This window comes from Rossellomorea sp. DUT-2 (assembly GCF_052665285.1).
In genome coordinates this window covers 230,686-288,356 of sequence record NZ_JBQPEO010000003.1, presented here as the reverse complement: position 1 = coordinate 288,356, position 57,671 = coordinate 230,686, and the positions used below count along the sequence as shown (strand labels likewise).

Below are 57,671 nucleotides of genomic sequence, written 5' to 3'. Positions count from 1 at the left end.
TCTCTTTAAAAGACAAGATTCTTTTACTGATCCTCGGCAATGTTTCAGTTATTTTAGATGATTATATATAGATATGCTGGGGCTGTCAATATTTGTTACAGAGAATAAATCTTCTCCATTTCCCGACTGAAGAAATCATTCCCATTTCTCGCATCAAAATCCCCGGCGATCTCTTCCGCAATCTCACTCATCACATCAATGGCAAATCCCGGACGATGGCCGGCTTCCACAAGCTTTCGGTGAAGGACAATCGCACTCATATAAAAGTAGAACATTCCATAAGGATCCTTCCCACTATCCGCATACTCGATGTGACGCTCCAATACTTTGATTCCCCTGACAGGCTCGGTCAGGGCAAGAAACCTGATATGTTCGGAAGCTTCGACCAAAAAGTGTGGTTTATCATAAATGAAAAAGTATCCTTCTGACTGATAGTGTGAGGCTTCCTCCACCCTACCTTCTTCAAGATAAGGCAAGAGCAGCTTACTATAGGTCAAGTGGGGAATTTCTCCACATGTCACTTCTTTTGATAATAAACGTTTTTCAATGGGTCGGGCTTTCTCCTTTTCCCCGGTAAAATAAAAATACTCAAGCTGTGTCTGATATTCACAGGCTTCACAGTCGGAAAGGGAATCCCTTTCCGACGCTATCCACTTTTGATAATACTCTTCCGCTTCTTCTGCATTCCCTGTTTTCAACGCCCGTTTATGCTGATGTTGATAAAAGGGACGCAGACTATAGCCATAACGGTCATACGCTTCTTGAAAATCACTGAAAAAGGCTTCTAACAGTTCTGTGTCAATGCCGGGCATCTTCACCAGGTGTTCCGCCATCCATTTATAGATCCAGAAGAAGCTTTCCACCCAATCCTGCAGGCTCTCTTCATTATCTAAAAAGAAGCCGTTGCACCACTCGAAGTGGTCGAATAATTCCTCATACTCCCCAAGATAGTTGACGGTCCTCATGATCCCGAACCGGCAGCAGAACTCCTTGTAGAGGTCCTTTTCTTTCTGCGCAATGAACAACAGATCTTCTAATCCGTTCCACTTCTCATAACTTGCTTCTTCCCGGTGCATCCACTCTTCCCACCGGTCCCAGTACTGATCTGCCGTCATTTTCATCCATTGACCCCCTTTGTGTCTTTTTTATTTATTATAACATTCAGCATTACGTCTCACCTGTTTTTCCCAAGAATTCCAGGTAGAGCTACTATATAAAATCACTGTGACCCCAAGCATGATGACAGAACCCGCTGCCACAACAAATCGAATCGACACCAGTTCAGCTCCCACTCCAATAAGCACCGTAGAAAGGATGACCAATACCCCTTCCAACAATCCATAAATACTGCCTACCCGCCCCATGATCTCCACGGGAATATGTTCTTGATAAAAGGTTTCAAACCCTGTCGTTGCAAAGGCCAGGGCGAAGGATAAAACAGCGAACCCGATCGCCGCTAATAAGAAACCTTCCGAGAAAGAATAAATCAGATATCCTCCGGAAACGAGCAGAGAACCAAATCCCATAAGATGCATGTGATGGAGTTTATGGGAAAGGGACGCATTCAGGATCGACCCCAGTACAAATCCTCCCCCTGCAATGCTTACAAGATATCCATACGTACTGTTCGAAAGGTGCAATACCTCTTTAGAAAATGCGGCCTCAAGGGAATCGAGCGCTGCAGTCATTACAATCAGGATGCTGAACAAGACGTAAAGGACCATCACATAAGTAGCGCGCCGGCTGAATCTCCACACCATCCGCCAATCCTCTTTGATGAAGTCCCATTTGGTATCACCTGTATCAACAGGGACCCCACTCTCTAGCTTCGGCAGGAATAGGGTGATCACTCCTGATAAAAAGAGGGCCAGTGCATTCATATAAAGGGCAAACGTAGGTGTCCCCATCATGAACATCAGTCCGGCAATTCCCGGTCCAATGAGAAACGCACCCGATCCAATCAGCCCCCTGAGAGCATTGAATCGCTGTCTATTCCCCCGGGGAATGATGGTCGTGATGTACGCCATGGACGCCGGATAAAACATGGCGCTTCCCATATTGATGATCAACACAACCGCATACACCCACAAACTCGACGAAAGAAAAGGCAATGCCGCAATCAACACCCCTCTGAAAAAATCAAGCCATGCCATCAGATTCCGCTTGTTGACCCTGTCAATCAAGCTTCCAGCCCAGCCATTTGTCAAAAGGGCCGCCACAGGCTTCAATACATATAAAACCACCACTGCCAGAGGTGATCCCCACTCGTCTAAAACAATCAAATTTATGGCGATTAAATAAATCCACCCTCCTACATTCGAAATCCCGATGCCTGACAGCAGCAGTAAAGGATACTTCCACTTCCTCATTGGTTATTCCTCCCCGCGATATGTTTTGTGAAACAAAAAAATCCCACCCCCAAGACGTTGATCTTGGGGGCGAGATTCTATATCGCGGTGCCACCCCAGTTCGTTAATATGTCGCCATACTAACCTTTTCAGGTACGGCCAACCGGCTTATACCCTAGCCCGATAACGAGAGCTCCCGTCACACCATCCCCTGACCCGGTTCCGATGCACTGCTCAGAGTCTTGGTTCAATACCGTCCCTCTTACTCCTTTTCAGCTGCCGGAGCTCTCTGTTAAAGAATTCAGGATATCTACTCTTCTCTTCATGGCATTTAATTGAAATTTTTATTATGATAGCATGTTTACGGAAGGAAGTAAATGGAATATTCACATCGGCAGTCTTTGATTCAACATTTCTTGGTATCCTGGTTTTTGTTTGATGATGGTGATGATGAGTTGTTGAAGTTCTTCAAGTTCCCTGGTATCTGACGTCGTTTCACATTCTGAATGATAGTACTCATATTCATCATTATTCATTCTTATCTTCATCATGTAATTCTCAAGGGAAAGAATGGTGCAATCTTCTCTGTAAGACAACGGTTTGTTTCCTTTCAGATCCAGGCGCTCTATTTTTGTATAAATCTCACTTTTTTCGTTTTTCGTGAAGGCCAGTGCTTTCACTTTCCCATCCTGATTTGTGATCGTGTCCGTAACTGTACTTATGGTCGTCCCCCCATCGTAATGAATCTCCACATCAAAGTTCGATTTATTTGTAAAATAACCACTCAGTTTCTCGCTCCCAAGGAATCCCCATTGCTCACCCTTTACTACGGCAAAAGCAAAAACGACGATAAGAACAATAGCGAAACTGATCAATGGAGCATACCACCTGCGCCGATACTCTTTTTGCGTCTTCCCCTCAGCCACTCTTTTCCGTACATGATCCTTCATTTTGTTGTTAAAATCGAATCCTTGTAATCCTTCATTTGTCATTTTTTTAACCTGTCTCTGAAGCTCTCTATCCATCATGATGCACCCCTTTTGGATACATTTTTTGCAGTTTCTCTTTCCCTGTTTTCAAACGGGTTTTAGCCGTATTGATGTTGATTTCCAAGCACTCGGCAATTTCCGTGATTTTCAGTTCCTCATAATAAAACAGGAATAGGACTTCCCTGTATTTGATTGGCAAAGATAATAACCTGGTATCCAACTCCCTGCCCATTTCCTTATGTATCGTTTGGGATTCCGGACATGAAATCCTGCTCTCTTGAATCCATTCACTCAGCTTATTTGTAAAAAGCAGTTTCCTCGTTTCCCACTTCTTGAGATGATCCTTACTCTGATTGATGGCAATCCGGATGATCCACGTCTTCAACGAGGAGTCTCCCCGAAACGAATCGTACCTTTGATAAAATCGGACAAACACCTCTTGAGCAATATCTTCAGCAAGACTGTGATCCTTCACATAAGAATAAGCGATATACAACACCTCTTTGCCGTATTCATTCATCACTTCTTCCAGAATATCCTCCTTTGACTCGGTGAATTCGCATTCCTGGACTTCATTCAATCGGAGATCACCTCTTTTCTAGTACTTTGACGACAGCGGAGACGAAAAAGTTTGATTTTTTTGGTGGAATTGATTTTCGAAGGGAATTGTGGTGGGATGATGAGGTTAATTTCGGATTTATCGACCTTTCACTTCGATTTATCGACCGCTATTGGGATTTATCGACCGTTTTTTCTTTATTTAAACCGTATTTTCAAGATATCGACCGTTCCTCATATAGCGACATATTTCGCACACCCAACCGCCAACATCAACACCAGCACAAAAAAAAGAGCACTCCCCAATTCCTGAGCGCTCTTCCCCATTAGCTCCCCATCTTACGACGAGTATTGCTGGGCTTCTTCGTTTGTTGACTTTGCATGCGTTGATTGGAAGCAAGGCCCCCAGTTGCTTGCTTGCCGCCTGCCTGAGCTTCTTTCTTCTTTGCCAGCTGCTGCTTCATTGCTTCCTGCAGGCTGATTTTTTTCTTTTCTGGCTGTATTTGCTGATCATTATTATTCGACATAATGGAATCTCCTTTTGAGACTACTAAATTTTTGAAACTACCTCTATTATAATACATCCACCACCAGAAAACATCTCAAGTTCCAAATAAAAAAGCCAACCCGTAAAGGATTGGCCGTCATTTTCTAGTGATATCCATTCTGCCCGTTAGCAGAACCGGATGTTTTCTGTTTCGGTTTGTGCTTGCCGTTTTGCTTTGTACCGCCGTCTTTTTTCGTTTTCTTTGTCATGCTGAATCACTCCTAATAATTAGTCGTCATCAAGAAAACTTGTGGTTTTTGAACCATTCTTATTTTGTGCCAAAAATGAAAAGAGTCTCCCGGTAATTACCGGAAAACTCTTTTCTAATCAAGCTGCCGTTTGAGGTACGTCTTCGTCGACTTGAATGACGGATCCATCGTTTAAGCGCTTTCTTAAAGTATAAATAAATGCTAAGATCGCGGCGATAGTTACAACTGTTGCTCCCATATACGCTGTGCTCATTGATAAACCGAATCCGATCGGAGCGCTCAGAATATATGTGAATGTCACCATCGTCATGAAGATCGCTGGAATCGTTGCGACCCAGTGAGGTTTCTTTTGCAGAGCCAGATACATGGCACCTACCCAAAGGGCAATCATCGCTGTCGATTGGTTCGCCCAGGAGAAATATCTCCATAATAGGTTAAAGTCGATTCGTGTCAACACGACTGAGATCACGAACAATGGAATCGCAATCCAAAGCCTGCTGGAGATTTTCACTTGTCCTACTTTGATATAATCGGCAATGATCATACGCGCACTTCGGAATGAAGTATCACCAGACGTGATTGGAAGAATGATAACACCAAGGATTGCCAGTGTTCCACCGATTGACCCAAGCATAAGAACAGATACTTCACTTACAACCGCTGCAGGTCCGCCTTCTTTCAAGATGGCATTCAGTTCACCCGGCTGGAATAAGCTCATGGAAGCTGCTGCCCAGATCATCGCAATGATCGCTTCTAAAATCATCATACCGTAGAAAATTTTCCGTCCGTTCTTTTCATTTTGAGTCGTTCTTGAAATGATTGGTGATTGTGTGGCATGGAACCCTGAAAGTGCCCCACAAGAAATCGTCAAGAATAATAATGGGAAAATCGCTACTGATTCAGGATGCATATTCGTTAAGCTGATCTCAGGAATATCCGCCCCTGTGATCACTAATCCTGCACCGATTCCTACTGCACTCACGACAAGCAGTGCTCCGAAAAGCGGGTAAACCTTACCGATGATTTTATCAATCGGTAATAGAGTTGCGACAATGTAATAAATAAAAATTGCGGCGATAATGACACCTAATGAAATCCAGGCTGGCGTCAGATTCGCGATTAATGCTGCAGGTGCTGTAACGAAAACCGTTCCCACCAGTACGAGTAAAAGAATCGAGAATGCGTTTACCACATGCTTCATCGTCTTACCAAGGAATCGTCCCGCAAGCTCCGGCAAATGAGCTCCTCCGTTACGGATTGAAATCATTCCCGTTAAGTAATCATGAACCGCTCCGGCAAAAATCGCACCAAGTACGATCCAAAGGAAGGCAACCGGCCCATAAAGTGCTCCCATGATCGGACCGAAAATGGGTCCTACACCAGCAATATTCAACAGCTGGATCATGGAGTTTTTCCCAGTCTTCATTGGAACATAGTCCACTCCATCCGCTTTTGCATAAGCAGGAGTCGAACGACTTTCATTGATTCCAAAAATTTTTTCAATTAATTTTCCATATGTGAAATAACCTATAATTAATACAACAATCGAGACCAGAAATGTGACCATGCTTATGATCCCCTTTCGTTCATTTATGAATACGCTTTCATTATAGCAATCATATTCACAGATTCGTCACATTCTGTTTAAGATGTCGGAAATTGGAGTTGAGGTGTTCTGTGGGAGGGTTAACATGCAAGGTGGAAAAGTTGGGTGCCTGGCACAATTAGACGTTCTGGTACAGGCACCGATTGCTCGATTGGTGCCTGGCACTTAAAACCAAAATTGTACCAGGTACAAACACTCCTCTTTGTACCTGGTACACTCAGAAAAAAACCCACCTACAACTCCAACCGCTCCCTCAATTCCTTCACATAATTCCGGCTCACCGGAATCGCCTCATCCGCTCCATGAACCTTCAACTGATACACACCGCTCCCCCACGGGATGAGTTCTTCCACGAAGGGCAGCTGAACGAGATAGCTTTTATGAACCCTGAAAAATGGATATGTACTGAGCTTTGATTCCAATTCCTTGATCGGCAAGCGGCACGTATACTTCTTTTTCTTCGTACAAATAAAGGTCTCCCGCTCTTCCCGGAAGATATATAGAATGTCTTTCGGGCTGATGAAAACAATTTTATCTTCATCCTGAACCGCCAGTTTCCCCATTGACGGGCTCTCGCTCTGCTCTTTCATTCCGACTTTCAGAAGATTCTTCAAGCGCTCGATCGTTTGTGCGAGCTGATCTTCTTCAAATGGTTTCAATAAGTAGTCAACGGCTTCCACTCGGAACGCTTTCAAGGCATAATCCGGATACGCAGTGGCAAAGACGATTTCCGGTTTGTGCTTCATTTTCTGAAGGGCTTCGGCTAAGTCGACCCCGCTCATGCCCGGCATTTCTATATCAAGAAATAAGACGTCGGGTTCTTTTGTTAAAATGATTTCCAATCCCTTTTCAGCAGAGCTTGCTTCTCCGACTACTTCCACCCATGAATAACCGCTTAATAGATGCTTCATTTCCTCCCGGCTATAGGGTTCGTCATCGATAATGGCGACTTTCATTCTTTCTCACTCCTTACCGTAAATTCAACCGTGGTTCCGTTTCCCGTTGATGATGTGATCGATAGTCCTGCTTCTTTTCCCATCATCATTTCCAATCGTTTGTTCACGTTATAGAGCCCGATTCCTGTACCGGACTGTGATTCTACGGGTTCAAGCAAAAGCTTCTCCACTCTCTCTTCATCGATCCCCGCACCGTTATCCTGAACACGAACAGTCACCTCATCACCATCCAGCTCAATCGAAATCTTCAACACAAATCCTTCTTCTATATTCTTCATACCATGCTTAATCGCATTTTCAACAAGAGGTTGCAGGGTAATCGAAGGGACTTTCGCCTGCAGGGCATCTTCGTCCATCTCATACACCACTTCCAGCCGGTCAAAAAATCGTGCTTCTTCAATGGCGAGATAGGCCCTTACATGCTGTCCTTCTTCATTAAGGGTCGAGGTGGATTTCGTGCTTCCTGTCAGATTCTGACGGACAAATTGAGATAGTGAAATCAGCAGAGTCCTCGCCTTATCCGGATTGATCCTCGTCAACGACACAATGACATTGATGGTATTGAACAAGAAATGCGGATTGATTTGTGCCTGCAGCGCCTTTACTTCCGACTCTTTCGCAAGCTCTTTATGGGTATCGATTTCAGCAAGCTCCAGCTGGTGACTAAGCAGGGTCGCAATCCCCTTTGTTAATTCCATCAGGATCGGCGTTATCTCTTTTTCCGAATGAAAATAGAATTTAAGCGTTCCGACAATTTCATCTCCTTTTAAAAGAGGCGCCATGATTGCTGCTCCCAATGGACATCCATTCCGGTCGCATTGAATATCCTCTCTTCCCACCTTCATGAGCTCTCCCGTTTCGATGACCCGTTTCGTCGCTTCGGTTTGAATCGGGCGCCCTTGTTGATGGTGATCGGAGGCCAGGCCGACATGAGCGAGGATGTGGGAAGTGTTCGTGATGGAAACTGCCAGAGCGTTCACATCTCTCATCAGGATTTCACACGTAGCCTGTGCAGAGGCGGCATTCAATCCTTTTCGCATATATTTCACCGTGCTATCAGCCAATCGCAATGCTTTCTGGGATTGAGCCGCTCCCATCCGCTCTTCTTCATAAAAAACACTTTTAATGATCAACAGGAAAATCCCGGCTCCGACTCCATTTGCAAGGATCATCGGCCATCCGATATCAGAAACGAGTAAATAAGCATCATCAAACGGCTTTGACAATAGAAGAATGAGAAGCATCTGCATCCCTTCTGCGACAAATCCAACCAAAAACGCTTTTTGAGGGGAAACAAGCCTGTTTTTCTTTTCCCGCTTCCCGATCCACCCTGCCAGCAATCCCGCTAAAACCGTCGAGACCCCGCACGAGAATGCCGTGAATCCACCGAGAAAATACCGGTGGACCCCAGCGACCAATCCAGCTCCTAGTCCGATCCATGGACCACCCAGTAACCCGGCGACCACGACACCGATCACCCTGGAATTGGCGATCGCTTCATTCTGCTGAAGATGCCACTGCCATTTTGTATATTCTTCTTGAAATGGATTCACGATCAATCCTGTATATGTACCAACGATCCCAAAGAAACCAAACAGCAGGATAAGGAGCAGAGTCTGGGTTTTCTTTACATGGGTCCGCTTCTCGATTAAATGACGGAAGAAGCTGATCCTCGTCATGACAAAGGCTATCGTCACAATGATACCAAGCCTCTCCACCATCGCAGCTATCAACATAGGCTCTACCTCGCTTTCTATTTCACATCAAAAAAGAAGACCCCCTTAAACACGAATGTTTAATAGAATCTTCCCCTACTTGAACCTGTACTATGTCCGGGGAATGATTTCCCCTATTTTAACACGAATCTTTATCTTTAATCGTTACAAGTGCATTGATTTCTCCGCCGATCATGATGATGATTCCGGTTAAGTAGAACCAGATCATGAGGACGATGATCCCCCCGATGCTGCCGTATGTGGCCGAATAATTCCCAAAGCTTCCGACGTAATAAGAAAAGGCCAAGGATGCGAGTACCCAGCCAAGCGTCGCAAAGATTGCTCCCGGGAATGCACTTAAACATTTGATCCGTTTACTTGGAGCAAAGAAATACAACCCAACGAAAATAATAAACAGGATGATGGGACTGATCGCCCACCGAATCCCGTTCCATACCGTTAAAAATTGCTCTGAAAATCCGAATTGAGAAAATAATAAAAGACCGATCTGTTTCCCGAACACCGGAAGCAAAAGAGCTATGACAAATACGAGAATCATGGCTAGTGTCAATAGAATAGACATGAGACGGGTCGCAATGAATGATCTCGTTTCCTCTACATCATAGGCACGATTTAAACTTTTCACGATGGCATTCATCCCATTGGACGCCGACCATATCGTGGCGATGATACTGACAGACAGTAAACCGGAATTCCGGTTCGACATGACGTCCTGTAGCGTTTCCTCGATCATGGACATCGTTTCTCCTGGTGCAAAATCCCTGACCAGACCCAGTATGTCTCCCTGCTCGACGGGAAGGTATGGCAAGAGTGTTACGATAAAAATCAGCAGTGGAAAGAGCGATAAAAGAAAGTAATAGGCAATTTGCGCGGCCAGCCCCGTTACATCATTCGCACTAATATGTGAGAAAAGACTTTTAGAAAATCCTTTCCATCCTCCTTTGACCGTCTCATCCGACATGTACTCACCTCGTTTCGTTAATACCCCTTAAATGAAGACGCAATAGGTTGACTCTCTTCACCCTGAGTTGTTAGTTCATTGGACGTTTCCCTATCTGAAAACGTATCCTTATAAGCTTCTGAAGAGTCTTCAAAGGTTTCCTTTGTCTCCTCGATGATCTCTTTCACCTGCGGGGTCATCCCTTTGATTTCATCCACTTTTTCACTGATAAAATGAATATCCCTGCTGACTTGATCGGCTGTCGTGCGTAATTTCTCATATACTTCCTTCGATGACTCGACCAGTCTTTGTGGATTTTTTGAATACGTTGATAGATAATTCCCGCTGTTCTTTAAAGATGTCCCCATTTCCTGACGAGTCGTTTTATCCAGCAGGGAAAGAAGACCTCCTGCTACGGCACCTAACAAAACCCCTTTGAAAAATTTATTGCTTCCCATATGTATTACCCTCCTTTAAATTCTTTAGATTATTTTCTATAAGAATGGCTAAAGTTCCTTCATGAGCACAAAATTGATACCATGAACGCTCTTTTTTAACGTTTTAGCTTACCTACTCATTTCCCATTCCTTAATAGTGTAAAACATTCTCCGAAAAAAATCCTTATCGGGAGGAAGTTATGTTGACAGGGTGAAGGAATCATGGAAAGATAAATGTAATGAATGCACGTCAGAAAGGACGATCCAAATGGATTTATCACAAAACACAACCGAAAATATTGAATTCATGGTCACTGCCATCAAAGAAAAATTAAAAATAGTCAATGCCGGTGCCGTAAAGCCAGAAGATTTCAATGAAGAAATGTATGAAGACCTTCACGACCTTTATGTAATGGTCGATCGCAAGGACAGATTCAGCCCGAGTGAAATGACTGCGATTATTGAAGAAATGGGTAACCTGCGTAAATAATAGTCAGTCGTGATAGGAAAAAGGGGACATTCCCTCTAAGGTACAAAATACCTTGGGGAATGTCCCCTTTCATTTACTTGTCCTATTTTGAAAGAAGCGCCAGTGATTCACGGTTGAATGCCGGAAGATCATCCGGTGTCCTGCTTGTCACAAGCTGGTTCCCGCATACGACGACTTCTTTATCTTCGTACGTCACACCTGCATATTCCATATCTACTTTAATGGACTTGAAGCCTGTCGCTTTTCGTCCTTCCAGTGCTTTTGCCGTAATTAATAATTGTGGACCGTGGCAAATCGCGAATACCGGTTTCTTCTCATCCATGAAATGCTTCGTGAATTTAACGAAACGGTCATCTGCACGCAGCTGATCCGGAGAGAATCCGCCTGGTAATAATAGGGCATCAAAGTCTGCAGGATTGATGTCATCAATGCTTTCATCGATTTTCACCGTTGCATCCCCCTGCTTGCCTTTCACTGATTTTCCTTTTTCTTTTTCAATCGTCACAACTTCATGTCCTGCTTCTTTAAACGCTTTTTCAGGATCTGTAAATTCTACGTCTTCAAACATGTCTGTAATTAACGTTGCTATTTTAGCCATAAAATGAAACACTCCTAGTTATCGTTTGTTTTTTTTTCACACATGTACTTTACCCTTTGTGTATAAATCCAAACACGACTCCCTTATTTATCCATCGTGAATTGAGAAAAGATCGTGTTCCTCTGCACTTCATATACCTCTTTACCAACGATGTCGTTGATGATTTGAATATTCCTGTCCACAGCCAATCCTAAGTTCGTTGCCCCTGCACCGTGAGAATGCTCCAGGCTCGTCACCGTATAGAAATGATGCCCCCTGTCTCTGTTCTCTTTGAATTCCAGCTTATAATTCCGGGAGACTTTATACTTCTTCTCATCTTCCCAGACAATTTTGTCCTCGAACTCCTCAAAAAACCATTCGGGAATATTCGGCTTATAACCCGTCGCCAAAATCACCTTATCCGTCTGATAAGAAAAATCACGCTCTTCTTGCCATTGACGGCAATTCAGGACGTACTGATCCTCCTCTTTCCGGATCTTATTCACTTCCGTTAAAGGCTGGATCGTGATGTCCGGCGAGTGATCACTGACCGAATGATTATAAAGGATGTTGTAAATATTATTGAGGGTATCCGGATCGATCCCATTTCTGAGCTGATCCAACGTTTCTAATGCCTCCACACGCTTCTCATACGTCAATCCATGAAAATAATCCACATAGTCAGGGGCAAAGAATTCCTGCCCGAGCTTCGACGACTCGAGCTGCAAGATCCCTTCGGAACGGGTTAGCCATGTAAGCTGATAGGAATGATCCTTCTGTTCTTTTAAAAGGTCAAAGAACACCTCGGCAGCACTTTGCCCGGACCCGACAATCGTAATCGATGATCCTTCCATCGTCGTGTTTTTATGGAACAGATACTTACTCGTATGATGGACGTCCACATCCGGCAGACCATCCATTCCGTCTAAAATCAACGGCTTGCTTCCCGTACCCATCACCACATGCTTCGCATAATAAATCTCACGCTCGTCGGTCAACCGGTTATCGATCACAACCTTATAGCAGTAGCCCTCATCCGTGACCCCGATCACTTCACTATGGAATTGACAGCAGCTAAGCTGACTCACCACCCAGCGGGCATAATCATTGTACTCCTGCCTCGGCATTTCAAACTTTTGAAAAAAGAAAAATTTATATAAACGATTATGCGTATGTAAATAATTCAAATAACTGTACCGGCTCTGTGGATTCGCAAACGTCACCAAATCCGCGATAAATGGCACCTGCAGATCCGTCAGATTGATCAACATCCCCGGATGCCACTGAAACTCCGGAGTCTGATCAAAAAACTTCACCTTCAGATCCGTTTTCTCCTCCATCAACGCCGCCAAACTTAAATTGTACGGCCCGATCCCTATACCGATACAATCATATACATCCTGTCTTCTCAATTGGCACTCCTCCACATTTGTAATCATCTTTCTATTTTTACCCTAAAACGATGGGTGATTACCCTTTTTAGTGAAAAAATTGTGACGGATGTGTGCGGTGGGTGAATATTTTGACTCTTGAATTCCGCTTGATATTTAACAGTTGATTTTTAAACGGAATTTGACTGTTAAAATATACCCGAGATTCAGCTGCTGAACTATTTGATTGATTTGCCTTAAGAATTGCACCCTCAACGGTGTTTTTTATAATTCGCTATTGAATTTTGGGTTCGGGAAAGGGACAAATGTGCATTAATGCGGTACTTTAAAGGGGCCGCGAAACTTTTTATTATCGAATTTCCAATATATATTATCGACTTACTGATTATATTATCGACTTTTCAGATATATTATCGACTTTGGCACTTTTATTATCGACTTTTCAGTTTTATTATCGACTAAGAAAAATCGACACAAACCACCTCCGCCACACGCCAACAACACACAACCAAACAAAAAAACCGATCCCCGTTAAAAGGATCAGTTCTTCCTGAATATCATCACGTACCATCCGCCTTCTTTCACGATCGGTTCGACGGATTCCACTTTGAAGTTTGTTTTACCGGCCAATGTCTCCATCTCCTTCTGCGACGGAATCGGATACAGGTTCTGGAATGTCATGAAGAAGCTGTTGAAGGCACTGGAAAACTGTTGCCCATGCTTTGATTTCTGCATCGGGGTCAGAACAAAGAACAAGCCTTCTGATTCCAGCCACGTCGATGCTTTTTCAAAGAATTGCAGGCGCTCGGACGGATCGATATAGTGAAAGAGATTATTGGCCATGATCATATCAAAGAGCTTTTCAGGCTCATATTCATGTAGGTCCTTACAAAGGATTTCAATATTTTCATAGTCTTGAAGAGACTCTTCAGCAGCCTTTGCGACGGCTTCATGAATCTCGACCCCTACCATTCTCTTATCAGGATAGCGGTCTCCTATTCTCTTCACATATCCGCCTTCACCACAGCCAAGATCCAATATCGAATTCACATTATACTTTTTAATCGCCTTCTGTACCTTTGGAAAGGCAAAGCGCTCTAACAGAATCGACGTTTTTGCTACAGTAGAACCATGGACATCCGAGTTGAAATGCTGCTTCGTTTGATTACGTAATAATTGTGGATACGACAGCAGGGCCGGTATGTGCAGCTCCATCATCTCTTTCAACAAAATGCCTGATGAATGCGGGTCCTTCTTTGAAGTCGGCAGCTTCCAGCGGTTCCTCGTGGTGACTTTCCCATCCTCCACCCGCTTCATATGCTTAATGGTGATCCCGACCTCTACCCACTGTTCAAGGAGGTCCATTTCGATGTTTTGAGCAAGTGCGACTTCCTGAATGGAGGCAGGCTTTGTAAAACGATCAAACAGATCCATTTCATAGCCTACGTAGGCATGCCAGCTGTACAGGAATGGAACATTCTTTTTCATCCATGTTCTTGCCCTCCATACTTTCACCATTTCCCCGATCATAGTAGGCCCTCCTTTCCTTTCCAGGGATAATCCTGGATTTCTGTAAACTTAGTGTTTGATTTCTCTTCTTTTGTCAACGAATCCTTTCTGATCGGGAGCACTCCCCCCTGGACCATCCGGTCGTACAGGGTTTCTCTCCACATGCCGAGACCGGATATGTTGAGCATCTGCTTGTAATGGGAGATTGAATCCCTCTCCATGCGCTGAAGGCTTTTATTTCGCAGCCAGCCGACCGGGCGATACGGATACGAGTAGACGAGGGCCGATAAATGACTGAGATGCATTTGATGGGCCACCCTTCTTTTCCGGACCTTTGGATACCATTCCAGATTAGCCGGATCTAATCTACCGGCCGAATACATATCACACAACAGTTCTCCAAGAATGCTCCCATCCTGTATGGCCATATTCATTCCTTCTCCTGCCATGGGGTGAACCGTGTGCACCGCATCTCCAATCAGGGCAAGATGGTCCTTCACATAGGTTTCCGCATGATATTTCAAGGGAACCATCAGCTGGATTTTCTTCCAGTCCTCAATTTGGTTCACGTAGCCATCGAGATCGGGACACATTTGAATATAAAGCTTATGGAATTCTGAAATCGGTTTTTTCCGAAGGGTCTTGTATTCCCCGGCTGGAATGAGATATACGGAACGAACTTCATTGTTTGGTAAGGGGAATAAACCCAAGAATGATTGATAGGTAGAAATGATACGTCCCTTCACCATTTCCTTGGGCCGTGGAAATGTCACCGTTAAGAAATGATGGTTGTACTTTTTTTCCTTCACATCCACTTCCATATAGTCACGGGTGACAGAGCTTCTTCCTTCTGCCCCGATAATGAAATCACTATGAATCTCTTGTGCCTCTTTCGTCTCGCGATCCTCGGTGATCACGGTATGACCGTCTATTTTCTTACAAACGGTATTTGATTGATAATGGAAGGAAGGGTACTCCTCTCCTTTTTTCCGTAGAATCTCCTTTAACGTTTCATGATGGATCATTAATGAATAGGGGTATCGGCTGGGAAGAATCGAGTAGCTCATCGTGGAGTTCTCAGCTTCTGATTTCGCACTTTTCAATTCAATGAGTTCCAAATCGGAAATGATATGACCATTTTTGAAGACGGAGTCAATGACCCCCAATGAATCAAATATTTCCAGACTTTTTGGCTGGAGGAGCTCTCCCTTGTATACGGAGCTTGGCCCTGGTAACCGTTCCACAATCGTTACGTCTATATTGCACTGTGCTAATTTCAAGCCAAGTGTCAGACCGCCAATTCCTCCACCACTAATCAAGACGTTTGTCTTCATCTCTCCTCACCTCTTTCTCTCTCTTTAACCTTTTCCCAGGATGTTGAAACGTGGCGATGTGCTCCCGTTCAATCGCCATGAGTAGACAAGTTCTTATGAATGAAAAGAGAAATAAGAAATTTGTAGAACGTACTATTTCCCGGAAAATATCAGCTTTTCATGATTCTATTCTCTGGTATTTACATTTTTTGTCGGAATATTCCCTAATGGCCATTCGACAATTCTCGAGGAAATAAAAAACTCCACAGCAAGAGTTTCCTCTCACATGTGGAGTTCTTTCTATCTTTCTTTTGCAATCGGCAGCAAAATCGTTACGGCCGTTCCTTCCGTTACATTGCTTTGGATCGATAGTGAGCCGTGATGCTCTTTGATGATTTTCTGGCAAATCATCAATCCAAGACCGGTCCCTTTTTCTTTCGTGCTATAGAACGGTTCACCTAAATGCTTCATACGCTCCGGCGGTATTCCGTTTCCGTTGTCCTGGATGGAGATTTTCGCATAACCGTCCTCTTTTTCAAGTTGAACACTCAGGAGACCCCCACTCGGCATGGCTTCCAGGGCATTTTTCATGACATTTAATATGACCTGTTTCATTTGGTGGGAGTCACAATAAATTTCCGCTTCTTCCACAGAGAATCTTACATCGACTCCTTGCTTCAGACATTCCATCTTAATGAATTCAACAGAGCTTGTGAGCAGGGTCGTTAAGGACGTCAGGGAAAATTGAACGGCTCTTGGTTTCGCCAATGCGAGAAATTCATTGGTGATGATTTCGATTCGATCGAGCTCTCCCTGGATGACCCCCAAGTAAAAGTCATCCTTCGCGTTTTCTTTCATCAGTTGAAGGAAGCCTTTCAGGGTCGTCAGGGGATTTCTGATTTCATGGGCCACTCCTGCTGCAAGCTGTCCGATCATCGCTAACTGTTCCGATTTCTTCAGTAAGTCTTCATTTCGTTTCTTCTCGGATAAATCCCGGATGATGGCCGAAATACCGATCAGGTTTCCATCGTCATTTATGATCGGGTTCATGTTAAAGGCAATTTCGATCGGCGTGGCGTCTTTTCGGTAACGCACCGTTTCATAGTCTTTTATTCGCTTCCCGGCCTTGATGGTCATTAAATTCTGTCTGAACTGTCCTACTTGGTCTTCCTGGTGAATAAAGGTGATTTTCCGTCCTGTAATTTCATCCTTTTTCCAGCCGAACATCGATTCAAACTGCTGATTGACCTTTAATACGCTTCCCTCTGGATCTAAAAGGACAATCCCGTCTCCGGCATGCTCGAAGTACGCTTCCAGTAATTCTTTCGCTTCCTTTAGTTCTTCTTCCATCTTCAGTTTTTCTGTGATGTCCTGTCCGAATCCATAAATTCCGATGACCTTGTTTTTGACCCTGATCGGGATGTTGGTGACCGCTACATGGCTTTTGCCACCTTCTCCATTTTCGAAGGTGGTGACAAATCTTGACGCTTCTCCTTTAAGGGCGACTTCAAAGTGATTGATGGCTGAATGCTTACTGCCTTCCGCGATGAATTCACTGAAGTGACTGCCGATCATATGAGGAGAGATATGATTCCACTGCGTTTTCACAGCGGGGTTTACCTCCTGGATGATCCCTTTTGTATCGACCATATAAATATTGTCAGGACTGTATTTCACAATCGACTTATACTTTTGTTCGCTTTCGATCAGTTTTCTCTGAATATCTTTGATCAGGGAAATGTCCGAAATGGAACAGATGATTTCCACGACGTTTCCATCCTGCACCACTGGAACGATGGAGGCGATATACTCTAATTCCTTGTATTCATCCTCATACGTCAACTCTTCCCCTGTTTCCCATATACGCTTTAGTTTAGGTTGGATTTTACCTAAGTGATGGGAATCAAATACTTCTTCAATGGTTTTACCAATCACCTTTGAAGGAGTCAGATTCAATTTTTTTAATAGCTCCCCTGCCGCCATTTCGATCACAAATTCATTGCCTCTCTTGTTGATCTTATAGGTGATCGTCTTTTGGAGCCGGAGCGTGTTCTCGAGTTCCGCTTTCAATGAAACCAGTTCGTTTTCATAGTTTTTCTTCTCCGTGATGTCGTGAAGGATGATTCCGACACTGTCTACGGTCCCATCACTTTTGTAATTGGCCGGGGAGATTGTAATATTGCATGTAATCTTCCGTTCCTTATTCATTATGAAGGTTACTTCTTCCCCGGTTGTATTCACTCCCCTTATTCCGTTCATCACTAAGGTGATAAAGGATTGATTCTGAAGGGGTGTTTGATTGCAAAGGGACTCACCAAGAACGGTATCCGGAATATGAAACAGCTCCTGAAAGGACTGATTCATTTCCACTACCTTCCCTTTTTTATCAAGGATACATACACAAGTCGGGGTGTTATAAATAAGAGACTCATATATGGCCGAGCGGGAGTTATTGGAATAATCATGGGAAACGTGCTTCTCTCCACAAGCCTCTGGAACAATCATCACTAATTCTTTTTGCTCATCCATCTGTTTTCGTTTAACTGTGTAGGTATAATGATTTAAGCGAATGGAACAATTCTTTTCTTCTAACATTCTCTGAAGAAGATTGTCTTCTTGCAGGGTCAATCCTTTCCACTCTTCATTTCCCTCTATAAAAGCTTGGTTTTTCACATCTATTATTGCAGCCGGGACTGGAATCGAATCAACACTCAATGCATGATAGGGTTGCATATCAGCCATATTACCTTCCTTTTTCGTAACGTTATTTACCACCATTTTACCCTACCTCTAGTTACATATAAATGATCAATATATTTAAATGAAAAAACCCGGGCTTTTACAATCTGCCCCGGGTTCACTATTTTCACATAGATTAGAAGCTTTCTACCTTAGCTAACTTGGCGTAAAGAACCGCAATATCGGCTCCTAAGTGAGCATTGTTCTTCACAAGGGCGATATTCGCTGTAAGGCTCTTTCCGTCTGTTAATTCCTTTACTTTACCCAAGAGGAATGGCGTTGCTTCCTTTCCGGCAATCCCTTGTTCATCCGCTTCATTTAACGCTCTTTCTATGATTCTATTCATCTCGTTTTCATCCAGGGCATCCTCGGCAGGGATCGGGTTAGCGACCACCACGCCTCCCTTCAATCCAAGATCCCATTTCGCTTTTAAAATATCAGCCGTCTCTCCGGGCGTCTCTACTTTATAGTTCACTGAAAAAGGACTGCTCCGTGTGTAAAAGGACGGTAAGGATTCTGTTCCGTACCCTAGGACAGGTACTCCTTTTGTTTCCAGGTATTCCATCGTCAAACCTATATCCAGAATGGATTTTGCCCCTGCACAGACTACGGCCACATTCGTCACGGCAAGTTCTTCGAGATCCGCCGAAACATCCATCGTCACCTCTGCATTTCTGTGAACTCCGCCGATGCCCCCTGTCACGAAAACAGAAATATCAGCTAGCTCCGCGCAAATCATGGTAGCAGCAACCGTAGTCGCTCCGTCCTTTTTAGAAGCAAGGATATAAGGGATGTCGCGGCGACTTGCCTTGATTACATCTGTTGCCTGCCCTAAATATTCGAGCTCTTCATGGGACAACCCAATCTTGATTTTCCCGTTCAAAATGGCAATCGTTGCGGGAACGGCCCCCTTTGAACGAATGATATCCTCTACTTCACGGGCGGTCTTCACATTTTGTGGATAAGGCATTCCGTGAGAAATAATCGTTGATTCCAATGCCACAATCGCCTTCCCTGTCTTTCTGGCTTCTGATACTTCCTGCGAGTATTCAATATATGAGTCGATATTCATGTACATTTCCCCCCTCTAACTAATAGAAAAGACTAAACTCTTGTTGAAGCTTCGTCTTGTTCAGCGTAGGTGCCACCGTAAATTTGGATTGCAGAGTGATCGACGAGCAGATCACCCCGATCCGGCAGGCACCGTCTGTATCGGATCCTTTTATATAACCAAATAATATTCCAGCGACAAGGGCATCCCCTGCACCGGTCACGTCAGCGACTTCAACCTTGGGAGGCAAAACGGCTCTCGCCTCTTTATAAGTAGTGTAATAGATTAATCCCTGATCTCCCCGGGTAATTACGACCCTTTCCGCCCCTCTTTGGGTAATGGCTTTGGCCGCTTTAAAATAGTCACCCTCTGTCTCAATTGTCATTCCTAAATACGTTTCCGCTTCCCCTTTGTTGCATATGAACCAAGAAACCCCTTCCAATGATGTTGGCAGCTTCAACACTTTCGGTTCAGAAACCGGAATGATCGTAAGAGGCACTCCCTCGGTTTGGCACCTGCGGATGATGTATTTAAGTACATCCTCTGGAAAATTGGTGTCGAGCAGCACCATTTCCGATGAAGAAATCAACCCCCATCTCTTATCAATAAAACCAATGTCAACGCTTTCATAAATGTTCATATCAGCCAGGGCAAACAGCATTTCCCCTTCTTCGTCCAGTATGGCGGAGTAAGCCCCGGTGCTTTCATTTAGAAGTCGCTGGGATGCCGATACATCGGCAAACGATTTCGTATGAGATAAAAGAAAGCTTCCTTCTGTATCTTCTCCAACCACCGTGATCAAATTGGCCTGTTTCCCTAAACGTCCTAAGTTCTCGGCAATATTGCGTGCCACACCACCACTGGATTGCTCTGTTTTCGCCGGGTTTGAGGTTTCAGGAATCAATTTCCCATTCAACTGAAGCTTGCGGTCGATATTGGCTCCCCCGATGCACGTGATCCCGTTTTTCTTTGGAAGAACATACGCACGCCCCATGATTTTTCCCTGTTTCACCAAATTCGAGATATATCCTGCAACGGCTGACCGTGACAATCCACTTCGCTCGGACAATTCCTGTTGAGTCATAAACGGATTTTCCTCAATATACGTCAACAAAAGCTTTTCTTTTTCGTTCACAAGCTCCCACCCCTATTAAGAAAAATGACTTTTGTTAATATTCTAAACTTTTGTTTAAATTTAGACAAGATGGAAACTTAAGGAAATCATTAATGTTTATTATCTAAAACGATGCAGGATAGAAAAACAAAAAAAGACTTGCTCTCCCTCTCGGAAAAACAAGTCTTTTGGACTATGATATCTTCTTTTCTTTTACCTTGCCAGTGTCTTTCAAGTAATACTCATCTGACGTAAAGAATTCATTTGTAAGTCTCTTCACTTCTTTACTTAGGAGAAGAACCGCAATGATATTCGGAATTAAGATCGCCGCAAGAGCCAAGTCAAGGAATTGCCAAATGACTTTTGCTGCTCCAACTGAACCAAGGACAATCGCAACCGTATAAACAATCTTGATCCCTTGAGCCGCTTTGTAGCCAAATAGGAACTCTGCCTGCTTTGCTCCATAAAAGACGATGACAATGATCGTCGATAGTACGAAGAAAATCAATGAAATCGTCACAAGGATACCACCAAATTCGCCGAAATAACTTGAGAAAGCCTCTGTTGTCAGTGCTGAAGGATCATCCAAAGCATTCTCAGCTGTCCAGACCCCTGAAGATAACACGACGAAGGCCGTAGCTGTACAAACGATGATGGTATCGATCACGATTCCAACAATCGCCCAAAGCCCCTGGCGAACAGGGTGATCGGTCTGTGCCGCTGCATGGGCAATCGGCGCCGTTCCAAGTCCGGCCTCATTGGAATACAATCCACGGGCAAATCCCCAACGGATTGTCTCAGCCACCGCTACCCCGGCGAACCCACCCATTGCAGACATGGGTTGAAATGCGTTCGACAGAATCAGACTGAAGAATTCCGGTACTGCATCGATATTCATAAATAGAATCACCAATGCGCTTCCTACATAGATCAAAGCCATGAACGGTACAAAGATTTCCGTTACTTTCCCAATACGCTTTATGCCACCAAATACGATTAATACAACGATGAGGGCAATGACAATGCCCGTGAAAAGTCCATCTACATTAAAGGTTTCCTCTACCGTTGATGCTACAGCATTCCCCTGCACCATCACACTTGGAATCAGCTCGATCATAAGGGCAAATGCAAACCATACACCGAGCCATCTCATGTTTAATCCTTTTGTCATGTAGTACATGGGACCGCCAACATATTCTCCCTTTTCGTTCTTCTCACGATAGCGAACCGCAAGTACACTCTCAGAAAACTTAAGGGCCATTCCAATTAAGGCAATCACCCACATCCAGAAGATGGCCCCCGGTCCACCAAACATGATCGCTGCCGGTACACCGACAATATTCGCGGCCCCGATGGTGGATGAAAGAGCCGACGTTAAGGCCTGCAACGGTGTCACCGTTCCTTCGCCTTTCGGCTTCTTAAAAACGCTCCCTATCGTTTGCTTAAATATGTAGAGAGGATAGCGAAATTGTATAAATTTCAATAAAAATGTCAGGTACAAACCCGTGGCACCCAGGACAATGATTAATGGAGGCCCCCATAACCATGCCGAAACTTTACCTATGATGTCAAAAAACGTATCCAATCGTGCTCCTCCTTTTTAGTAGAGGCAGTGGCTAAGGTTTGGAATAGTTGGGTGGGAAAGACGTAAATGAAATTGCAAAAATATGTATAATGCCTTCGTTCTCATATTGAGACCCCTGTTCCTGAAAAATTAGCCACAGCTTCTAAATGGTTTTTCAAACTTTTCCCTAAATTTGGTTGTGTGAAACATTTTATTTGAAAATGAAGAAGGATAAAGATTATTCAGTTGGTGAAAACCTATTTGATTGGGTTTCAGGAAGTGGTTTCCATTCGACAAAAACCGTTCATTTCCCTGGAAATACGGCAACTTCTGCCCAATAAAAAAATCTGCAGCCGAATTCTGACTGCAGATCCTGTTTCTTATTCTGATACCCTTGGCAGAATCAACACTTCCACCCGGCGGTTTTGTCCCCGGCCATCTGATGTAGCATTGTCGGCAATCGGTACGAATTCTCCAAATCCTTTAGCACTGAACCACTGGGGGTCAAGCTTAGGATTGTCCAAAATGATTTTCATGAAATTAACCGCCCGCATGACGCTTAGCTCCCAGTTTGAATCGTATTCCGCGTTGCTGATCGGCACGTTGTCCGTGTGACCGCTAATGATAATGTTCCGTGGAGGATTCATTTCAAGCAGTGCCGATAGTTCACCGGCCACGCTCAGGTCACTTCCTTGGACTATGGCTGATCCCGAGGCGAATAATACATTGTCCCGGATCGTGAGAAGTAATCCTTCATCAGTAAGCTTTGTGACGAATTGAGCTTCTAAATTATTCGTTTTGATATACTGATTGATTTTTCCCTGAATTCCCCTTAACTCTTCTTGATCCTTCAGGAAAGCCTGCTTTTCCAAATCTTCTTTCGTTAGTTCCTTCTCTTTTTCCTCTTCATTCCCTGCAGAGGATGCCTGTTTGCTTTCCTGATCGCTCGACTGCTGAGGAGCTACGGGACTGGGATACTCCATCATTCCCGTTCCTCCTGTGAAGATTTCACTAAATACCTGGGAAAGTTCCCTGAATTTTTGAGCGTCCACCGAGCTTGACGCATAAAGCACGATAAACAGGGCCAGTAGCAGGGTTAGCAAATCCGCGTAAGGTATCAGCCAGGACTCGTCCATATGCTCGTCTTCATGTTTCTTCTTACGCCGCCTCATCCTCATCCCCCTTTAACAACAATAATCGTTCACTTGCCGGTAAGTAGGATGCCAGCTTCTGTTCGATCACCCGTGGCGATTCTCCCTCGATGATCGACAGAATTCCTTCTACCATCATCATTTTCATCTGTACTTCACGCTTTGACTTACGCTTCAGCTTGTTGGCAAACGGGTGCCAGAGAACGTATCCCGTGAAAATACCGAGGAGCGTAGCAACGAAGGCCGCTGAAATGGCATAACCAAGTTCATCCGTATTGTCCATGTGACTGAGGGCCGCAATAAGTCCAATCACCGCTCCAAGTACGCCGAGGGTCGGTGCATAGGTCCCCGCTTGTGTGAAGATGAGCGCCCCGGCACTATGTCTCTCTTCCATGGCATCAATTTCTTCATGCAGCACATCCCGTATATAATCAGCGCTTTGTCCATCCACGGCTAATGAAAGTCCGTCCCTCAAAAAAAGGTCATCGACTTCCTGGGTTTTGGCTTCGAGTGCAAGCAGTCCTTCCTTTCGGGCAAGATCTGCTAATTGGGAGAAAAATTGAATCGTTTGTTTCGGGTCCTGCAGTTTTTGTTCTTTAAACAGTATGCCGAATAGCTTCGGTACTTTTTTAATTTCATGGGTTGGAAAGGCAATGGTCACCGCTGCCACTGTTCCAAGTAAAATAATCAAAATGGCTGCAGGGTTAAGCAAGGCAACAGGGCTTACTCCTTTGAAAACCATCCCCACTCCAACCGCTATCAATCCTAAAATGACTCCTATTAAAGACGTCTTATCCATCGATCGCTCCACCTTACTCTTCGTAGTCTACTACTAATATCGGATGAAACTTCTAATTATTGAGAGGAAAAAGCGTTCGAAATTTTCTCATAAATTACTGTAAACCGTTATAAAGAACAACCTTTTTTTGTCGATATATGTAATATATAGGTATTTATATTAAAGGAGAGAACCGTCATGACCCCAAAGCAATTAAAAGAAATCGATAGTAAAAGGAAAAATCTGCTGCTCCTGATCACCTATTCCATCAGCCTGGCAGCAGCCCTGACGTATTCCATCATAAATGAGTCAGGAATCATTACCGTAATCGTTTTCGCTTCACAGATTCTCTTTCTGTCCGCATACTTCATTGTGCTGCAATTAATATTGAAAAAACCACATTTCTTTGTTTATTTCAGCATTCCTACTGTTTATGCCATTATCGGAATCTGGCTGTTTTTAGAAGGGTCCAATCCGAATGAATTAGTCATCTTATTATTTTTGGCTGTCATCAGTGCGATTCATTTCAATCCAGTGATCTTTGGAATCGGTTACGGGTCCGGACTTGCCTTATTCATCTTAAATGGAGCTCTTGCTCCTGCAAACGACCCGATTTTCACAGAATTATTTGTTCCGGCTCTGCTTGTTTATGTACTATTGGGGACGGTCCTTGGAGTGGTGATTCATTTGAACCGCAATCAATTCAAGCAGCTTCAGGAATTCATCAAGATGACAGAAAGCGAGAGCATGAAAAAAGAAGAACAACGAAACTTTCTACAAAAAGAATTATCCACCATCTCTACAAGCATTCATCAAATCAACGAGCAGATTCAAACTCACCTCGTTTCACATGATGAAATGAGAACGGCCGTGAATGAAATATCAGCGGGAAGCGTCACACAGAGTGATCAGATTAACAACATTGCTGCCGTTTCCGAGACGACGATGAGTAAAATGGAGGAGGTTTCCAAGCTTTCAAACAACCTCACTGTCCATTCTACTCAAGCGAATTCCATTGCAGTTTCAGGCAGTGAGCGTGTCACTTACTTGCAGGAAAACATGATTGAGTTGAAAAATATCATTGAAGGCCTTCGTCAAACGTTCAGCGAATTAACAAGCAAAATAGAAGAAACGAATACGTTCATTGGAAGCATTCAAGACATTACGGATCAAACCAATCTGCTTGCTCTGAATGCGTCCATTGAAGCGGCGAGGGCAGGTGAAGCCGGGCGGGGATTCAGTATTGTGGCCGATGAAATTCGGAAACTGGCAGAGATTACACGAAACACAGCCACCCGCATTAACGACAATCTCGCTTCCGTTAATTCAGTGAACTCTTCTGCTGTCGAAATCATGAATCTCAGCTCAGAAAAGCTGGATGAAAATGTCGGAGCAACCGGTGAGGTAACAGATTATTTCACGACACTGCGTGAAAAGCTTGCTTCCTTGTCAAACGAGTTCAATACGTTAACCTCTACGGCATCAGAAGTAAGAGGCCAAACCGAAGAAGCTGAGCTATCGACGAAAGAGCTTGCAGCTGTCATTCAACAAACCTCTGCAGGACTTGAGGAAATCAGCGCTACCATTGAAACCCTTCATGGTGATAACCGCATGATTGCTCAATATGTTCAAGACACCGCTACAAGTGCGGAACGAATTCAACGAAGTGTCGAGGTGTAAAATATGATAAACTAAAAGCATCATTAGAGTACTAAAGGATGTGGCACCTTGAAACGAAGAATCATCATGATGATTCCCATCATGTTTATCGTAGCCGTGGTAGCAAATTGGATGCTCGGCAAAGGATACTCTGAAATTCCTTCCGAAGCCAAAACGATGATCATCATTGGAGCGGCACTCTTATCCGGAGTGATCTCATTCTTCTTATTTAAAGAGGAACCCCGGAAGAAATAAAGAAACACCACTTTCCTTTGTCGAAAGTGGTGTTTTCATTATTTCAGCAGCTTGTTTTCTATTTTATGATCATAATTTTTGAATAAAGAACCATTTGTATTGATTCTCTTCTTGGAAAGCATGGCGTTGTATTTCAGCATGTTTTCATTCAGATTCTTCTGCAGCTCCTGCTTCTCCAAGTCGTCATCGCATGCTTTGATCAAGTCTTCTATGCGCATCATTTCTTTTTTTACATTCATTTCATCCGTTGTATATCCGGCATTCTTCATCATCCGGTGAGCCATCTTCAACTCCTGGGGCACTCCTGAATCATCGTCTAAATGAAGAGGTTTACCGTAGCCCGGCAGCTCTTTAAACTCGCCCTCTTCATAAGCCTTCTTAATTCGTTGTTCAGATATGATCATCGAAAAATCCATCCATAACCCCTCCTGCTTCAAACTAAAGTGGACGCGGCTGGTCTTTGACGTATCAATTACTACCCACTTGTTACCATTAGTATATCCAAAAGACTCCAGGTCTGTATGTGTAAGATACGTCTATTTTCTGACAATTCCTCTTCACATATTTTCGTATGAGCTGGAAAAACTACCTGTATCACGGATGAAAAGGAGTGGCTTACATGGCACGTGGAAAATCGTTCGACTCAAAGAAAAAGGGACATCCAGGAAACTTCCCTCAGCATAGTGCACCAGAGGGGAAACACTCAGAAGACGCAGCCGGGGATGAAGAACTGATCGTGACCCAGGAAGCGTTTAAAAACCGGGTGGATGAGGACGAACATCGACTGTAAATACGAAAAACGCCAGGGCTTCCTGGCGTTTTTCTGTTTGATTGGCTGAACTCGGGACGAATCGCGACGGTGAAAGAGGCAAAAACTTAGTTTATTTTCAACTTTTCAATTTCGGCCTTTCAACTTTCTCACTTTATTTTCAAATCCAATCTCCGACCCGTTTATTAAACATTTACACTTTCCTTCTTCGATAAATCCATCGCTGGACCGAAGAATTCGAAGTGAATGTTCGATTCAGGAACTCCCATCTCTTTCAACGTAGAGATGACAGCTTTCATAAATGGTACCGGCCCGCATATATAGCATTCCGTTTCTCCATCGACATATTGGGAAAGGATCTCTTTGTTCACATATCCTTTAAAATGACCTTGAGATTCGTCACGGGGATTTTCGTAAACATAGCAAGCTTCCCCATTCATCAACTCGTTCATTAGACTGTCGACATCTGTTCTAAAGGCATGGATCCCCTCATGTTTGCTTGCATGAATAAAGGCAGTAGGTCTCTCCGGCTTCGTTCGCGCGACCGTTTCAAGCATACTCATCATAGGCGTGATTCCTACACCTCCGCTTATAAAGGCAACGGGTGATTCGCCATCCCCTAAATAGAAATCGCCGGCTGGTGCACTGACTTCAATCTCACTTCCTACGGCTGCTTTGTCATGCAAGAAATTAGACACCTTCCCTTTCGGATCGAATTCTGCTTCTCTTTTAACAGAAATTCTGAAGAGATTCTCCATAGGCGCACTTGATAAACTGTACTGACGGATATGGGTGAACTCTTCACCAGGGATCGTCACTCGTACAGAGATATATTGACCCGGCATGTAGGTTGGGACATTGCCCCCTTCTTTTGGTTGAAGATAGAAAGAAGTGATAACATCGCTCTCCACTACCTTTTTTGCGACTACAAACGGTTTAAAGTCTCTATATCCGGCGTCTTTGTTCTCCGTTTCTTTGTACATTTCTTCTTCTACATCAATAAATACTCCGGCGATGACACCGTATGCTTCTCCCCACGCTTCAATGATCTCATCTGTCGCTGCGTCTCCAAGAACTTGTTTGATGGCTTGAAGTAAATGCTCTCCAACAATCGGATAATGCTCCGGCTTAACCCCTAAACTTCTATGCTTGTGAGCGATTTGCTTTACAACCGGCAGAATCATCTCGAGCTTATCAATATTCTGTGCAGCTGCATACACTGTATTGGCTAATGCGGTTTGCTGTCTTCCCTTTTTTTGATTGGCATGATTGAAGATATTTAGTAGTTCCGGATGATTAGTAAATAAATTTTTATAAAAAGTGGACGTAATTTCCGTTCCTTTGACTTCTAACACAGGTGCAGTTGATTTCACGATTTCAATGGTTTTTTGAGATAGCATTTTGGTCACCTCGAAGATATATTTTGAATACATCTTTAGGGTACTCCTCTTTTTTTTATAAAGCAATATATAAAATACATCTTTAACAAAACAGCCACATTTAGACACAAACATGCTTCCTTCTGTATAATAAAAATAACGGATTGGAAAGGTGAGATAAATGAGACTAACTTTATACACTGACTACTCACTGAGAGTCCTGATCTTCCTGGCTTCAAAACCAAAAGAGGAACTCTCTAATATAAAAGAAATCGCTGATGCCTACAGCATCTCAAAGAATCACCTGATGAAAGTGACGTATGAACTGGGGAAAAACGGTCTGATTGAAACAATCCGCGGCAGGAACGGCGGTATCAAACTGGCACAATCCCCAGAAGATATAAATATCGGAAAACTCGTCCGAACCACAGAAGAGGACTTCCATCTTGTCGAATGTTTTGACGCCAATAATAATAACTGCGTCATCACTCCCGTCTGCGGATTAAAGCATGTCCTCGGCAAAGCGTTAAATGCCTATCTCTCTGTCCTTGACGAATACACCCTGGCCGATTTGATCCAAAACCCGATGGACTACCGGTTCTTGTTTCAAGAGCAACAGCAGGATGAAGCGTCAACTTAGGTATAAAAACTCCTCTCCATTTCGATGGGGAGGAGTTTTTTTGTGGAGTGGAGCAGTTTTCGATCAGATTGTACCTGGTACAACTTATCCACAAATCCCTCACACCCCATACCAAAAAGCCTGTTTTCCAACGAAAACAGGCCATCTCTTACTTCTTGCTCTCACTATATTTAAATGTCATGAACACGAATAGGAAAAAGCTGAGTAATAACGTGCTTCCTCCTACTATATAGAAGACCATCGTGAAGCTTGCCGGAAGGTTGAATGGATTTAAGTTGTACATCCACATTCCGACAGTTAATCCAAGCGAACCGATAATTGCCGTCCATACGTGGGCAAATGCCAGTTTAGAAGATTTCGGTACTTGATAGGAACGATAGTAGGATGAAAATGCAAATAAGCTTAACCAGCCGACTACTAAAATATGAGCATGTATGGGCTTAAATGCATACGATCCGGCTCCTGCCATGTGAGACCCAAGAAATGCTCCAATAAACCCATAGATGGCGGACATTCGTAATAAAAGGACATTCCACGGCACTGTTTCTTCCCCCTTTTTTATCTGGAGTCTTGCTTCAATCATTATAGTATAGTTGCCCCTTGGTTTGCTATGTTTCTTGTTTGGATGCCACAGAACGTTCATTTTCATCGTGCACGAAACAAATACTTTTCCATACTTTCGCATACGATAGAAAGATGGGTGTAAACACTTGCAAACGGTGTCCGCACTGATACAATAAGAATGTAATAGAACATTCTGAAAAAAGGAGAATACATATGTCTAATTTCCAACAAAATCTTGAGAAATACGCAAGTCTTGCTGTTGAAGTCGGCGTCAATGTTCAAAAGGGTCAGACCCTGGTCATCAACACTTCCATCGATTCGGCAGAATTTGTCCGCTTAGTGGTAAAGAAAGCCTATGAAGTTGGGGCTAAGCATGTCTACGTCAACTGGAATGATGATGTGGTAAACCGTACGAAATATGATCTTGCTCCAGACGAAGCATTCCAGGAGTTCCCTCAATGGAAAGCAAGAGAAGTCGAAGAGCTTGCTGAAGGCGGAGCTGCCTTCATGAGCATCGTATCTTCAAGCCCTGATTTGCTTAAAGGGGTAGATCCAGATCGTATCTCAAACTTCCAAAAGGTAGCTGGAAAAGCAATGTCCAAATACCGTCAATTCATTCAATCGGACAAAGTAAGCTGGTGCGTACTGGCCGCTCCTTCTAAAGATTGGGCTGCAAAAGTATTCCCGGATGCTTCTGAAGAAGAGCAAGTGGACCTACTTTGGGAGGCCATCTTCAAAGCCGTCCGTGCCGACCAGGCTGACCCTGTCCAGGCATGGAAGGATCACGACGCAAACCTGCACGAAAAAGTGGAATACCTGAATGACAAAAACTACAAAAAGCTGCACTACACGGCACCGGGGACGGACCTTACGATCGAGCTTCCTCAAGGTCACCTGTGGGTAGGAGCTGGAAGTGTGAACGAGCAAGGAACCACTTTCATGGCGAACATGCCCACGGAAGAAGTATTCACGGTTCCATTAAAAACTGGTGTGAACGGAACAGTATCAAGCACGAAACCACTCAGCTACGGTGGAAATGTGATTGACAACTTTACGATTACATTTGAAAACGGCCGCATTGTAAACGTTAAGGCAGAAGAAGGCGAAGAAATCCTGAAGCGCCTTGTGGATACAGATGAAGGATCTCATTACCTTGGGGAAATCGCCCTTGTTCCTCATCAATCCCCAATCTCTCAATCGAACGTGTTATTCTACAACACATTATTCGATGAGAACGCATCCAATCACCTTGCGATCGGAAATGCCTACGCATTCTGTATCGAAGGCGGAAAGAAAATGAGTGAAGAAGAGCTTGAGAAAAACGGCTTGAACAATAGTATCACTCACGTTGATTTCATGATCGGCTCTGACAAAATGAACATCGATGGAGTGAAAGAAGACGGCTCGACTGAAGCCGTATTCCGCGATGGCGGTTGGGCCTTTTAAGATTTAGCTGTGTGGGATCCCAGAAGGTGGTTTGGCTGCCTTTTGGGATTTTTTTATGGAGATGAGGTCGGGCATGGGATAGGATCGTTTGACTGAGCGCTCAATCTATTGTAAGTAAATGGAAAAAGGCGCAATTATCGAAATTTTGACGCATAAATTTGAAAAAAGACACATAAATCAAAATAAAGACGCAATCCTTTCCCTTTCAACCGGTGTATCCTTCTCCCATCTACCTTCCCTTCATCATGTTATGAGTCCATTTTCGAAAAAATTCTCCTCTTTCGGTCAAAAAGCTCACCCATACTGCTTCGTCAACGCAATGGCTGCAATCGTCGCTCCGGCTGCCTGGGCATAACTTCCGAACGCAGTAATTTGTAAGCCGATTTCTTTATTTCCCTTAAGAATATACAACTCTCCCACCCCTTCAAGTGCGGCACCCAGAGATTGAATGGTATTTCCCGTTGCAAGTAGATCTGAGAATTCAAGATTAATAAGGGTTGCTCCGTAAGCTTCAAGTGCGGAACCGATGGATTGAGAGGTATCCCCTAATATATCAAGATTCAATCCTTCCTCTTCTCTACCTGCAAGTTGGAGCTCAGCGGCCACTACATTTGTGACGTTTCCAGATGACTGGATCCAGTCTCCTACAATTCTTAATGTTTCTCCTTCCGAGCCGTCGGAAAGCTTTTCAGCGCCTACCGCCTGCAATGAGTTTCCTGCTGCTTCAATGCCATTCCCGATGGAGACTAACCGAAATCCGAGTCGCTCCTGATTAAGCCGCTCCTCTCGTAGAACCATGGTTTCTCCAATTGCTGCAATCACCGTTCCGATCACCTGCGTCCATGCACCGGTAATAAGGATAAGCCTATCGATCACCTCCACCCACCGTTCCTTTCCCTTTCAATACTTTTAATGTATTCAGAAAGGAGGAAATGGTATCTTTTAGACGCCTCTTTTGCATGAGTAAATATTTTGTAAATACCAGTAAATCAGTCTTGTTTATTTTGTCCTATCGAGCTATGATATTCTAGTTCATCTAGCGTTTCATCGAGGGGAGGAATATAGATGAGAATTAGAGATTGGGACCGTAATTTAAAGGTTCGGCTGTTTGGGGAAGCAGCGATTAACATTACCTTCTGGATGTTCTTTCCGTTTTTGACGATTTATTTCACAGAATCATTCGGAAAGCAGACGGCAGGATTACTATTGGTTCTCTCGCAAGTGTTTGCCGTACTCGCAAACCTGATGGGAGGCTATTGTGCGGACCGCTTTGGCCGTAAGCGAATGATGGTCATTTCGGCCTTTGGACAAGGCTTTGCTTTTTTAATCTTTGGACTGGCCAGTTCACCTTGGCTCGATTCAGCTATGATTGGCTTTATCTGTTTTAGTTTAGTAGGGGTATTTGGATCGTTTTATTGGCCTGCAAGTCAGGCCATGGTGGCCGATGTAGTGGATGAAAAGGACCGCAGTCATGTGTTTGCCGTCTTTTACACATCCATTAATATTGCCGTGGTGGTCGGCCCGATACTAGGTGGGATTTTCTATGTTCATTACCGCTTCGAGCTTTTAATTGCCGCTGCGCTTATTTGCATGCTCTTAGCTCTTCTTTTATATAAAATGACGAGAGAAACTGCACCTACAGACACTAGTAAGCTATTAGTGACAGAAGGAAAAAAGAAAGTCTGGCATAGTGTGATAGCAGATCAAATGAAGGATTATAGTGTTATTTTTAAAGACAAAACGTTTTTATTATTTATTTTAGCCGGAGTCCTGGTAGGTCAAACGTTCATGCAATTGGACCTCCTGATTCCTGTATATATTAAAGATGTCGTCGATCAGGCCACATTGTTCAGCTTCGGGGACTGGTCATTGACCCTTGTGAGTGAGCAGGTATTCGGATTAATTTTATCTGAAAATGGATTCCTGGTGGCCCTTCTTACGGTGGTCATCACGAGATGGATCACGAAATTCCGTGAGCGTAATGTGTTCATCCTATCCTCCGTCATCTACGCCGTTTCAATCTTTATGTTTGGACAAACGAGCTCGGTCTGGATGTTCGTGTTTGCCATGGCGGTGTTCACATTCGCAGAGCTCATGACAGCGGGTATCCAGCAAAGCTTCGTTTCAAAGCTTGCTCCGGATCATATGCGGGGGCAGTACTTTGCTGCAGCCAGCCTGCGCTTTACAGTTGCGAGAACGATCGCACCTCTTTCCATCACTCTATCACTTTATGTAGGATACGATTGGACGTTTATCATCCTGTCGATACTTGCGCTGGTGAGTGCGGGACTCTTCTTCATCATGTTCGAGCGCTTTGAAAAAGAAGAACTGGAATTGAAGAAAGCTGTTCAATAAAAAGGAATGATCCGTTGAGGATCATTCCTTTTTCTCATATTACAGTCCTAAATTAGAACCTTCATCACCAGACTGTAGCATTGTATTTAGACCAAGATCTGTCGAAAGACCAAGGTTGAACTCAGAGTCTGAAGAATCTTCATTCTCCCATTGAGTGTAGCTTGCATCTGCATTCACCCCAAGGTTAGACATTAGAGAAGATTCATCTTCTTCATCAGAAGACAAGAATCCAAGAGTTGTATCTGTACCAGCATTCAATCCAGCACTTGTATACTCTCCTTCTTCAGAATCCATTGATTCAGCCCATAGTCCTGCTTCAACTGCGTTCATGAGAGTAGCTGCAGATTCGTTATCTTCATCGTTCGTCATAGCACCTAGCAACAGGTTGTTTGCTGCGTTTGTTTCAAACTTAGAATAGTCGTCGCTGTTTTCAACTGTTGTCATAAGAGAAGTATCGTTCATCGCTTCTACTTTAGACGAGTCACCATCTTCTTTATCTTCTGTTCCCAATACAAGACCATTTGTCGATTCAGTACCAAATGAAGCTTTAGAAGAATCGTCTTCTTCGTTGCTTTCAGCACTTACCCAAACATTTGAATCGGTCATAGCATCAGCCATTACTTCATTATCATCATCAGATGCAGAAGCATTTAGACCAGAAGTAAGGTTTCCAGAAGTAGTAGTGGCATAAGAATCATCTTCTTCACTGTAGATTGTTTCATTCATGATTCCAGCGTCAGTATCTGCATTCACTTCTGCTGATTCGTCTTCTCCCTCAACAGCTGCGTTTACATCTTGTGATGCTCCCGCTTCTGTTGTTGAAGTAGCTGAATCTTCTTCTACCATTGTTTCATTCATAACAGCAGCATCAGTATCTGCATTCACTTCTGCTGATTCGTCTTCTCCTTCAACAGCTGCGTTTACATCTTGTGATGCTCCCGCTTCTGTTGTTGAAGTCGCTGAATCTTCTTCTACCATTGTTTCGTTCATAACAGCAGCATCAGTATCTGCATTCACTTCTGCTGATTCGTCTTCTCCCTCAACAGCTGCGTTTACATCTTGTGATGCTCCCGCTTCTGTTTTTGAAGTAGCTGAATCTTCTTCTACCACTGTTTCGTTCATAGTAGCAGCGTCAGTATCTGCATTCACTTCTGTTGATTCGTCTTCTCCTTCAACAGCTGCGTTTACATCTGAAGTAGCTTCCGCACCATTTTTAGTAGTAACAGAATCGTTTTCTTCATCAACGACTGTTTCGTTTACGACGTTTGCATCCGCATCAGCATTTGCATCCGTATTCGATTCTTCGTCTGATCCACCGATGTTCAATCCATTTAATAGACCATCTTCAGAATCAAGAATGTTGACGTTCTCCAATAATCCATCATTGCTGTTAAGCAGTGAATCATTCCCTGCCGCTAAGCTTGTGTGACCTCCGATTGCTAGACTTGCTGCTAATCCACCTGTCATAACTAATGTTCTAAATACGCTTTTTCTCATTTTATTTTTCTCTCCTTTTAAAAGTTTTTAGTTTATATACCTTTGAAAAGAAGAGATTGCCTGAGGTGGTTGGGACGGTGGTGCGTTTAACCACTGATCATAATAAAGATTCTTTTTCTCATATAAATTAGCTTTTTGGAAGTTGACGGCCCCTGCTTGCTGGTCCGACACATACCATAGAGAGCTAGATCCGGTGGTTTGCCCATTCATTCCACTCGTGCTTGAAGGCTGACTTATGGAATTCGTGGTTGTTGTCGTTAATACCGGTTCCATCTTTTTGGCAGGTGTGAAAGGTCGTTCCTTCTGATTTTTCGGTTCTTCCACCTTGAAGGCTTCCTTTGCCTCAACTTTAGCCGGTTTGGTAAGTATTGAATCTTTTAATTGTTTTGCTTTGCTAATTCTAATGGAATTTTCATCAGTACCTTTGGATGATGCTTCATCAGGGACATCTTTTTTGAATGTTTCCTTCTGAACATCTTCTTTCTCCACTTCTACTTCCTCATCTACCTTAATGTCAACCGATGGCTCATCGTTTACTTCTGTTTCAACGATTCCAGTGTCCACTTCAACAGATGGTTCGTCTGAAACATCTGCTTCTACTACTCCTGTATCCACTTTTACTTGTGGATCCTTAGAAACGTCGATATCGATAATCCCTGTATTTACTTTCACCTCAGGATCTTCTGATAGATCGACTTTTAATAAAGGCTCATCGTCTGACAAAGAATCTGTAACTGGTTCTGTTGTTTCTTCCACCGTGTTCGTGACCGTATTGGTTGTCGATTCAACTGTATTGGTTGCTGTTTTCGTTGTTTCTTCAACAGTATTGGTAACGGACTTCGTTGTATTGTTCACCGTTTCCGTTACAGGAGCCGCTGATTCCCCTACGATATCAGTAACCGGTTTTGTTGTACGTTCCACGGTTTTGTCTACAGTATTTCCGACCGTTTTGGTTGCGGAATTCACTGTATTTGAAACGGTCCCAGTCGACTGATCAACCGTTTCTGTCACCGAATCAACTGTACCCGAAAGTAAATTCCCTTTTGATTGATTCTCCTCCTTTGAAGTTGTACTTTTCTCTTCAATGGAAGGTTTGTCCTTCTCCTCGTCAGGAGCGGATACGGCTTCATTCACGGTTGACGTTGCTTCATCAGTAACAGCGTCGACTTCATTTGTGACATCGGAGAGAAGTCCGCCATCTGCAGAAGCAAAAGTGGGAATACTGATGACTCCCAGAAATAACAAAGCCTGAATTAGGTGTTTATGCACTGCGTCTTGTCACCTCCTTCCGATTCGCTTTATTGGGGTGAGGTGTACCTGATACAGGCACTCTCCATCCAATTTTCACAAAGCTAACGAAGATGGTTCAATTTTGGATCACTTTTTTTCAAAAAAATAATCCCCCCTGAAAAATATTCAGAAAAGGATGAATCCGAAAAATTCCCTTTCCCCCCTTTTTTCATGAAATATGAGATGTTACAATGTACAACCGTAAGCAATCTTAACGTAGCTCATGCGAAGAGCTAGTCGGAGATTCCACTCAATAACAAGCAAAGAAAGGATGTTGATTTCAATGCATATCGGAAGCAAAGGCTGGTACGTACAAGAACTAAAAAAAGCAGGCGTACGCCACTACGAGGAACGCTATGTAGAATCCTACAAAAAACACGTTCTTGCAAACCTATTAGAGCGTACAAAATAAGAAGACACAAGATAGGGACGGACCTCGATTCCTATGACCAGGTCATAGGAATGAAGGTCCGTCCCTCTTTTTTATTATTTTTGGAATTTTGTTAAAAATAGTGAAAAAGAATCACCACGTTTTTCCATGCTTTTCTTTTTTAAAAAACCATTGTGATCGTCTTCAGTCGTGTGATAAAGTAGAAAACATATTTCAAATCAACTTCATACGAATTCCTTATATATCTATGGTGATATGGACCATAAGTCTCTACCTGGCAGCCTTAAAGTGCCGGACTATAAGGAAAGTCTTTTCTATATGCTGTTTGTGTATGGAGACTTTCCCTATTTTTTAGAGAATGTCTTCATGCACTTTTTTATTTGTTTTTTCAAGAGGTCTGACATCATACGACGTAAACTTGAGAATTCGTTGAAGATTACATTTTGGGGGATTGGTATTGTGAGTTTAGTATATGGCATCTTATCATTACTTGGAGTTCTATTTTTAGCCTGGCTGTTGAGCAGCAACCGCTCAAGCATTCAATGGCGCACGATTATCATCGGGATTTGCCTTGAGTTCCTGCTTGTCTTATTTGTATTAAAAGTCCCATTCGGACAAACCATTTTGAAAAAAGCAGCCCTCGGCGTACAGAAAGTGATCGACTACAGCAATGAAGGAATCATGTTCGTGTTCGGAGGATTCTTCGAAAAAGGTACAAATATTTCATTTGTCTTCGCAATCAATGTTCTGGGTGCAATCATCTTTATTTCTGCACTCATTTCAGCACTTTATTACTTACGCATCATCCCGTTCTTTGTAAAATATATCGGAATCGGGTTGGGTAAAATCCTTGGGACGACAAAGGTTGAGTCGTTTAATGCGATCGGAAATTCCTTTCTTGGTTTGGCAGAGGCTCCCCTGTTGATTAAGCCTTATTTAGCTAAGCTGACGCGTTCTGAACTTTTTGCCGTGATGGTTGGGGGGACAGCTTCAGCAAGCGGAGCGATATTAATCGGATATTCATTGATGGGTATCGACATGAAATTCCTTCTTTTATCCGTCTTTAGTGTGCCTATCGTCTCTCTTGTGATTGCCAAAATCATCGAGCCGGAAACGGAAGAATCCAAGACGAATGGGGATATTTCGTTAGGAAAAACCACTCATACGAACGTATTCGAAGCGATTTCCGAAGGTGCCCTTAGTGGTACACAACTGGCCATCAATATTGGGGGACTGCTCATTGCGTTCATCGGTATCCTTGCTCTCGTCAACGGACTGCTGGGTGAAGTCGATATGAGTCTTTCCACAGTATTCGGTTACTTGTTCTATCCACTGGCACTCCTCGTCGGTATTCCAGTGGATGAAGCGTTCCGTGCGGCCTCAATCATCGGGACGAAGCTTTCTGTGAATGAATTCGTTGCATACAAAGAACTCTCAGGAATGATGAACGATCTTTCACCAAAGACCGTTGCCATTCTTTCTGTTGCCCTTTGTAACTTTGCGAACTTGTCTTCGATTGGTCAATTGATCGTCGGATTGGGTTCTTTGGAGCCAACACAGCGTCCGATGGTTTCTAAGTTAAGCTTGAAGGCCATCATAGCCGGTACACTGGCCAGCTTCATCACGGCCATTATCATTAGTATATTTCTATAATTTTTTCTCGTGATTATGTTTCTTCCGACCCCCTTTAGTGAATAGTATAAGGTAGCAATCTTTTTTCACATTGACAACGGAAGGTGAATTCATTGAGAGAAAAAAAGTTCATGAAAGAAACGAAAACAAGTAAAACGACCCACGTTCTTCCACCCGACACCAACCATCATGGTACATTGTTTGGTGGAAAACTGATGGCTTATATAGACGACGTGGCCTCCATTGCCGCTACCCGTCACGCCCGCAAGCCCGTCGTAACGGCTTCAACAGATTCCGTCGACTTCCTGCAGCCCATCAAAGTCGGGGATGCTGTGACTTTGGAAGCGATGGTCACGTATACCGGACGCAGTTCCATGGAGGTTTGTGTGAAGGTCACTTCAGAGGTACTTCTAACAGGAGAAACCAATGTGGCAGCCATTTCCTTCTTGACCTTTGTTGCTTTAGAAGGCAATAAACCAGCCGTCATTGCGGAAGTCGTACCGGAAACAGAAGAAGAAAAATGGCTGAACGAAACAGCCAAGAACCGTGCCGAGCACCGTAAAGCACGCAAAAAACATAGTCAGGAACTTGCGGAGTTTTTCCGTAAAGCGTATTGAGGAATGGGAGATGCTTATTGAGAGCATCTCTTTTTTTGTGGAAGAGTCCGTTCGCTGATATATCGAATATTTCGCTGATATCTTGTGTTCGATGCCTAAAACACTTCTCATTCTCCGTCCTAAATTCACCCCTTCCCCTTTTTCCGATCACTTCAATTGCGATTCTACCTCAGATAATTGTAATTTTTCATTTAGTTGCCGATATCAAAACCACACCTTCTCTCCGTAAACTCCAGTCATCCCCACAACACTTTTTTCCCTCCTCCCCTTCAAAATAGGTCCGTCCCTCCGATAATACAGAGGTACGGACATGTGAAGTGTCTCAACATTGACTTATTTGGAGGTAGCGTTTTGAAAAGAATAATCAGCATGTTTCTTCTTGTTATGCTTGTTGTGGCGGGATGTTCCACTCCCATGACGGAAGAAGCGGGTATAGAAAAGCAGCAGAGTATTGGAATCCTTCTCTCTGACACAGGGCTGGGAGATGGATCGTTTAACGATTCGGCATTTAGAGGATTAGAAAAGGCACGGGATGAATTAGGAATTTTATTTGATTATAGAGAAGCACCGGACGGGAACTTTGAAGAAGCACTCCAGGAGCTTGTCGATCAGAAGCATGAGCTTGTGATCGGTCTTGGGTTCTCGATTCAAGTTGCGATTGAAAAGATTGCAAAAGAAAATCCTGACCAGAAATTTCTATTGATAGACGGATATTCAGATGTGGAGAATATTACATCCATTACGTTCAAAGAACATGAAGGCAGCTTCCTTCTCGGTATGGTGGCGGCCATGAAATCAAAAAGCAACACGATTGGATTCATTAGCGGGGCCGATGTTCCTGTTATTCAACGTTTTGAAAAAGGGTTTGAACAAGGGGCTCAATACATCAACCCTTCCATAAAGGTATTGAAAGACAATGCCGACAACTTTGGTGACGCTGAGCTTGGCGGGAAAATAGCTGAGAACCAAATGAAAAAAGGCGCCGATTTTATTTATCCTGCCGCTGGTTTTACAGGAGTGGGAGCGATTCAGACTGCGCAAAAAGCAGGCATTTTGTCTGGAGGGGTCGACTCGGATCAATACTTCATCGCCGAAAAGTCCGTCGTCACGTCCATGGTGAAAAAAGTGGATAACGCGGTTTTCAACGTTACAAAAGAGCTCATTTCAAATCAAAAAATAACTCAACAAGCCTTCGAGCTGGGTCTTAAGGAAGACGGAGTGGGATTAGCTCCCATTCGAGTCACCAGCTTGTCTTCTGAAGAAACGAAACAACTAGAAGATGCTAAAAACAAAATCATCTCTGGGGACATTACGATTAAATTGCAATAAATCTCATCTAAGGAGTATTCTCATGGCATTAAAAAAACGTTTACTGATTTTGGGACTTATCCCCCTTATCCTTTCGACGATTATCATTGGGTACATCGTCTCTCAATTGATTTCTCTTCAAAATTCTGCAAATGAAGATGTACAAGTGCTTCTTGAAACAGAGACATTGCGGGGAGATTTGATTGTGGCAAAGCAGGCACTATCCAATTACTCCGTCAATTCAACAGCAGAAAACAAACAAATGGTAGAAGGTATCCTGGAAGAAACATCTACGCAGATATCCGTTTTGAAAAAGCTTCTGACCGTTAAAAATCAGCAAGAAACCCTTTCATCCATCGAGACGAAATTCACAGATTTGAAGACTGCCTCAGATGCAGCTCTCACTGACATGAACAAAGCGGAGATCAAACGACAGTCGATCCGTATCTCCGGAGTCCTGAACGATATGTATTTATTAACGAAACAAACAAATGATTGGTATCAAAATCTATTAAAAGAAAACAAGAGGCAAATTGAATTTATCGTGTGGGTGGCAGTGATCGGATTTATCTTAACCATCATCCTCTCTATGGCAGCATCCACCTTACTGACACAGCGGATTGTGAAGCCTTTAAACATTATGGTGGATAACGCTGAAAAGATGGCCAATGGTGATTTAACGATTTCAGTTGCTTCGGTTAAAGAGAGAAACAGTAAATTTGAAGTGGACAAACTTCAAACGGCTTTCCATCATATGGTTCTGAACCTGCGGAGTACGGTTCAATCCGTCCATGAGATCGGATCAAATGTAGAGAAGTTCACCCAGGATGTACGCTCACAAATGACGAGTTTGGCAGAAAGCAGTAACCAGGTGGCGATTTCGACTGAAGAACTGGCAAAAGGAAGTCAGTCCATCTCTGAAGACATTCAATCAACGGCTGCATTAATGTCTCTGATGGGTGATGATTTTGCCCAGAATGTGAAACAAAGCGGAGAGTCGTCCGCTAGCAGTAAAGTGGCATTGGATTCGGTTGAGCATGGCCGGGCCTCCTTAAATAAGCAGCAGCAATTCGCTGAAATGATCGCTGAATCTTCTTCATCCATCATGGATTCCATCGAATCTTTTGCCCAGTATACCGGGGAAATTGAACATGCCTCCCATGCGGTCAGGGAAATTGCCGATCAAACCAATCTCTTGGCACTCAACGCAGCAATCGAGGCAGCCAGAGCCGGGGACGCTGGAAAAGGATTCGCCGTCGTTGCCCAGGAAGTCCGAAAACTGGCAGAAGACTCATCTGTTGCAACCGAGCGAATCGGTAACATGGTCGGAAATATCAAAAACGGCATCCACTCTATTATGGAAGCTTCCCAAAAGGGGAAATCCCTTTCTACTCAGCAAGTGGACTCCATGAGTGTGACAGAGCATGCGTTTAAAGACATCTCCGGAAATGTTTCAACCATTTATAAAAATTTAGTACAACTTGAAAATGGAATGCTTGCTTCGAATGAGCGTACCAACCAGGTGATTGCAGCCATTGAAAACATCTCGGCGATCACAGAGGAAACCGCTGCCGGAACAGAAGAAATTTCTTCTTCAACAGAAGAGCAGCTGAGGTACTTCGAGCAAATGAATGAACAGGTAGGAAAATTGAACGGAATGACAGCAGAAATGAAAAAAGAATTGGAGCGGTTTACGCTTTGATAATGGGAAAATGCCTCTTGGTGGGGGCATTTTTTTTGTTTGATAGATTGAATGTGATATAGACGGAGTATCGGCTACCACCATCCGACTACTACAAACATCCCCATCTATATTACAGAACGTTTAAATTTTTTTAACGAACAAAAATTCAAGCTCCGTCCCCACTTACCCATATAGGTATACAAAACCCCTCCATCACACACTTTTTATTTTTTCGAAACGCTTTCACTTCTGTCATACTTTGTAATAATTTGTCGGTGGTAAATATCTCCACCTTCATAACCCTCAAAAATCTCCTATACTGTATAGAAGGTTATACTGTCTAGAATTCTTATAGTTGGAGGAATATTGATGTTATCAAACTCTGAAATTGGTATCGATTTAGGAACTGCAAATATACTTGTTTATAGTAAAAATAAAGGAATTATACTTAATGAACCATCTGTTGTCGCGATTGACACAGAGAATAAAACGGTATTGGCAGTTGGAACCGAAGCCAAGAGCATGATCGGGAAAACGCCAGGAAAGATTGTGGCTGTGCGCCCGCTTAAAGATGGTGTGATTGCCGACTTTGACGTGACAACTGAAATGTTAAAACAAGTGATGAAAAAAGCGAGTAAAAAACTTGGATTCTCTATCCGCAAGCCAACGGTTGTTGTTTGTACGCCTTCTGGTGCTACAAGTGTCGAGAGAAGAGCGATTCAGGATGCCGTGAGAGGAAGCGGTGCGAAATCCGTGACTCTTATTGAAGAACCTGTAGCTGCTGCCATCGGTGCTGACTTGCCTGTAGGTGAGCCTGTTGCCAACGTAATCGTTGATATCGGTGGTGGAACGACTGAAGTAGCGATCATCTCTTACGGTGGCGTTGTTTCCTGTAACACGATCCGTATCGGTGGAGATCAAATGGATGAAGATATCGTTCAGTACGTTCGCAAACGTTACAATCTACTGATTGGTGAAAGAACCGCTGAATTAGTAAAAATCGAAGTAGGTCAAGCACTGATCGACCATGAAGAAAGAACGATGGATATTCGTGGACGTGACCTCGTGACTGGACTTCCAAAAACGATTGAACTATCATCAAACGAAATTCAGGATGCGTTGAAAGAATCTCTTCTTCACATCTTGGAAACGATCCGAGCGACATTGGAAAATTGTCCTCCTGAACTAAGTGGGGACATCGTCGATCGCGGTGTGATTCTGACTGGTGGTGGAGCGCTATTAAACGGACTTCAAGATTGGCTAAGCCAAGAGATCGTTGTACCGGTTCACTTAGCTCCAAACCCGCTGGAATCAGTGGCAATCGGCACAGGACGTTCCCTATCCGTGATTCACAAGTTACAAAAAGTAAAATAAACACGAGGTATCCCCCATTTCATTGGGGGATATTTTATTATCAATCCGAAACTCCCCTATTTACCCCACTAACATTTTCTTCAAACATTTATGATCCAAAATCTAATTCCATTCGTTAGCTTATTAAAATTGAGTTCCTCTCCGTTGTTTAGTATCCTTATTTTATATGTCAAAGATAAGGAGCGTAATATGCCCAATGATCGTCACGATTTAGAACTGTATCAGCAAGTTTTAGCCAAAGATTCAACAGCATTACGACAACTTTATCAACAATACGAAAAACTGATTTATTCATTCTCTTATAAAATGACAGGTGATCGGGAAATTGCAGAGGAAGTGATTCAAGAGGTATTTATGAAACTCTGGAAAAAGCACTCTCCCTATGACCACAGTAAAGGAAAATTTTCATCATGGCTGTTAACGATGACGAGAAATACGTGCCTTGATGCGATCCGCAGGCGAAAGAAACATGAGTCTGTTGAATATATAGAGAAAGACTCCCTGCAGGTGACCCATGAGACTCCTGCCGATCAGTTGGAATGGAAAGAAAAAGGAACCGCGATTCGGGAGTGTATCCAGTCGTTGAAAGATGAACAGCAAAACATTGTACAATTGTTCTATTTCAAAGGGTTGACTCAACAATCCATTGCCGATTCCACTGACATTCCACTAGGTACTGTCAAAGGAAGAATCCGTTTGGCGCTAAAGCATTTACACACGTGTCTTAAAGGGAAAGGAGGTCAATTCGAATGACTACACACCAATGCGATTACTTACTGGATTACTACAACGGTCATTTATCTGAACTTGAGAGAGCCCAATTTGAAAAACATCTGGAAAGCTGCCCCCAGTGTCAGGAAGAACTTCATGAACTGGAGCAGTTAGCAGAATATATGCCTTTCGCATCTGATGTTGTCGAGCCTCCTAAAGACCTGGAAGACCGTGTTTTGGCTAACATTCTGGGTGAAGAGAAGCCAAAGGCTAACGTCGAACCTTTCTCCAATAAGAAAAAGAGATCATGGTTCCTCCCTTCTGTCGCAGCAGCCCTGGCCTTTTCCTTAATCGGGAATGCGTATCTGTTTACACAGATCGAGGACCAGAATGAAGTGGTTGAACAAGCAACCATCGATCAGGTAGTACAATATGTCGACCTGGCTGCCGTCAGCGGTGATGCCAAAGGTACGGCAAGTATCATCAAGCAGGGTGAACAAACAAGCATGGTGGTCCAGGCTTCAGAGCTTCAGGGTCTCACTAACGAAGAAGTGTATCAGGTCTGGCTCATTAAAGATGATAAACCCGAGCGAGCCGGAACATTTGTCACGAGTAAGGATGGCAAAGGATCGGTCGTATTCAAATTTAACGAAGAGTTCACGAAGAAAGATTGGGATACGGTGGCCATCACTCTCGAGCCCGATGCGAACAGCCAGTTACCTCAAGGGGAGATTGTTTTAGCTTCGGAAATATAAAAAAGTTCAATAAATGTTTTCGCCCGGCAGTCCAGTACTGCCGGGCTTTTTTTATTTCTATTGATGATTATTTCGTTTATTCGCCTATCCAAATGTTTAAGAAATTCGCACTAGGGAATTTAGTCCTACATAACAGAAGTTATACAAATGTTAAACAATGATTATTCATTATTTATTTCTACTTTTTTTAATATGGCTACATAGTAGAAGACCCCTTATCCTTGTTATCTTTTACACCCTACTTTTCGCCCCTATTAAAAAATAATAGAAAAAAATTAAAAAAATGTGATCCATGTTCGAACTTCTGTCGTTAGCTTTATGAAAATATAAAAAAACAAAAGGAGAGATTCAATTATGAAAATGAAAAAAAGTTATTTAGCCGTCCCTTTAAGTATGACATTACTAGTACCGACTGTAGGTACAGTTTCAGCCCACAACGGTGAAGATCATTCACACGAGGTGAAAGTGGATACTCCAGCAGGAGAATTAAGAACAACATTAGATCACTTACTTACTGAGCATGCATACTTAGCGGTGGAAGCGATGAGACGCGGAGCTGAAGGAGCTGAAGATTTTGACGCAGCAGCCGGTGCCCTGAATGATAACGCAGCCGATTTAAAAGGAGCGATCGCTTCGGTATATGGTGAAGAAGCAGGTAATCAATTCAACACAATCTGGACGAATCACATCGGATTCTTCGTTGATTATGTAAAAGCTACAGGTGCTGATGATCAAGCGGCGAAAGACGAAGCACTTGCAAATCTTGCAGGCTACAAAGAAGAGTTCTCTAACTTCCTTGAAACGGCAACTGGTGAACGTTTAAAATCTGATAGTTTGGCAGAAGGACTTCAAATGCATATCAATCAACTGATCGGTGCATTTGATAGTTATGTAGCCGGTGACTATGAAAAAGCTTACGAATACGAGCGTGAGGCTATCGGACATATGGGAATGGTATCAAAAGGATTATCAAGTGCCATCACGGATCAATATCCTGACAAATTCGAAAATACGATGGCTGTTACTCCCGCAACGGATTTACGTTCAACTCTTAACCACTTATTAACAGAGCATGCTGCCCTTGCCACGATGGCCATGCAAAACGGGATTGACGGATCAGAAGATTTCGATGCTTCTGTTGGTGCATTAAATGCAAATACCGAAGACCTGTCTGCAGCAATCGCTTCGGTATACGGTGAAGAAGCAGGTAACCAGTTCAAAGACATGTGGTCCAAGCATATCGGGTTCTTCGTTGATTATGTGAAAGCAACAGGTGCTGAAGATGAAGCAGCAAAAGAAGAAGCCCTTAAGAACCTTGATGGATATCGTGCAGAATTCTCCAATTTCCTTGAAACGGCAACGGACGGTCGTTTGAAATCTGACGCCCTGGCAGAAGGACTTCAAATGCACGTGGATCAACTGATTGGAGCATTCGACAGCTATGCTGCCGGGGATTACGAAAAATCTTGGGATCAAATCCGTATGGCGTATGAGCATATGCTGAATCCTGCAAAAGGATTATCAGGAGCATTTGCTGATCAATTCCCTGACAAATTCAAAGCCAATATGCCTTCTGAAATGCCAAACACCGGTATGGGTGGAACAGCCGGAAACGAATTCCCATTTGAATTCCTTCTTGCAGCGCTCTTAATCATCGCTGGTGGAACAACACTAGGAATGAAAAAATACGCTACACACAAAAAATAATAGGAAAAGATGAGAGGGACGGACCTATTAAGGTCCGTCCCCCAGTGTGAAGATGAAAGGAGTGGCTTCACATAATGTATACTATGAGGGTTGTACTACTTGTGCTTGTACTATTGCCCATTTCTGCTTGTTCTGCAGGATTAAGTTCAAGTTCTCAACAGGAAAAAGCGGAAACGCAAACAATCGAAAAGCAAGAAGAAAAGCCGAAAGCTCAAATGGCGAGTACCACCACTTCCCCTTCCCCATTTGCTGAGACAATCATTAAAGATGATCGAAGCGGAATCGTGCCAACGACCATTGAAATCCCGGCAATCGATTTATCGGCACCAATAGAAGCTGTCGGATTAAAGGAAAATGGTGAAATGGCCGTAACCGAAAGCTTCGAGAAGACTGGATGGTACGAAGGCGGATACAAACCGGGCGAACCAGGAAATGCTGTCATCGGTGGTCATGTCGACAGCCGGAATGGCCCCGCTATTTTTTATAACCTGAACAAGCTTTCAAAAGGTGATGAAATCATTGTTAAAAATAAAGATGGTGAAGACCGTACCTTCGTTGTAACGGACATGAAGGAATACCCTTGGGATGACGCCCCTCTTCAATCGATCTTTGGTTACTCACACGCAAGTACCCTTAATTTGATCACTTGCACAGGTGATTTTGACCGTTCCTCAAGAAACTACAGTAAGCGCCTGGTCGTTTATACCGAATTGAAGCAATAGACAAAACAGCACGGACTCTTTCCGTTGCTGTTTTTTTATGGATATTTTTACAAGATAGAGAAAACCTACTAGAAAGGAAGGTGAAGATAATGAACGAACAACAACTTGAAGATCTGTTCAGCTTTTATGGATATGGGGATCTATATAAGCGATTCAAGACGCCTCTTTATGTGACTGGCATTATGGATGATGCAGATGCAGAATTAGTTGAAGATTTCTTTGAGAATTTCACATTCGATGGTCCTGTTTTATTTGATGAGTTCAGGTTTTGGTTTCAATATTATGAAGTGTCCAAACGCCCGCCATTCACGTATTAGAAAAAGCTGCTTTCTGTTAGAAACAGAAAACAGCTCCCCTTAATAAGGTCTATCCTGATAGAAATAATTAGTGGTATTCCACGTATTGTCGTATTCTTTATGAAATATATGAGTCGTTGCCGGCGATACAGGCGGAATCAGCCATGACCAATCCCCGGTCACATCACGGTCAGCGCTCTTCTCGTTCTCTTCAAACAAGCGGAACTGCTGGGCAGCCGTATGATGATCGACAATGCTGACCCCATCTTCTTTAAAGGAATGGAGTACGGCGATATTCAACTCGATCAGTGCTTTATCTTTCCACAACGTTGCCGCTCTCGACATATCCAACCCCATGCAGCTCGCTACTTTCGGCAGAAGATTATAGCGGTTCTCATCCGCAAGATTTCGTGCGCCGATTTCCGTTTCCATATACCAGCCGTTAAACGGAGCTGCTTTATATGAGATGCCCCCGATTTTCAATTCCATATCAGAAATGATCGGAACTCCATACCACTTCAACCCGAGATCCTGAAACCAATCAAATTCCGGATGACGGAGAGGGACCTCCAACCTGAGTCGATCTTCAATCTCTTTCCACTGTGGAGGTCCGTCCCCGATCTGCACGACGAAAGGCAGTACATCGAAGTGAGTCCGGTGTCCGTTCCAGCCGAGTCCTTCGCATTTCTTGGTAAACTCAACGGAATGTGGATCCCCTGTATATTGCCCATCCTCCACATAGCCGGCATATCTGATCAATTGATGATTCCATAATCGGATGTCCGGCTGCTGTGGCTGAGAGGGTCTGAAGATGGTAATCGTCGGACGGATTCTTCCGTTATTGGAAGCATAGTCAAGGTGGCGCTCTAACGCACCGAACACCTCTTCCTCCGTCGACGCTTCCCGTTCGTCAAACACGTTCAGCGAATTCCAGAACAACCTGCCGATACAGCGATTGCTGTTTCTCCACGCCATCTTGGCTCCGTGCACTAGCTCTTCTGTCGTATGAGTATAGGTTCCCTCTGTTCTTAGTTCATCTTCTATTTGTTGTAAGCGAAGCACCATGTCTGATTCGCTTTTATTTAATTCCTGATAACATTGCTCAATGAAGGCCCTCGCCTCATCCAAAATCTGTGTCAATATAATCGCTTCCCAACTTTCTTATTCAGCGCATACTGTACCTTCAAGTATACCATTTATCCTATCCTCTTTTCCTTGGTACATTTGAACAACCATTGAATCTTAATGCGTCAGCGCTTTCTCATAGCAGTGATATTCCTGATGCCCCTCTGGTTTAGAAGTGAAATAGACCGAACCCCGGTACTCATAGCCCATTTTTTCATAAAGGTAATTGGCCCCTGTGTTTCTTGAATACGCATCTAACCGGATGCTTCCGAATCCACTATCACGAGCGAACTCTTCACATTTCTCCATGAAAATTTTCCCCAATCCATTACCCTGCTGAAGGGGATCGAGAAACAAGGCATGAATCACCAACTCATTCTCAAGTTTCCAAGGAATCTCGGACCATTCCGGGGACTGCCATTCATTCAGGGTCGCGGATCCCGCTATTTTTTCATCTATCATAAGTACGTAAAGACTTCCATTTGTCATTTCTTCTTCAAAATATTCACGGCTTGGGTAGACTTCATTCCATTGAAGTAATCCCTTTTCATCCAGATCCTTTTTACATCTCAAGTACACGTCCATAATCGTGTCGAGATGGTCATGATTCGCTCGCTTTAGTTGAATGTTCATTTTATTTCCTCTTCTTATCATTGGATTTATGTACTCTTCTAGTGTTTCTTGATGATATGGTGGTTATACTGCCCCCCCACAATCAACCTTACGTTTCCTTCAGCTTTTCTGCCACTCTTTCCCCGGCTGAAATCCCGGATAAATAAGCACTTTCAAACCGTGTTCGTCCTGCTTCATCCTTTTCTCTGAGAAAAACATCTCCACAAACCATAACCCGCTGATTCCTTCCAAGTTCCACATAAGGAGAGCGAACGACCTCTTCGGCCTCAGCGTATTTCCAGCGTTTCAATTGAGCATCGACAATTTGATTACCTTCTACAAGATATAGTTCTGCAACCTTCTGAATTTCGGCCAAAATGGTGTCGTCCGCAAGGTCAAAGCGTTTCTTCGACCAGTCTCCCGTCATATACACACTCACCGTTACTGTAGAAGAAATTCCTTTCTTGTGATGATCCACCACGCGTTCTACTCCCGGGGGCAGCTGTTCGTCCTTATGTCCCGGAGCAGGTACGATGCTATCCTTATCAAAGGTGAACATACCTACGAAGCATGGAGCGAAGGTGATATGCTTTAGCTCCGTGCCCTCGATTTCAGGTAGCAGTGTAAGGGCTTGAGGTACAGGGGCCGTTACGATGATATGTTTTCCCAGGATTTTTTCACCATTGTCCAGCTCCACTTCCAGAGGTCCGTCCCTCCCATCACGGATGGAGGAGACTTTCGTATTAAGCTCTATAGGGAGTGCTTCGGCCAAGTTTTTGCCCAGGGCGTTCATTCCATTGACGGAGGTGTAGCGTGGGTAGGGGTCGCCGAACCATCTTTTGATCCAGCCAGCCTGCAGCCATTTTTCAACGTCTGTTTGAAGTTCTGGGGAACGCACCGTGAAGAACTGCGCGCCGTGATCCGCTTTTCCGTCTTGAATCCGTCTCGTGGCGAGTCTCCCTCCGACACTTCTACTCTTTTCAATGATGATGATATCTGTTATTCCTTTATCCATTAACGTTTTGGCCGCCATGATCCCTGACAGGCCGCCACCGATAATGATCACTTCTTTTTTAGACATTCACTCTCATCCTCTCTTCCTTCATTATACAAAGGTCATTGGAAATTATGGAAGGGAGATGACTTCAGCGTCATCTCCCTTCTACACTAACCCATTAGTTCTTCTAACTCCTGATACATTTTGTCCCGATCCTGCTCTTTTTGTTCTTTTTCCTTATACAGTTCCTGAAGAATGTCCAAGTCTTCTTGTGTAAGGAGCATCTCTTCAATGGAAAAAATCTCTTCTTCAACCCGTTCCAGCTCAGCTTCCACCTCTTCCATCGTCCTCGACGGTTTTTCAAGGACTGCTTTAAGGGGTGCTTCTTTTTTCACAACGGCTGCAGGCACTTCCTGTGGAACAAGTTCAGGGAGCTTTTCCTTTGCCCAGCTATAAGGGCCATCAAAGAAATATAGTTCGCCCTTATGAATCCAGTACGTTTTTTTAAATAACTTATTTAAAAAGTACCGGTCATGAGATACAGCCAAAATCGTGCCTTTAAAGTCTTCCAGGGCGTCCTCCAACACCTCTCGTGAATCAATATCCAGATGGTTCGTCGGCTCATCCAGGACAAGGAAGTTAATATCCTGATGCATCAATTGGGCAAGGCGGAGTCTCATTTTTTCCCCACCGCTCAGCTGACCCACTTTCCTGAACACATTCGGTCCGTAAAATAAAAACCTGGCGAGAATATGCCGGGCATCCCCCTCTGTCACGGGAACCTCTCCCCGGAACGCATCAATCAAACGAACACTTGGATCCGCCACCGTAAACTGCTGAGAAAGGTAACCTAACTTCACATTGCTTCCGATTTTCACCACACCTGCATCGGCGATCTCTTCTCCCAGCAGCATTCTGATAATCGTTGATTTACCGGTTCCATTCTGTCCGACAATCGCCGTACGATCCTTGAAATGGACGAGAAGATCGGCGCCACTGAACAAGCTTTTGTCTCCATATGCCTTTGAAACATCCTCCATGGAAAATACGATTTTCCCGCTTCGATCTGTTTCTTCAAACTCCAATCCCATCTTCTTACGGTCCAGAATCGGGCGCTTGACCTTCTCCATCCGTTCTAACGCCCTCTCCATGTTACGTGCCCGTTTATGCAAAGCTTCATTAGGAGGATTGGCCTGATTCGCCCATTCCTTCAATCGTTTGATGGCTTCCTTCATTTTCTTGATTTTCTTCTGTTGCTCCTGATAGGCTTGAAATTCAATCATCAGACGTTCTTCCTTTTCCTTCACAAATCCCGAGTAATTCGTATGATAAATCGTCAATTCCCCGTCCTCTAAGTCATACACCTTGGTAATCACGTGATCGAGAAAATAGCGATCATGAGAAATACACACGACGGTACCTTCATACTCTTTCAAAAAATCCTCCAGCCATTCAACGGCTCCGATATCCAAGTGGTTCGTTGGTTCATCAAGGAGCAGAAGGTCAGGTTTTTGCAAAAGTATCAAGCCTAAACAAAGCTTCGTTTGTTCCCCGCCGCTGCAGTCATTGAAGTCCTTATCCACCAATTCACTGATGTCCAATCCATTGACGATCTTTGAAATATTGGATTCAATTTCATATCCCCCGGCAAGAGTGAATCGGTCCTGGGTTTTGCCGTATTCCTCTAATAATCGGTTGAGAGTATCGGCATCTTGCTCCGTCCCCATTTGATATTCCAATTCTTTTAATCGCTCACCGGTCTTGATTAATTCGGAAAACGCAGAGCGTAATACGTCAAGTCCTTTCGTACCTTCCGGATAATGTGGGATTTGCGCAAGGTAGCCTACTTTGGCTCCCTTCTTTAAATGAACAAGACCTTTATCAGGGGATTCGACTCCTGATAATAATTTAAATATCGTCGTCTTCCCCGTCCCATTTCTGCCAACGAGACCGACTCTTGCTCTTTCTGGTATTTCAAAGGATAAGTCCTCAAATATTAAATGTCCTCCAAACATCTTGCTTAATTCCTGTGCACTGCATAGTATCATTTTCCTCTTCCTTTCGTTCATCTATTTTAAGGTAAGAGGTTCCGTTATGATCACAAAAAAGCCATGGGAAGCAGAAGGCTCTCCCATGGCTGATCGAAGTGCGATGGCACTTCCCCCTTTTATAAAAGAAGGCATAAAAAAAGAGAGCGAAAACGCCCCCTTTTTCCGATTCTTTATAGAAAAGTGATTGGAATTGAGACCTCTTACCGTTCAGTATTCATATTCATTTGCTGAAAAAGGGCATACGTGTCCCCTTGAACGCAAATGCATGAAAAATTGCACGGCAAATGTAAATATAGTCTAAATACTTCCCACGCAATCCTACAGAACGATTCATCTCAATTCCACCTCCTTCTCTATTACACGTTAGTTAATAATATTATTATATAATTATTCTGAAAGCTTTTGCAATGTGTTTATTTCTTTTTATATAAAATTCTTGATAACACAAGACCGATCACTCCGATTGGAATCAGAATCATGGCGCGGATCGTGAAATCCAGGAACACGAGATCTGCCAGGAAGAATTTCACCAGTGCCAGAGCTAAAAAGCTGATCCCCACCCAGCGGTAAAAGGCATCCTTCCTGCTTTCACCGAAGATGAGATAAGCAATGGACAGGGCGGCAATTGCCACGGTGAAGGCGGTTGTTCGTGGGGTATAATCCCAGCCGATTACAATGAAATCGGTCAAACGTAACACGAAGAACATCACAAGCCCTGTCAACACGACTTTAATCGCCGTTTTCGACACGTTTAAGAAAGAGGCCTCATTTGTATTGTAATGGGAAAACAGATACACATACCCAAAAGCGATCACAAAAATCGGCAGTTCAATCGTGAAGAAATCATCTGATGCACCGACCAGCACTGCGAGGATTGAACACATCATCAAAAGAATGGAAGCAGCCAAACCAAGATAGCTTTCCCTTCTTCCTGCAAGCCATAAAAGGGCCGTAGCCTGAATGCCAACTAAGACAAAGCGCCAATCGTATTCGAACAGTTCAAATAAGAAGAGGAGAACATGCAGGAAACCCAAGACCAGCAGAACATCCTTTGTTTGTTTCTTTTCCTTCGGTTCAATGAACGATACGCCGATATACACCGCAGCGAAAGTCACATAATAAAAGAGCGGGATGACTGCGTAAATATCATTCAATAATCCAAGAAGGATGAATGAGCCTGATACTAGAGCAGGAATCATTTCGGCACTCGCCCGCTCATCGCGGCCCAGCACGATCAACAGTAAAATATAGGCATGCTGAATCGCGAATGGGATCAGAACGGTCAGCGTCATCGCGCCTACTCCAAAGGCCGCAAAGAAAAACAATGAGAAATAAAGTAAATAATAATGAATATTCCAGGCAATCCGGTATCGTTTCACCGTACTGAACGTCATTAAGACAAAGAACAATACTAACTCATATCCGTAAAACAACCACTCATTCCGTTCGTCCCCTGCGAAAATAAACGGAAACAGATACGCTCCTGCCCCGATCAAGCACAGGATCACTTCAGAACCATGCTTATGAGAAGTCCACAGTCCGACAGAAATAATGACGATTAATAGTAGATTCGTGATGAGTCCACCTATATATCCATACAAAATGTTTGCTGAGAATAACGTAATAATCGCAAGGACAATGCTTCCCGATAGCAGCGTGATGGATAATTTCCTCTGATCCCGGCTATACCGCTCTCCTAAGAAATACATCCCGATACTGATGACAGCCCCCGTTAACACCCTTAAACCAGGCGTAACCCAGCCATTTTGAGAAGCAGCCATAAAGCCCCAGATACTTCCTATCAGAAGAACAAATAGAAACACTTTCGGAAGCCAGCGTTCCACTGAAAAATCGAATGGTTCTTTCTCGATGAATGGCTCATTTCCCTCTGCAGGTAACTGCTTTTCAGGTTCCGTATACACTTCTGTTTTCTGAATGGCAGGCGCTTCACTATCACTCTTCGCTTGTATCAGCTGCCTTTTCACAAGGTAAAGCTCTCTTTCCAGAGTGCTGATTTTCCGTTCCAGGCGTTCAAACTCTTCTTTCTCCATATTTCCACCCCCTACCTTCTATTTATACAGGAAAAGCCCAATATTTTCCTTTATTTTCTGGAAAGTAGGATAATATTTTTTGACAATGCTCATTTCACAAAGATTGTTGTTTTCAACATGAGTTCTGCAAAGCTCTGTCAATTAGTGTGTGTTGGATGGTGAGGGGAACTGCTCCGCTTGCAGCTAGCGTTCGGCCGAGCCTCCTCAGCTTAGCCGAACGGGGTCTCGGCACGCCCGTACTTCCGCAGGAGTGTGCGCAGTTCCTTCACCATCTTTAACAGAATTTTTGTGACAGAGCTTCAACGTGTGCTAGAAATCAAAATAACTTGAAAAATTATTCCTTCAGACAATCAATCTCTCCTTACCTTCAATGAGATTGTTTGCTAGAAAGCTTGTTTTAATTTTTTTCGAATAAGGATTCATGCTCAGAAAGTTGATTGGAGCGGAAGGATGATCGACTCCTGCGGGAATAGCAGGACAGGTGAGACCCCGGAGGCGTAGCCGAGGAGGCTCACCGCCTGCCCCGCGGAAAGCGAGCATCCTGGAGCGGAAATCAACTATTACTTTCTTCTCTACAATAGCCTGAACCTTTACAAAAAGAGCTTTTGACAAAGAAAAAGCTCCACCTTATTGAAAGGTGAAGCTTTGTTTCTATGCCAGTCGTTTAAAGTTTTGACCAAGGATTTCATTCATCGTGTGAACCGTGATGAAGGCACGATTATCGACCTGGGTGATGAACCCTTTTAGCTTGGAGAAGTCCTTGCGACCAAGGATGGTCGTGATGACTTCCTTTTCGTCGGACGTGAAGGCTCCCGTTGCCGTATGAATCGTCGCTCCTTTTCCCAGTTCATGAACGATATAAGACTTGATCTCATCGCTGTATCGGCTGATGATCACAATCTCTTTATTTGAATTGAATTGCTGCAATGCATAATCGATGACCAGTCCGTTCAGGATGACACCGAAGAAGGCATACATTCCGACTTGCGGTCCGAATAGTACAGCTGAGGACATAGCGATTGATAAATCTGCCAGTAAAACACCTCTGCCTACATCTATATTGAAATATTTATTAAAGATCAGGGCCACGATATCCGTTCCACCCGTTGATGCCTGCTGGTTAAACACAATGGCCATACCGGTTGCGGCAATGCATTGACCGATAATCAATTGAATCAAAATATCATCACTCAATGGCGCACTCATGGGAGCAAATCTCTCTAATAACCAAACATAGAATGAAAGGGCGAAACTTGCGTAAATGGTTTTCGCTCCGAAATTAAAGCCAAGAAAGATCACACCGACGATAAATAACACGATATTGATTATGATCATGAACAGTCCAAGGGATAACCCTGGAAACAGATCGTTCATGATGATTGACAATCCACTTACTCCCCCTGTCGCTAAATTATTAGGCGATAAGAAAAAATGGACATTCACTGAAACAAGAAATGCTCCAAGATTCATCATTAAGAAGGAAAATATTCTTTGTCGCATCACCGCAACCTCCTTTTTCTTTAAAATTTTTTTGGGTTTTCCGTAAATAGTTGAACAACGGGATTATAAAGCCCATCAAGACCCTTTGTAAAGGGAATCTGGTCAAAAAAATAAGGTTTAATAATTGTGAAAATTGGAAGGGTTTTCAGATGTGATGAGGATGGGTTTGGGGTTTAGGGGTTAACCATTAGGGTATAGTGGGAATTTTAGATTCCATCTCAAAAAAGCTATTAAAAAAAGAACGATCCCATTAAAGAATCGTCCTTCCCATCTTATCGATTATCAATTTTCTCCGGATACAAATCATGGTTCATCAAGCGATGGTCTGCCATTGTTTCGTATTTCGTACCTGGTTTTCCGTAGTTACAGTATGGGTCAATGCTGATTCCGCCACGTGGGGTGAACTTCCCCCACACTTCGATGTAGCGTGGATCCATCAATTCGATGAGGTCATTCATGATGATGTTCATGCAGTCTTCATGGAAATCACCATGATTTCTGAAGCTGAATAAGTAAAGCTTGAGTGATTTACTTTCCACCATCTTTTCACCTGGTATATAACTGATGTAGATGGCAGCAAAGTCCGGTTGACCTGTTTTCGGACAAAGACTTGTGAATTCAGGACAGTTGAACTTCACAAAATAGTCCCGGTTCGGATGCTTATTGTCGAATGCTTCCAAAATGTGTGGAGCATACTCGAATAAGTAATTTGTCCCTTGATTTCCTAATAATGATAGATCTGTTAAATCTTCGTCTTTTCTTCCTGACATGTGAAAATCCTCCCCTTCAAAGTGCCTCGAATGAAGGAGGACATAGCATTAGCCTAAGAATCGAAGTAACAGGCAGTAAAATTGCAAAAATTGTCCTATCCTGTTACGCTTTAAGGATAACATGTTTTAGAAAACCTCATGTTAGATTCATAGAACCATAGTTTTTTATAGAGGGTTAATGCTATGAACCTCTCTCAGGTACTTGAGTTTAGTGTTACAGAGGTTATATTAAATAAGAATATTGGGAAAGTCAATCCAATTATAGAATTGAAATTTGTAGCAGGATTTTCAATTCTATCTATTGAATATAGTTATTGGTATTTTTGCTAGGAGTGATCATAAATGAATCAGCTGGTCCAGGCTTTCACCAAGTCTATTCTCGCGGGAGACGTGCATTCATTAATGGAATTACATTCGTCTTCTATTCACTCAAAAATAGATAATTTTACTTTTTATGAGAAAATTATTAAACCATCTATGTATAGGATCGGTGACCTTTGGGAGAAAAATCAAATTACCGTTGCAGATGAGCATTTAGCTACTGCAACCCTTAAATATTTACTTGCTACTGTATTTACCCATCAAGAAGCTTTGGAAAACCACCCTAAAGCTCTTTTATTTTGTATAGAAGGTGAACATCACAGTTTAGGGCTGGAACTCGCGAACGAAGTATTCAAAGAAAAGCAATGGAATACTCGTTACTTGGGAGCCAACGTCCCTGTCAAAGATGTATTAACCTTTATTAGTGCCTGGAAACCTCATGCCATTGGAATATCCGTCGGGATGACAACGGAACTGACTCGATTGAAAGAGTGCGTCGAAGAGATCAGAGAGCATAATCAAGAGATTGAAATTCTGGTCGGGGGCCGATTGATATCAAACTACAACCTGGATTTTCTGGAAAAATCAAAAGTAGAAAGCTTTAATGACTTGTTAGAGCTCAATGAGTATCTGACAGATATGTCTGAACAGCTTGTTTTCCAGAAAGGCTAGCTCCTTCATCATATTTAGCCAAACTCAATAAGGTCAACTGAATGTTACCCCACATGAAACATTCTCACTAGTGAGAATGGGGCACTGACGTCCATTAACCTTTCCCAAGGGAGTGATCATGTGGAAAACCTGCATTTATGCCCGATTCCTTATCTACTATTGGATAGGCAGTTTAATTTAATAGATGCTTCTAATTCGGGTTATGACTTTTTAAAGCCTGGAGAAAACTTCATGTCTATAATAGAAGACGATAGCTCGCCAAAGTTCGCACGGATTATTCATAAGAATTTATCCGGTGAAATGGAATTGAATTTGAAGAAAAATGATTCATTTGAGCTGTTTGATATCTTCTATCAGTTTTCAGATATGCAGCAATATTTTCATGTTGCCCTCATTTCTAAGGATGCTCAATACAAGAAAGTGTCCGATCAAATGAATGGCTTATTTGATCTCATGGGTAAGTCCACGTATCCACGAAAAGAACCGAATTTAACAGAAGTACTGGCTAAAGTATCTTC

56 protein-coding genes, 1 riboswitch and 2 other annotated features (2 of these 59 only partly in view) are annotated in these 57,671 nt (G+C 43.3%); of the genes, 21 read left to right on the top strand and 35 right to left on the bottom strand.

Annotated elements, in window-relative coordinates; translation table 11 throughout:
- Positions 1 to 49: a binding site (T-box leader), on the bottom strand; it reaches 158 nt to the left of the window's first position.
- Between the two features lie 46 nt (positions 50 to 95).
- The 10 genes from ACOSV2_RS12190 to ACOSV2_RS12145 form a co-directional block, all read right to left on the bottom strand.
- Positions 96 to 1,121, bottom strand: coding sequence for a hypothetical protein (locus ACOSV2_RS12190; protein WP_428975305.1), 1,026 nt, complete (start codon positions 1,119 to 1,121; stop codon positions 96 to 98).
- A 24-nt stretch (positions 1,122 to 1,145) separates the two neighbouring features.
- Positions 1,146 to 2,369, bottom strand: a complete 1,224-nt coding sequence (locus ACOSV2_RS12185) for an MFS transporter (RefSeq protein WP_428975304.1) — start codon at positions 2,367 to 2,369, stop codon at positions 1,146 to 1,148.
- A gap of 62 nt (positions 2,370 to 2,431) precedes the next feature.
- Positions 2,432 to 2,683 (bottom strand) — a binding site (T-box leader).
- A 51-nt stretch (positions 2,684 to 2,734) separates the two neighbouring features.
- Positions 2,735 to 3,376, bottom strand: a complete 642-nt coding sequence (locus ACOSV2_RS12180) for a hypothetical protein (protein ID WP_428975303.1) — start codon at positions 3,374 to 3,376, stop codon at positions 2,735 to 2,737.
- Positions 3,366 to 3,917, bottom strand: a complete 552-nt coding sequence (locus ACOSV2_RS12175; protein WP_428975302.1) for a sigma-70 family RNA polymerase sigma factor — start codon at positions 3,915 to 3,917, stop codon at positions 3,366 to 3,368. The genes ACOSV2_RS12180 and ACOSV2_RS12175 overlap by 11 nt, the downstream gene beginning before the upstream one ends.
- A 304-nt stretch (positions 3,918 to 4,221) precedes the next feature.
- Positions 4,222 to 4,422: a hypothetical protein gene (locus tag ACOSV2_RS12170; RefSeq protein ID WP_113968695.1), complete on the bottom strand. Its 201-nt coding sequence runs from the start codon at positions 4,420 to 4,422 to the stop codon at positions 4,222 to 4,224.
- A gap of 347 nt (positions 4,423 to 4,769) precedes the next feature.
- Positions 4,770 to 6,218, bottom strand: a complete 1,449-nt coding sequence (locus tag ACOSV2_RS12165; protein WP_428975301.1) for a carbon starvation CstA family protein — start codon at positions 6,216 to 6,218, stop codon at positions 4,770 to 4,772.
- Positions 6,219 to 6,490: 272 nt separating this feature from the next.
- Positions 6,491 to 7,213: a LytR/AlgR family response regulator transcription factor gene (locus ACOSV2_RS12160; protein ID WP_428975300.1), complete on the bottom strand. Its 723-nt coding sequence runs from the start codon at positions 7,211 to 7,213 to the stop codon at positions 6,491 to 6,493.
- Positions 7,210 to 8,949, bottom strand: a complete 1,740-nt coding sequence (locus ACOSV2_RS12155; protein WP_428975299.1) for a LytS/YhcK type 5TM receptor domain-containing protein — start codon at positions 8,947 to 8,949, stop codon at positions 7,210 to 7,212. Before ACOSV2_RS12155 ends, ACOSV2_RS12160 begins: the two co-directional genes overlap by 4 nt.
- A 118-nt stretch (positions 8,950 to 9,067) precedes the next feature.
- Positions 9,068 to 9,910, bottom strand: coding sequence for a YihY/virulence factor BrkB family protein (locus ACOSV2_RS12150; protein WP_428975298.1), 843 nt, complete (start codon positions 9,908 to 9,910; stop codon positions 9,068 to 9,070).
- Between the two features lie 17 nt (positions 9,911 to 9,927).
- A complete protein-coding gene (locus tag ACOSV2_RS12145; RefSeq protein ID WP_428975297.1) occupies positions 9,928 to 10,347 on the bottom strand; it encodes a hypothetical protein in 420 nt (139 codons plus the stop codon).
- Between the two features lie 247 nt (positions 10,348 to 10,594).
- Between ACOSV2_RS12145 and ACOSV2_RS12140 the strand changes: the two genes are divergently transcribed.
- Positions 10,595 to 10,816, top strand: a complete 222-nt coding sequence (locus ACOSV2_RS12140; protein ID WP_044338940.1) for a DUF1128 domain-containing protein — start codon at positions 10,595 to 10,597, stop codon at positions 10,814 to 10,816.
- 82 nt (positions 10,817 to 10,898) lie between these two features.
- Here the strand turns inward: ACOSV2_RS12140 and ACOSV2_RS12135 are convergent, their stop codons facing one another.
- From ACOSV2_RS12135 to motA, 10 genes are all read right to left on the bottom strand, one after another.
- Positions 10,899 to 11,414, bottom strand: coding sequence for a type 1 glutamine amidotransferase domain-containing protein (locus ACOSV2_RS12135; protein ID WP_428975296.1), 516 nt, complete (start codon positions 11,412 to 11,414; stop codon positions 10,899 to 10,901).
- Between the two features lie 83 nt (positions 11,415 to 11,497).
- Complete coding sequence (locus ACOSV2_RS12130; protein WP_428975295.1) at positions 11,498 to 12,805, bottom strand: lysine N(6)-hydroxylase/L-ornithine N(5)-oxygenase family protein; 1,308 nt, start codon at positions 12,803 to 12,805, stop codon at positions 11,498 to 11,500.
- Positions 12,806 to 13,324: 519 nt separating this feature from the next.
- Positions 13,325 to 14,314, bottom strand: coding sequence for a class I SAM-dependent methyltransferase (locus ACOSV2_RS12125; RefSeq protein WP_428975294.1), 990 nt, complete (start codon positions 14,312 to 14,314; stop codon positions 13,325 to 13,327).
- Positions 14,311 to 15,627, bottom strand: a complete 1,317-nt coding sequence (locus tag ACOSV2_RS12120; RefSeq protein ID WP_428975293.1) for an FAD-dependent oxidoreductase — start codon at positions 15,625 to 15,627, stop codon at positions 14,311 to 14,313. The genes ACOSV2_RS12125 and ACOSV2_RS12120 overlap by 4 nt, the downstream gene beginning before the upstream one ends.
- A gap of 279 nt (positions 15,628 to 15,906) precedes the next feature.
- Entirely contained in the window at positions 15,907 to 18,348 is a 2,442-nt protein-coding gene (locus tag ACOSV2_RS12115) for a PAS domain-containing protein (protein ID WP_428975292.1), read from the bottom strand.
- Between the two features lie 133 nt (positions 18,349 to 18,481).
- Complete coding sequence (locus tag ACOSV2_RS12110) at positions 18,482 to 19,411, bottom strand: pseudouridine-5'-phosphate glycosidase (protein ID WP_428975881.1); 930 nt, start codon at positions 19,409 to 19,411, stop codon at positions 18,482 to 18,484.
- A gap of 25 nt (positions 19,412 to 19,436) precedes the next feature.
- The gene (locus ACOSV2_RS12105; protein WP_428975291.1) at positions 19,437 to 20,531 is read right to left on the bottom strand and encodes a carbohydrate kinase; all 1,095 of its coding nucleotides are present in this window, start codon (positions 20,529 to 20,531) and stop codon (positions 19,437 to 19,439) included.
- Positions 20,532 to 20,703: 172 nt separating this feature from the next.
- The gene (locus ACOSV2_RS12100; protein WP_428975290.1) at positions 20,704 to 22,095 is read right to left on the bottom strand and encodes an alanine/glycine:cation symporter family protein; all 1,392 of its coding nucleotides are present in this window, start codon (positions 22,093 to 22,095) and stop codon (positions 20,704 to 20,706) included.
- 359 nt (positions 22,096 to 22,454) lie between these two features.
- Positions 22,455 to 23,246, bottom strand: coding sequence for a flagellar motor protein MotB (gene motB, locus ACOSV2_RS12095; protein ID WP_428975289.1), 792 nt, complete (start codon positions 23,244 to 23,246; stop codon positions 22,455 to 22,457).
- Positions 23,233 to 24,024 (bottom strand): flagellar motor stator protein MotA, encoded by a 792-nt coding sequence (gene motA / locus ACOSV2_RS12090; RefSeq protein ID WP_113968680.1) that lies wholly within the window; start codon positions 24,022 to 24,024, stop codon positions 23,233 to 23,235. Before motA ends, motB begins: the two co-directional genes overlap by 14 nt.
- Before the next feature lie 177 nt (positions 24,025 to 24,201).
- Here motA and ACOSV2_RS12085 point away from each other — a divergent pair, with 177 nt between their 5' ends.
- Together ACOSV2_RS12085 and ACOSV2_RS12080 are read left to right on the top strand one after the other, a co-directional pair.
- Positions 24,202 to 25,683 carry a methyl-accepting chemotaxis protein gene (locus tag ACOSV2_RS12085; RefSeq protein WP_428975288.1) on the top strand — a complete coding sequence of 494 codons (1,482 nt, stop codon included), beginning with the start codon at positions 24,202 to 24,204 and terminating at the stop codon, positions 25,681 to 25,683.
- Between the two features lie 48 nt (positions 25,684 to 25,731).
- Positions 25,732 to 25,917, top strand: a complete 186-nt coding sequence (locus ACOSV2_RS12080) for a histidine kinase (protein WP_113968678.1) — start codon at positions 25,732 to 25,734, stop codon at positions 25,915 to 25,917.
- A gap of 38 nt (positions 25,918 to 25,955) precedes the next feature.
- Here the strand turns inward: ACOSV2_RS12080 and ACOSV2_RS12075 are convergent, their stop codons facing one another.
- On the bottom strand, positions 25,956 to 26,333 hold the full coding sequence (locus tag ACOSV2_RS12075) for a DnaJ family domain-containing protein (protein WP_428975287.1): 378 nt from the start codon (positions 26,331 to 26,333) through the stop codon (positions 25,956 to 25,958).
- A 203-nt stretch (positions 26,334 to 26,536) separates the two neighbouring features.
- Between ACOSV2_RS12075 and ACOSV2_RS12070 the strand changes: the two genes are divergently transcribed.
- Positions 26,537 to 26,707 carry a hypothetical protein gene (locus ACOSV2_RS12070; protein ID WP_181778065.1) on the top strand — a complete coding sequence of 57 codons (171 nt, stop codon included), beginning with the start codon at positions 26,537 to 26,539 and terminating at the stop codon, positions 26,705 to 26,707.
- Positions 26,708 to 26,871: 164 nt separating this feature from the next.
- On the opposite strand, the gene hmpA is transcribed toward ACOSV2_RS12070, so the two are convergent.
- Positions 26,872 to 28,086, bottom strand: a complete 1,215-nt coding sequence (gene hmpA, locus ACOSV2_RS12065) for an NO-inducible flavohemoprotein (protein ID WP_428975880.1) — start codon at positions 28,084 to 28,086, stop codon at positions 26,872 to 26,874.
- Between the two features lie 160 nt (positions 28,087 to 28,246).
- Between hmpA and ACOSV2_RS12060 the strand changes: the two genes are divergently transcribed.
- Complete coding sequence (locus ACOSV2_RS12060; RefSeq protein WP_428975286.1) at positions 28,247 to 28,705, top strand: RrF2 family transcriptional regulator; 459 nt, start codon at positions 28,247 to 28,249, stop codon at positions 28,703 to 28,705.
- Positions 28,706 to 28,853: 148 nt separating this feature from the next.
- Here the strand turns inward: ACOSV2_RS12060 and ACOSV2_RS12055 are convergent, their stop codons facing one another.
- A complete protein-coding gene (locus ACOSV2_RS12055; protein ID WP_428975285.1) occupies positions 28,854 to 29,246 on the bottom strand; it encodes a hypothetical protein in 393 nt (130 codons plus the stop codon).
- A 236-nt stretch (positions 29,247 to 29,482) separates the two neighbouring features.
- Here ACOSV2_RS12055 and ACOSV2_RS12050 point away from each other — a divergent pair, with 236 nt between their 5' ends.
- Positions 29,483 to 30,715: an aminopeptidase gene (locus tag ACOSV2_RS12050; RefSeq protein ID WP_428975284.1), complete on the top strand. Its 1,233-nt coding sequence runs from the start codon at positions 29,483 to 29,485 to the stop codon at positions 30,713 to 30,715.
- Positions 30,716 to 31,009: 294 nt separating this feature from the next.
- Here ACOSV2_RS12050 and ACOSV2_RS12045 read toward each other — a convergent pair whose 3' ends face one another.
- The gene (locus ACOSV2_RS12045) at positions 31,010 to 31,591 is read right to left on the bottom strand and encodes a DUF6944 family repetitive protein (protein WP_428975283.1); all 582 of its coding nucleotides are present in this window, start codon (positions 31,589 to 31,591) and stop codon (positions 31,010 to 31,012) included.
- A gap of 189 nt (positions 31,592 to 31,780) precedes the next feature.
- On the opposite strand from ACOSV2_RS12045, the gene ACOSV2_RS12040 reads away from it, so the two are divergent.
- A complete protein-coding gene (locus ACOSV2_RS12040) occupies positions 31,781 to 33,070 on the top strand; it encodes an MDR family MFS transporter (protein WP_428975282.1) in 1,290 nt (429 codons plus the stop codon).
- A 39-nt stretch (positions 33,071 to 33,109) separates the two neighbouring features.
- Here the strand turns inward: ACOSV2_RS12040 and ACOSV2_RS12035 are convergent, their stop codons facing one another.
- A complete protein-coding gene (locus ACOSV2_RS12035; RefSeq protein ID WP_428975281.1) occupies positions 33,110 to 34,567 on the bottom strand; it encodes a hypothetical protein in 1,458 nt (485 codons plus the stop codon).
- A gap of 27 nt (positions 34,568 to 34,594) precedes the next feature.
- A complete protein-coding gene (locus tag ACOSV2_RS12030) occupies positions 34,595 to 35,836 on the bottom strand; it encodes a hypothetical protein (protein WP_428975280.1) in 1,242 nt (413 codons plus the stop codon).
- A 304-nt stretch (positions 35,837 to 36,140) separates the two neighbouring features.
- Here ACOSV2_RS12030 and ACOSV2_RS12025 point away from each other — a divergent pair, with 304 nt between their 5' ends.
- The 11 genes from ACOSV2_RS12025 (at position 36,141) to ACOSV2_RS11975 (ending at position 47,075) form a co-directional block, all read left to right on the top strand.
- Positions 36,141 to 36,269 (top strand): YflJ family protein, encoded by a 129-nt coding sequence (locus tag ACOSV2_RS12025; RefSeq protein WP_082386245.1) that lies wholly within the window; start codon positions 36,141 to 36,143, stop codon positions 36,267 to 36,269.
- 196 nt (positions 36,270 to 36,465) lie between these two features.
- A riboswitch (purine riboswitch) is annotated at positions 36,466 to 36,567 on the top strand.
- Positions 36,568 to 36,707: 140 nt separating this feature from the next.
- A complete protein-coding gene (locus ACOSV2_RS12020; RefSeq protein WP_428975279.1) occupies positions 36,708 to 37,901 on the top strand; it encodes a NupC/NupG family nucleoside CNT transporter in 1,194 nt (397 codons plus the stop codon).
- 92 nt (positions 37,902 to 37,993) lie between these two features.
- Positions 37,994 to 38,497 (top strand): acyl-CoA thioesterase, encoded by a 504-nt coding sequence (locus ACOSV2_RS12015; RefSeq protein ID WP_113968670.1) that lies wholly within the window; start codon positions 37,994 to 37,996, stop codon positions 38,495 to 38,497.
- Positions 38,498 to 38,848: 351 nt separating this feature from the next.
- On the top strand, positions 38,849 to 39,826 hold the full coding sequence (locus ACOSV2_RS12010) for a BMP family lipoprotein (RefSeq protein ID WP_428975278.1): 978 nt from the start codon (positions 38,849 to 38,851) through the stop codon (positions 39,824 to 39,826).
- Positions 39,827 to 39,848: 22 nt separating this feature from the next.
- The gene (locus ACOSV2_RS12005) at positions 39,849 to 41,507 is read left to right on the top strand and encodes a methyl-accepting chemotaxis protein (RefSeq protein WP_428975277.1); all 1,659 of its coding nucleotides are present in this window, start codon (positions 39,849 to 39,851) and stop codon (positions 41,505 to 41,507) included.
- A 351-nt stretch (positions 41,508 to 41,858) separates the two neighbouring features.
- Positions 41,859 to 42,863, top strand: a complete 1,005-nt coding sequence (mreBH, locus tag ACOSV2_RS12000) for a rod-share determining protein MreBH (RefSeq protein WP_034761217.1) — start codon at positions 41,859 to 41,861, stop codon at positions 42,861 to 42,863.
- Positions 42,864 to 43,052: 189 nt separating this feature from the next.
- Entirely contained in the window at positions 43,053 to 43,616 is a 564-nt protein-coding gene (locus tag ACOSV2_RS11995; protein ID WP_428975276.1) for an RNA polymerase sigma factor, read from the top strand.
- Complete coding sequence (locus ACOSV2_RS11990; RefSeq protein ID WP_428975275.1) at positions 43,613 to 44,329, top strand: anti-sigma factor; 717 nt, start codon at positions 43,613 to 43,615, stop codon at positions 44,327 to 44,329. The genes ACOSV2_RS11995 and ACOSV2_RS11990 overlap by 4 nt, the downstream gene beginning before the upstream one ends.
- 354 nt (positions 44,330 to 44,683) lie before the next feature.
- Positions 44,684 to 46,036 (top strand): copper amine oxidase, encoded by a 1,353-nt coding sequence (locus tag ACOSV2_RS11985; RefSeq protein WP_428975274.1) that lies wholly within the window; start codon positions 44,684 to 44,686, stop codon positions 46,034 to 46,036.
- 74 nt (positions 46,037 to 46,110) lie between these two features.
- Positions 46,111 to 46,758 carry a class F sortase gene (locus tag ACOSV2_RS11980; RefSeq protein ID WP_428975273.1) on the top strand — a complete coding sequence of 216 codons (648 nt, stop codon included), beginning with the start codon at positions 46,111 to 46,113 and terminating at the stop codon, positions 46,756 to 46,758.
- Positions 46,759 to 46,847: 89 nt separating this feature from the next.
- A complete protein-coding gene (locus ACOSV2_RS11975; protein WP_428975272.1) occupies positions 46,848 to 47,075 on the top strand; it encodes a hypothetical protein in 228 nt (75 codons plus the stop codon).
- Between the two features lie 39 nt (positions 47,076 to 47,114).
- Here the strand turns inward: ACOSV2_RS11975 and ACOSV2_RS11970 are convergent, their stop codons facing one another.
- The 4 genes from ACOSV2_RS11970 to abc-f form a co-directional block, all read right to left on the bottom strand.
- Positions 47,115 to 48,194 carry a nitric oxide synthase oxygenase gene (locus ACOSV2_RS11970; protein ID WP_428975271.1) on the bottom strand — a complete coding sequence of 360 codons (1,080 nt, stop codon included), beginning with the start codon at positions 48,192 to 48,194 and terminating at the stop codon, positions 47,115 to 47,117.
- 102 nt (positions 48,195 to 48,296) lie between these two features.
- A complete protein-coding gene (locus ACOSV2_RS11965; protein ID WP_428975270.1) occupies positions 48,297 to 48,812 on the bottom strand; it encodes a GNAT family N-acetyltransferase in 516 nt (171 codons plus the stop codon).
- An 88-nt stretch (positions 48,813 to 48,900) separates the two neighbouring features.
- Positions 48,901 to 49,872, bottom strand: a complete 972-nt coding sequence (locus tag ACOSV2_RS11960; protein ID WP_428975269.1) for an NAD(P)/FAD-dependent oxidoreductase — start codon at positions 49,870 to 49,872, stop codon at positions 48,901 to 48,903.
- Between the two features lie 86 nt (positions 49,873 to 49,958).
- Complete coding sequence (abc-f, locus tag ACOSV2_RS11955) at positions 49,959 to 51,836, bottom strand: ribosomal protection-like ABC-F family protein (protein WP_428975268.1); 1,878 nt, start codon at positions 51,834 to 51,836, stop codon at positions 49,959 to 49,961.
- 46 nt (positions 51,837 to 51,882) lie between these two features.
- Here abc-f and ACOSV2_RS11950 point away from each other — a divergent pair, with 46 nt between their 5' ends.
- On the top strand, positions 51,883 to 52,023 hold the full coding sequence (locus ACOSV2_RS11950; RefSeq protein ID WP_187443192.1) for a hypothetical protein: 141 nt from the start codon (positions 51,883 to 51,885) through the stop codon (positions 52,021 to 52,023).
- A gap of 36 nt (positions 52,024 to 52,059) precedes the next feature.
- On the opposite strand, the gene ACOSV2_RS11945 is transcribed toward ACOSV2_RS11950, so the two are convergent.
- The 5 genes from ACOSV2_RS11945 to queF form a co-directional block, all read right to left on the bottom strand.
- Entirely contained in the window at positions 52,060 to 52,173 is a 114-nt protein-coding gene (locus ACOSV2_RS11945) for an RAxF-45 family protein (protein WP_098351140.1), read from the bottom strand.
- 79 nt (positions 52,174 to 52,252) lie between these two features.
- Entirely contained in the window at positions 52,253 to 53,890 is a 1,638-nt protein-coding gene (locus tag ACOSV2_RS11940) for a DUF2339 domain-containing protein (protein WP_428975267.1), read from the bottom strand.
- 342 nt (positions 53,891 to 54,232) lie between these two features.
- Entirely contained in the window at positions 54,233 to 54,502 is a 270-nt protein-coding gene (locus ACOSV2_RS11935) for a hypothetical protein (RefSeq protein ID WP_428975266.1), read from the bottom strand.
- Between the two features lie 39 nt (positions 54,503 to 54,541).
- Entirely contained in the window at positions 54,542 to 55,390 is an 849-nt protein-coding gene (locus tag ACOSV2_RS11930) for a YitT family protein (RefSeq protein WP_148967364.1), read from the bottom strand.
- A 272-nt stretch (positions 55,391 to 55,662) separates the two neighbouring features.
- The gene (queF, locus tag ACOSV2_RS11925; RefSeq protein WP_113968655.1) at positions 55,663 to 56,160 is read right to left on the bottom strand and encodes a preQ(1) synthase; all 498 of its coding nucleotides are present in this window, start codon (positions 56,158 to 56,160) and stop codon (positions 55,663 to 55,665) included.
- Positions 56,161 to 56,502: 342 nt separating this feature from the next.
- Here queF and ACOSV2_RS11920 point away from each other — a divergent pair, with 342 nt between their 5' ends.
- A complete protein-coding gene (locus tag ACOSV2_RS11920) occupies positions 56,503 to 57,153 on the top strand; it encodes a cobalamin B12-binding domain-containing protein (RefSeq protein ID WP_428975265.1) in 651 nt (216 codons plus the stop codon).
- A gap of 120 nt (positions 57,154 to 57,273) precedes the next feature.
- A protein-coding gene (locus ACOSV2_RS11915; RefSeq protein WP_428975264.1) for a hypothetical protein crosses the window boundary here: on the top strand, positions 57,274 to 57,671 show its 5' portion. Its footprint extends 100 nt past the window's final position; the window shows 398 of its 498 coding nt (coding positions 1–398); the start codon lies at positions 57,274 to 57,276; its stop codon lies off the right edge, out of view.

Excerpts from the sequence above, each read along its gene's own strand:
- ACOSV2_RS12190 (WP_428975305.1), bottom strand. The coding sequence starts at position 1,121 with ATGAAAATGACGGCAGATCAGTACTGGGACCGGTGGGAAGAGTGGATG.
- ACOSV2_RS12185 (WP_428975304.1), bottom strand. The coding sequence starts at position 2,369 with ATGAGGAAGTGGAAGTATCCTTTACTGCTGCTGTCAGGCATCGGGATT.
- ACOSV2_RS12180 (WP_428975303.1), bottom strand. The coding sequence starts at position 3,376 with ATGATGGATAGAGAGCTTCAGAGACAGGTTAAAAAAATGACAAATGAA.
- ACOSV2_RS12170 (WP_113968695.1), bottom strand. The coding sequence starts at position 4,422 with ATGTCGAATAATAATGATCAGCAAATACAGCCAGAAAAGAAAAAAATC.
- ACOSV2_RS12165 (WP_428975301.1), bottom strand. The coding sequence starts at position 6,218 with ATGGTCACATTTCTGGTCTCGATTGTTGTATTAATTATAGGTTATTTC.
- ACOSV2_RS12160 (WP_428975300.1), bottom strand. The coding sequence starts at position 7,213 with ATGAAAGTCGCCATTATCGATGACGAACCCTATAGCCGGGAGGAAATG.
- ACOSV2_RS12155 (WP_428975299.1), bottom strand. The coding sequence starts at position 8,949 with ATGTTGATAGCTGCGATGGTGGAGAGGCTTGGTATCATTGTGACGATA.
- ACOSV2_RS12150 (WP_428975298.1), bottom strand. The coding sequence starts at position 9,910 with ATGTCGGATGAGACGGTCAAAGGAGGATGGAAAGGATTTTCTAAAAGT.
- ACOSV2_RS12145 (WP_428975297.1), bottom strand. The coding sequence starts at position 10,347 with ATGGGAAGCAATAAATTTTTCAAAGGGGTTTTGTTAGGTGCCGTAGCA.
- ACOSV2_RS12140 (WP_044338940.1), top strand. The coding sequence starts at position 10,595 with ATGGATTTATCACAAAACACAACCGAAAATATTGAATTCATGGTCACT.
- ACOSV2_RS12135 (WP_428975296.1), bottom strand. The coding sequence starts at position 11,414 with ATGGCTAAAATAGCAACGTTAATTACAGACATGTTTGAAGACGTAGAA.
- ACOSV2_RS12125 (WP_428975294.1), bottom strand. The coding sequence starts at position 14,314 with ATGATCGGGGAAATGGTGAAAGTATGGAGGGCAAGAACATGGATGAAA.
- ACOSV2_RS12120 (WP_428975293.1), bottom strand. The coding sequence starts at position 15,627 with ATGAAGACAAACGTCTTGATTAGTGGTGGAGGAATTGGCGGTCTGACA.
- ACOSV2_RS12115 (WP_428975292.1), bottom strand. The coding sequence starts at position 18,348 with ATGGCTGATATGCAACCCTATCATGCATTGAGTGTTGATTCGATTCCA.
- motB (WP_428975289.1), bottom strand. The coding sequence starts at position 23,246 with ATGAGGCGGCGTAAGAAGAAACATGAAGACGAGCATATGGACGAGTCC.
- motA (WP_113968680.1), bottom strand. The coding sequence starts at position 24,024 with ATGGATAAGACGTCTTTAATAGGAGTCATTTTAGGATTGATAGCGGTT.
- ACOSV2_RS12085 (WP_428975288.1), top strand. The coding sequence starts at position 24,202 with ATGACCCCAAAGCAATTAAAAGAAATCGATAGTAAAAGGAAAAATCTG.
- ACOSV2_RS12075 (WP_428975287.1), bottom strand. The coding sequence starts at position 26,333 with ATGGATTTTTCGATGATCATATCTGAACAACGAATTAAGAAGGCTTAT.
- ACOSV2_RS12070 (WP_181778065.1), top strand. The coding sequence starts at position 26,537 with ATGGCACGTGGAAAATCGTTCGACTCAAAGAAAAAGGGACATCCAGGA.
- hmpA (WP_428975880.1), bottom strand. The coding sequence starts at position 28,086 with ATGCTATCTCAAAAAACCATTGAAATCGTGAAATCAACTGCACCTGTG.
- ACOSV2_RS12060 (WP_428975286.1), top strand. The coding sequence starts at position 28,247 with ATGAGACTAACTTTATACACTGACTACTCACTGAGAGTCCTGATCTTC.
- ACOSV2_RS12050 (WP_428975284.1), top strand. The coding sequence starts at position 29,483 with ATGTCTAATTTCCAACAAAATCTTGAGAAATACGCAAGTCTTGCTGTT.
- ACOSV2_RS12040 (WP_428975282.1), top strand. The coding sequence starts at position 31,781 with ATGAGAATTAGAGATTGGGACCGTAATTTAAAGGTTCGGCTGTTTGGG.
- ACOSV2_RS12035 (WP_428975281.1), bottom strand. The coding sequence starts at position 34,567 with ATGAGAAAAAGCGTATTTAGAACATTAGTTATGACAGGTGGATTAGCA.
- ACOSV2_RS12025 (WP_082386245.1), top strand. The coding sequence starts at position 36,141 with ATGCATATCGGAAGCAAAGGCTGGTACGTACAAGAACTAAAAAAAGCA.
- ACOSV2_RS12005 (WP_428975277.1), top strand. The coding sequence starts at position 39,849 with ATGGCATTAAAAAAACGTTTACTGATTTTGGGACTTATCCCCCTTATC.
- mreBH (WP_034761217.1), top strand. The coding sequence starts at position 41,859 with ATGTTATCAAACTCTGAAATTGGTATCGATTTAGGAACTGCAAATATA.
- ACOSV2_RS11995 (WP_428975276.1), top strand. The coding sequence starts at position 43,053 with ATGCCCAATGATCGTCACGATTTAGAACTGTATCAGCAAGTTTTAGCC.
- ACOSV2_RS11990 (WP_428975275.1), top strand. The coding sequence starts at position 43,613 with ATGACTACACACCAATGCGATTACTTACTGGATTACTACAACGGTCAT.
- ACOSV2_RS11985 (WP_428975274.1), top strand. The coding sequence starts at position 44,684 with ATGAAAATGAAAAAAAGTTATTTAGCCGTCCCTTTAAGTATGACATTA.
- ACOSV2_RS11980 (WP_428975273.1), top strand. The coding sequence starts at position 46,111 with ATGTATACTATGAGGGTTGTACTACTTGTGCTTGTACTATTGCCCATT.
- ACOSV2_RS11975 (WP_428975272.1), top strand. The coding sequence starts at position 46,848 with ATGAACGAACAACAACTTGAAGATCTGTTCAGCTTTTATGGATATGGG.
- ACOSV2_RS11965 (WP_428975270.1), bottom strand. The coding sequence starts at position 48,812 with ATGAACATTCAACTAAAGCGAGCGAATCATGACCATCTCGACACGATT.
- ACOSV2_RS11960 (WP_428975269.1), bottom strand. The coding sequence starts at position 49,872 with ATGTCTAAAAAAGAAGTGATCATTATCGGTGGCGGCCTGTCAGGGATC.
- abc-f (WP_428975268.1), bottom strand. The coding sequence starts at position 51,836 with ATGATACTATGCAGTGCACAGGAATTAAGCAAGATGTTTGGAGGACAT.
- ACOSV2_RS11950 (WP_187443192.1), top strand. The coding sequence starts at position 51,883 with ATGATCACAAAAAAGCCATGGGAAGCAGAAGGCTCTCCCATGGCTGAT.
- ACOSV2_RS11945 (WP_098351140.1), bottom strand. The coding sequence starts at position 52,173 with ATGAATCGTTCTGTAGGATTGCGTGGGAAGTATTTAGACTATATTTAC.
- ACOSV2_RS11940 (WP_428975267.1), bottom strand. The coding sequence starts at position 53,890 with ATGGAGAAAGAAGAGTTTGAACGCCTGGAACGGAAAATCAGCACTCTG.
- ACOSV2_RS11930 (WP_148967364.1), bottom strand. The coding sequence starts at position 55,390 with ATGCGACAAAGAATATTTTCCTTCTTAATGATGAATCTTGGAGCATTT.
- queF (WP_113968655.1), bottom strand. The coding sequence starts at position 56,160 with ATGTCAGGAAGAAAAGACGAAGATTTAACAGATCTATCATTATTAGGA.
- ACOSV2_RS11920 (WP_428975265.1), top strand. The coding sequence starts at position 56,503 with ATGAATCAGCTGGTCCAGGCTTTCACCAAGTCTATTCTCGCGGGAGAC.